This window comes from Ktedonospora formicarum, from assembly GCF_016587355.1.
Lineage (GTDB): Bacteria > Chloroflexota > Ktedonobacteria > Ktedonobacterales > Ktedonobacteraceae > Ktedonobacter > Ktedonobacter formicarum.
On record NZ_BNJF01000011.1, the window covers coordinates 171,739 to 226,243 of the forward strand.

A 54,505-nucleotide genomic window follows, 5' to 3' on the forward strand; every position below is an offset into this window, starting at 1 on the left:
CGATTGGCATACCACCTAGTGATCGCTTCCTCTCGCTCCACGCGGCGGCGATTGTCGTGCATGAGAAGTCGCTACTGGGGTCCTTCATGGGGTCCGCCGTACCGCGCCGCGACATCTCCCGCCTCGCGCACCTGTACCAAGCGGGCAAGCTCCCACTTGACGAGTTACTCAGCCCTTCAATTACCTTGGAAGAGATTAACATCGGCTTTGACCGCCTGGCTCAGGGGGTCGCGATCCGCCAGCTTATTCGCTTCGATTAACCTCACACGCGAAAGGTACATTTACTACGAACGTATCTTTCGCGCTCTCATCAGTCACATATTTGAGGCACCGTCTCCGAAACTTACCCAAACGTGGACAGGCCACATTTGGTTTTCGGTTCCTGCTTCAATGCAGAGAGCAAGCCTTTCGCTCGTCTTCCACCTGCTCCACAGGGGTCACTTCCCGCAGAACTTGCGGTACGCTGTTTTCATCAGGCCAACGCCACCAAATTCCTGGCGGCGTTATGGTCTCGATCTAGGACACTTCCACAATCCAGGCAGGCAAAGATCCGATCAGAATGCCTCAGCGCCTCATTGACCCAGCCACAACACGAACAGTTTTTTGAGGAAGGTTCCCAACGGGAGGCCTGGACCACCTTCACCCCTGCTTGCTCTGTCAAAGCATCTACATGGATTCTCTTTGGTGGCCTGGAAACTCTGTATGTGTTCAGAAATGAACGCAGTCGCTGTACAAGGCTTGTGGCCTGTGACCTCATCCACAACCGAGGTAACAAAATTCCCACCACCTTGACGATAAAACTGTAGTAGCGTAGTAACCGCATGCGCAGCCCATGAGGAGTAAAGCCCCAAGAGCACTTTTTCTGCCTCCTCGTCAGAGATGGGCACGTAGCGAACCGGTGTATGCAACAACGAAGAGAATATCTCCGCCAGTTGGGTGCATGTGATCGCCTCTGGGCCAGTCACATCATATTCTTTGGACTGGTATTTCTTCTCGCCGAGAAGATGTGCCGCGACAGCGCCTATATCACGTGCATCAACATAGCTCATACGCATATCCGCTAGCGGCGCATACATCACTCCTTGAGTGATAATTGGCTGGGCATACATGAGCTCAAAATTTTGCATCAGAAAAAGCGTCCGTAGAATAGTGTATGGTACTCCTGAGGCACGGATTGCGCTCTCGGCTTTCCCATGAATTTGAAGCAATGGACTAAAGGATTGTGGGTCTGCCCCTATTTCAGATTGTTTAACGAGGTGATGTATACTGGCTTTTTTACACTCCTGCGCCCAAAGCATCTCAGTATCTAAGAGATGTTCTGCTACTGGTGTAATGAGATACACACTTTCAATTCCTTGTAGCGCCTGCGCCACGTTTGCTTGCTTTGTCATATCTCCTAAAAAAACTTCCATCCCCTGAGCCTGGAGTTTTACGGCATCAACCGATTTACGCACGAAGGCACGAACTGAAGCCTTCCTTGCCAGAAGCTCTTTGATGGTGGCCTTTCCAACAGCACTTGTCGCACCTGTAACAAGAATCATCGCTCAAATTCCTCCGATCCTGTAATTTGATGTTTGGCATGGTTCCAATCAGGGAGATTACTACGGCTATAGCATCACTGGCCTTTCTTCCTCATGTCTGGCTCTCCATTCACGAGCAACGCAGGCAAAGCCTTCACGCCAGCTTGAATATATCGGTTGCCAGTTGAGGAGGTGACGTGCTCTGCTATTGGTTGCTCCACGTGCCGCGCGTGGGCGTTCCATACTCATCGCTGGAACCGGAGCGCCAAGGGTCGCAGCATACACAGGAAGCCATATGGTTGCCGAGGCTGGCTTATCATCTACTATATTAAAGATACCTTGAGGCCAGTTCAGCGCAAGCAGGGCAGCATGTGTAGCATCATCGACATGGAGAAAGGAGGTCACACCTTGATCCGCGACCCGCTGGCCTTGTCGCACATGTTCGGCAATAGTGCCGTCAGGAGCAAACCATGTCCCCGGTCCATAGAGCAGGCCATAGCGCAACACTACACCCCACTCCATTTCAGCGACCGCTGCCTCAAGAGCCTGGATGCCTTTGATGGTAGTAAGGCGCGGCTCCGGCGCCTCTATGTCCAGGGGGACGCTCTCATCGGCAGGGCCTTCACCAGGAGCATAGGCCCAGGCCATGCTTTGCGCAATGAGGCGGTGCACTCCGGCCTGCTTCGCGGCATCAACGAGATTACGCGTCCCTTCCTGGAGTATGCGTGAGTCCGTTGAGAGATGCATTTCACTCAAATCAGTAAATTGATGTATTATGACATCGGGGTGCGTCTCGCGTACAAGCGTGAAGACTTTTTCACGATCAAATACATCGACGACTACAGAGGATGCGCCTGGGCGCTCAAGCCGCTGACGCTTCTCAGCCGTTCGTGTCGTGCCAATTACTTCGTGACCGGACTTAATCAGCACTGGAATGAGCCGTCTTCCAATAACTCCCGTCGCACCTACAAGCAATATTCTCATTCAACACCTTCTTTCGTCGACTATGAGCCCATTTCTTTATAGCAACACTCTATCATGAGATTGGCATGCTAAAAATAGCCATTATGCCATATAATAGGGTAGCCATTATTTGTGCTGAGACCATAGGAGGCTGCTTATGCCAAAGCCAACACCCCATATTCCGCTACCCAACATTCAACTGAATGCGAACGCCAGTACCCCCTTGCGCCACCAACTCTATGAGCAACTTGCCCGAGCGATTCGCACTGGTCATTTAACACCGGGAACACGGCTACCCTCAACGCGTGCCTTCGCCCGCGAATTGGGCGTCTCTCGTACCACTGTCGAGGAGGCATATCTAGATCTCTATGCTGAAGGGTATATTGAGGGACAGGTGGGAGCTGGAACCTATGTTACACAACATCTTTCTCAGAGCCATCTTCACATGGCAACCACACCCGACGAACTAATGTCGCCGGACCAAGCCTTAAGCGGGCAAGCGAATTTATCTCAGCGTGGGAAACTGCTTGCTGCAACGCCACCGATACCCGGCTTTTGTAGCGGCGAGACAGGTTCTCCCTTCCGCATCGGGCTACCAGCGCTTGATAGCTTTCCGCAGCAGGAGTGGGCGCGGATGGTTGCGCAAGCCATACGCCAATTGCCTCCCTCACACCTATGCTATCCGGATCTGGAGGGATACCGCCCGTTAAGGGAGGAGATTGCCGCCTACATTACGATTTCGCGTGGGGTACGCTGTACAGCGGATCAGGTGATAGTGATCGCGGGCGCTCAGGTAGGGCTGTCACTGGCGGCACGTCTGCTCCTCGATGTAGATGATGCCGCCTGGATAGAAGATCCGGGGTATCCTTGGGTGAGAGTGGCATTTGAGGAAGCGGGAGCCAATCTCGTGCCGGTTCCTATTGATGAAGAGGGGATGGACGTTGCCACTGGTAAGGCCAGGTGTCCCGATGCGCGGATCGCCTATGTGACTCCCTCGCATCAATTTCCACTTGGCGTTACCATGAGCCTTGCCCGGCGCTACGAGCTATTACATTGGGCGCGGCAGGCAGGGGCCTGGATCATTGAAGATGACTATGATAGCGAGTATCGCTACATTGGCCGCCCCATTCCGGCATTGCAAGGGCTTGAAGGAGCTGAACGCGTGCTTTACCTGGGAACTTTTAGCAAGGTTCTTTTCCCTGCATTACGTCTGGGATATATCGTTGTACCACCAACGCTTGTCAATGCCTTTGTCACTGCCCAGCGCACAGTCAATGCCTTGCCTCCGACACTTGAACAGGCAGCACTCGCTATGTATATGAGGGAGGGGCATTTCGCTCGCCATATCCGACGTATGCGTTTACTGTACGCCAGAAGAGGGAATATCCTGAGAGATTGCGCAAGACACTTTCTTGGCGATATGCTCACTATCGAACAACCAGCTGCTGGATTACACCTTGTAGGCTGGTTCCCAGAAGGTATCGATGATCGCGAAATGGCCTGCAACGCCGAGAGGTATGGTATCACCGCTCTCCCGCTCTCGGCATACCGAATAGAGGAAAAGGGACGTAATGGCGTCCTGCTTGGCTATTCCTCGTGGACCGAGCGCGAGATAGAGGAAGGCATGCAAAGCCTCGCGCGAGCATGGAGTTCGCGCTAAGAGGATGCGCTTTCCACTCATCTTTTGGGAAAGGGGCATCATAAGAAACCATAAGATGTATTATAAGAGTTGCACTATGTCGACTGGAAACTGAATCACTAAACCGGCGAAGATAACGAGAATGAGCCAGATGGCTAGCACAATGGCGCGCAACGCCATACATGAGCAAGCCGGCAAATGATACAAGCTCAACAAGATACGGGAAGGTAAGGAGTGTGGGAGCGTATAGTTGCCGCCAGTCCAAGCCAGCACGCCGTTGTATAGATCGATGGCTGGACGGCGAAGATGATGAGCAAACTCAATAAAAACAACCACGCGCGCTTAACGACGGCGGCAGCACGCAAGGTTGGCATGGACTGCGTCGTGATTCTGAGCCGTAATCGGTATCAGAGTTACAAGACAACCTCCTGACAGTCTGCTTGATGGGTGCCCTGGTCTCTCTCGTTGAGACATCCAATCACTGGGATCTAGAGCCGCATGTTCAGAACGTCTGCCAGTCATGATTGCCCAGGGGTGAAAACCCTGTGTCATCCCTGTCAGTGGGACAACGCCACACACCTGATGTGCTCCTGTGCGAGAGTGCATCAGGCTGCTCCCTTCCATCGCTCATTGCTCCCCTTCAAAATAGCGCCGAGGGAGGTGCCGCAACTTTTCGGGATTGACTATGATATCAATTTCCCTAACCTGCTTCTCAGCGAGGGTGAGCACAAGAACAAAAGCCGGCTTCCCCTTCTCGATAAAATGCTGGAAATGCTCCATTTGCATCCTGAACACCTCCTTCTCCTTTTCCTCTTTTGATCTCACACTCCATTTTTCCGCCAGCGTGGAAAGCCAATCCTGCGCATCCACATCCTCAGGGAGGTAGCCAATGAGACCTGGCTGACCATTGATCCACGTGGGTTGGCTCTTCACATCGGTCAGACTCAGGAATTTGCGCTGGATCCCAAGTAGATAGCGGGTCACTCTCTCTGGTCCATAGATAGGATGAAGTGCGGTGCCTACTTTACCTCCACTATCGGTATGGAGCACGACCTCGTCAGAGAGCACACGTAGCAAACCATCCATGTCGCCGTCGCGGCACGCCTGTAAGAATTGCGTGAATATCTGCTGCTGGTAGGTCTGTGATACCTGCGAGAGGGTGCGGTGGAGGGGAAGATGTTGTCGTGCTCGATGCATCACCTGGCGGCAATTCTCCTCGCTTTTTCCCACGAAAGACGCGATCTCTGCATAATCATAGTCAAAAACCTGGCGCAGCAGAAAGACAGCTCGTTCAATGGGAGAAAGCCGTTCCAGTACCAGAAGGAATGCCATGGAGAGCGATTCGGCCAGTTCCGAGAACTCTGAAGGGTCAGTAGCGATCAGCGGCTCAGGAAGCCAGAGTCCAACGTAGGATTCACGCCGCACCTGGGCAGAGCGCAGGTGGTCGATACACCTGCGCGTGACCAGCGTGCAGAGGAAGGCTTTGGGATTCTCAATCGTTTTTCCTGAGCCTGAGGCGAGAGTATCATGCCATTGAAGGAAGACCTCCTGCACGCAATCTTCGGCGTCCATGACGCTGCCAAGCATACGGTAGGCAATTGAGAACAGCAAGGGCCGATAGGATTGGAAGCATTCCTGCTGGCTCATGTGCGTCTCATCTATCGGCATGAATACCTTCTCCTCAGAGGAGAGAGAATGATGCTCATCACCTAATAACCTCCTTTTAAAGGGCTAAATCTGCCCAGCCATTTTACTGTATGTTGCAGGAGGCCTTTGCACACTGGCCGCTACCAATAACAGCACGACGATCCACACCACTATGACTTGAAGCCATTCATTGACTGAGGAAGGAGAGGCAATCGCATCGTAGAGGTGATTAGCAGCATGCAATAAACTCGCCAGAGCAGCTATACGAATGGTCCATATATGCTTCTGCGGCTGAGCCATCGCCAGTAATAAGCCTATGCCTATTGCCAGGATAAATGCTCCCAGGTCGCCCTCGTAATGAGAGTTAAAGGGTGGAAAGTTTCCAATAGTTTGAAAAAACCACAATGGAAAGAATATAAGTGCTATTCCAGCGAAAGTATAGGCAATTCCTATTAGCGCCACGATGACCTGGACAAAACGGGTATACGCAGTCGTCGATCTCACAGATGCTTTATTCATATGAACTCCTTCTATCTATTATTTAGACTTTTCCAGCATAGCTTGCAACATTTCTTCTCCACAACTGTGCTATACACGATTCGCGCGCTTGTCTTTTAACTGCGCAACGCGTGTTTGGGTAGGTGGTGAGCTCTGATAGGATTGCTGGACCCATTGTGCCCAGGTGATCTCGCCATGAGGCAGCTCGCCTCCACAGGTATTGTCTCCCCGGCGATATCCCGCCGCCACCTGTCCAGGTATCCAGAGAGGAAGCAACTTACGGTGCACATGGCGCAGCGTATACCACGTGTAGGCCATCTCGCCTAGGGAAAGCACTTGCGGTCCCCCCATCTCCTCAATCTCTCTCGTAGGAGACGCCAGCGCGAGTTCAGCCATTCGACGACCAACCTCGCACTCGGCGATGGATTGAAAGAGCAGGTCACTGGGCAAGGGCGTGATCCATGGGAGCAGACTACACCTCCGCAAGAACAAATCAATGAGAGCGTGAAATTGGGTTGCGCGCAGAATCGACCAGGCAATACCACTCGCTTTGATAGCTTCTTCTTCAGCCACTTTCTGTTGGTAGTAGGACAAAGGAATACGATCGCACGCCACAATGGAGATATATACGATGTGCGACACTTTCGTTGCCCGTGCCGCTTCAAGTAATCTACGCGGATCACCTGCACAATGGATAATTACATCAATATCATGCACAGCGTCACTGAGACCCGCTCCGCTCTTCAGATCAGCCTGCACCCACGAAACAGCGGGAAAGGGAAGAGCCGCGATCTCCTGGCGCTGATCCGCTGGGACACCATAGCCCGAGAATCTCCTCAGGCTGACTCTCGAATAAGGCCGCGGACCTTCTGAGCCGCCTGGCGCGAAAACACGACGGCTCATGAGACGTGTGGTGATGTTTGGATGGTTTCTCAGAGCATTGGCTACTTGCTGCCCTAATGTTCCCGTTGCTCCAGTAAGAAGAATATATAACATCTACTATCTACCTCCTGAGAAAGGGGAAGTCTCGATCAACTCATGATTTTCTCTTTACCCCTCAAACAGGAGTCGAAACAGACGGTTTGCCTGTGACACCTCACCCCTCCATCTCTCAACTGATCCGGAAAATTATGGCAGATACAGCTGCGTTGCAAAAAGATGAATGAGCGATCCTGTCCGATCAAATTATTGAGGTATTTGCTCTGGCGCAGTTCCACATGAAGCAGGAACTGCGCCAGAGATTTTTATCAGCGCCTGCATGGGCGTAAGGTCCATGAGGTACTGACGCTGGGCAACACCATCATGCTCGAAAAGATTTCCTACAAGGCATGGCAGAAGCAGTTCGGCACGATGCGATCCGTTTCGTCGAAATCGAGAAGATCGAGGGATGACGAGCTCGCGAACACGAGACAACTTGTTGCCTGATGAGAGGTGTAATTCCTCTCTCCTCTGGTGATGAGGAAACAGCATAAACCCTGGAGTAGCGACTGGTCATCAATCTCCAAAGCGGGTTTAAATGAGGATAAGACAGGAGTCTGCCCTGTTGATCTCTTCTAGCAGGCTATTACGGTCAGCAGTTCGTCTCACAAGACGGATGAAACGAATGCATGAAAGAACCATCGTTAACTGTACCAAGCCTACGCAGAATAAGAGGCTTGCCCAAAAAGGGAACATGAACTGGAGAAGGGATTTTTGCCGCTCTTCTCATCACCCAAAGAGTTCATCGGTGGATAGTGCAGACCTACGATAGCGCAAAACAGGTAACAGGAACGGAATAACCAGGTCAAGGCTCTCAAGGGAGGTCGATACCATGAGCAGGTGCCAACCGTATGCCTCTCCTGGCGAGATCGCTTAAAAAGCGAATGCCTGGAGTAACGTCCAGGATATGCTGACGTAAGCGCGGTAGTACAGAAGGAAAAGGCACAAGTACGATGGCAGAGAGGAAAGCATCCAGGATCAAAACCTCAAAGAAGGCCAATGACCCTGAGAGTGAGGCTTGGAGCAGCATTCCCTGGCGCAAGCTAGAGAAACATTGCTTCCGCATCCAAAAGCGCATTTTCCGAGCGAGTCAACAAGGCAACCAAAGAGCAGTACAGAAACTTCAGAAACTGCTGATCAAGTCGGAAGCAGCCCGAACCCTGGCGGTACGAAAGGTGACGCAGGATAATCAGGGAAAAAAGACGGCTGGGATTGACGGAGTAAAATCAGTCAAACCGGCACAAAGACTTGATCTTGTGAAACACATCCATCCTCAACAATGGCCCGAAAAATCGCCCCCCGTCCGAAGAATCCACATTCCGAAACCGGGAAAGCAAGAGAAAAGGCCATTAGGCATTCCCGTTCTCTCGGAGCGAGCGCGACAAATGCTCGTCAAACTTGCCCTTGAACCAGAATGGGAGGCCAAGTTCGAGATCAATAGTTATGGTTTTCGTCCCGGTCGTTCCTGCCATGACGCGATCGATGCAATCTTTATCAGCATCAAACACAAAGGAAAATTTGTGCTAGATGCTGATATTGCAGGTTGTTTTGACAACATCAACCATGAAGAACTGATAAGGAAACTTACGACCTATCCACAACTGACTCAGGCGATCACAACATGGTTAAAAGCGGGTGCGATTGAAAATGAAATGTTTGTGAAAACAGAAGCAGGAACTCCGCAAGGAGGAGTAATTTCTCCATTACTGGCAAATATTGCATTACACGGACTAGAAACGACCATAACAAGCGCATATAAGCCCAAGGAGGGTATTCCTCAAGTCATCCGATATGCTGATGATTTTGTGGTGTTACACCCGACAGAGGAAGGAGTAAAGAAAGCCCAGACACTAGCCATACAGTGGTTACAAACCATAGGGTTAGAGCTAAAACCAAGTAAAACAAAAATCGCCCATACACTCAAAGCACGAGGAGGTCCAGCTGGATTTGACTTTCTGGGCTTCACCATCCGACAATTTCCCGTAGGGAAAACGCACACGGGGAAGAATGGACACGGAAAACCTCTCGGGTTTAAAACCATTATTAAGCCAGAGAAAGAAAAAGTCAAACGACACCTCCGAGACATTCAACAAGTGGTACGATCACTGAAAGGAGCACCACAAGAGAAGCTTATTGCGGAGTTAAATCCTAAAATCGTAGGATGGTCAAGATACTATCAAACGGTGGTCTCGAAAGAGACCTACCAGAAATGCGATCATCTGGTCTACCAAAAACTGCGTTCATGGGCAAAATTCAGGCATCCACACAAGAACACACAATGGAGAACGGAAAAATACTGGAAAACAGTAGGAGAACGCCATTGGGTCTTTGGGAATGGAGAACTCAACCTGAAAAACCACCGCGACACAGTAATCAAAAGGCATGTGAAAGTCAAAGGAGCAGCAAGCCCCTACGATGGAAACTTGGTCTATTGGAGCCAGCGAATAGCAAACCATTCCATGACAAAAGGCAAACTCGCAAAGCTCTTACGAAAACAACAGGGCAAATGTAGGTGGTGTGAACTCATATTTCGAGAGGGTGACCTGATAGAAATTGACCACATCGATTGCAATCACAGCAACGATGTACTGCACAATCTCATGGCAATTCATCGACACTGCCATGACGAAAGACACGCGAGGTTGCAAAAGACGAGCATCAATGACAATGACTGTACAACTGAGGAGCCGTGTGAGGTGAAAATCTCAAGCACGGTTCTGAAGCCGAGCAGAGGAGGTGACTCCTCTGCTTAGGTTAATAGTGTGGGACTATGCGCTAGCAAGAGGTTCCATTGACGAGTTTCCCTTTATGCTGAATAGTTGATATCGCCTTGGTTGACTGACTCATTTCTCTCTTTTCTCAGTCCAACTCACGACTTCTCTGCATCCTCTCACCTCATTTTAGTATTGAGACGAGTTACGATTGATTCTTTTTAGAGTAACATGAGTTTCTTGCTAGAGAGCGAAATAGAGTAAAAAATGCCGATTTGAAGTGGTCCTGCAACAGCGCTTCGACAATCAAAAACATCTGCAGCATCTCCCAATGGCCCTTCGCGCTCTGGCGGCGCCGTCAGCTTCGCGGCAACATACGCGAATGGTTTTGCGAACCCCCATCAGGTCTGCTAGCTTGAGAGAACTGCGTGTTGTATCTTTCTCAGCGCCTATCACAGAAGCATATGCTCACACAAGAGCTCAAGAGCTCATTCCTACATGTTTCTTTTTGGCTTGATTGAGGAGTTGACGAGCCTCATCAAGGATCGTAGGATGGTGAAGAGTCGATCCTTTCGTCTTGGCCAACTGAATCGTAGCTTCAGCACTGCCGCCTACTGGTTGAGCGGTCCCTTCGAGCAATTGTCCAACAAAACGCCTTGCTTTTGAGGTACCAGGACGATTGAGCATTTTGAGCAAAGGAATGGCAGCGATAAAAATCGCCAATGGCGGTTCGATGAGTTCAAAGGCAAGTGCTAAGCTGACGCCTCCATAATACCCGATGGTTCGAGGCCAATCGATCTCAACAGAACCAATGCGACTCGTCATTCCTAATGGTTGTTCATTCACATCTTGTTCTTGAGCCATATCATGTCTTCCTTTTCTTCCCTATTTCTTGCAAGCTTCTTCAGTCTCCCTCTTGACAAGGCATGTCTTCATAAGAGCGAGGAACAACATACATATCTAGAGGCAGGTGAGAGGGCAGAGCGGGTATATGAGGAAACAGCAAGTACAACAAGCCAGAACAGCTCTTCCATGTTATCTTACGATCTCAGTTTCACCTTACAGCATTCCACAACCTCATAATGCCGTTGCAACTTACGGCTGTATTTCTCACTGCCATGCATATAACAATGAACGAGGTCTGGAGCTATGAGGTGATCGCAAGGCTCGCTGTGCCGCCAGATCCAAGAATAGCCCAAACCTTACTTTTGCGGTGTGAGAGGGTAACGCTCTTGCTGGCTTTCAGAGACCACCCAGAGCTCATTGATGTCTTTGTTCTTGCTGTTCACCCTATTAGACTTCGAAACACAGCAGTATCCTGCAATCCTTCAGCGAGAATATTCCAAATCGCTGAAACCAATCCACCTTCAGAAAGCAATGTTCGAGGTCCCCAAGAGAAGTCCCCCAGAGAAAGAGATGCAAAAGTGCAACCAGAGAGCCAAACTGAGCATTTCAGATGGAACGCAAAAGCCTCTATAGCCCGGAGCAACAACCAGCGTTTGCTTAACGACATAACAGCCCTCAGGCTCCCAAAGAGGGCAGCCTGAGGCTTCCTGTTATCAACCCAAAAACAGCGATAGAGAGGGACGCTTCTGGCAGAGTCCAGAAACATCCCTCTCTGCGTAGGGCACCTCGCCACGTGAAGCTTGGCGTATATGGTCAGTGCAAAGTGAGCAAAAAATCGGGAAAAGTACTGGTTCTTTGCAAAAGCGTTCACTTCCTATGAAAATCAGAATCCTCACCCGACTCGCTAAGCAACCTCCTTGGGAACGAGCGTCACCGTGTAGCCGAGAGCCTCAAGTTGCCGGACAGAACGTTGTGTCAGCCGCGTGCTATCTCGTTGCTCGAAATAGTCTGCTCCCAGATCGCTGTAAGGTTGCTTGGTAGAGAGCACGTGATAGATGATCACCAGAAGACTGTGGGAAACCGCCACGACCACCTTCTTCTTCCCCAGACGACGCGCCAAGCGGTGGTACTGGGCGGAAAGATAGTTATCTTTCATGTGTGAGATCACCCAGACCACTTCTGCCAGAATGGCCCGTAACGTGGCATTGCCTTGGGTCGTCTTGCCGCTGAGCCGTTTGCCCCCACTTTGCTTGTTGCCTGGGCACACCCCAGCCCACGACGCGAGATGCTTGGCGGAAGGGAACCGCGTCATATCATCGCCAATTTCTGCCAGAATAGCCGCAGCAGCAAGGGCGGCAATACCGGGAATGCTCATGAGCAAGGACATGGTCTCCTCAAAAGGGCAGAGGTGTTGCTCAATCTCCTGTTGCAGCTGCTCCAAGATCTCTTCCAGAAAGATGATATGAGCCAGAATATGTTTGAGTAAGAGTCGATGATGGGCCTGGACACGACCATCTAAAGCCTGCTGTAATTGAGGAAGCTGCTTTCGCAATTTCCCACGCGCTAGCTCGGCGAGGGTTTCGGCATCAGTGGCCCCTTCAATCAATGCAGAGAGCATATCCCGCCCACTTTTGCCCAACACATCGGTTGCTACCGAGGACAGCTTGATATTGGCGGTTTCCAGCACTTTTTGCACACGATTGACTTCCCGCGCCCGCTCCTGAACCAAATTCTTGCGGTATCTGGTGAGATCGCGCAGTTCACGAATAGGGGCCGGAGGAATGAAACTAGCTTTGAGCAGCCCATGGCGCAACAAATCGGCGAGCCATTCGCTATCTTTAATATCGGTCTTGCGACCTGGAATGGCTTTCATATGCTGAGCATTGACCAGGATGACGCTGCGACCCTCTTCCAACAAGTTAAACACCGGTCTCCAGTAAATTCCGGTCGATTCCATGGCGATCACTGTGACAGCCAGGCTCTCCAACCAATCAGAAAGCGCCAACAAACCAGCCGTCATGGTAGAGAAGGTCCTGATATGACGCTGAACTTCTCCATTGGCCAGGGTGATCAAAATACAGGCCACGACCGTCTTTTTATGCACATCTAAGCCGCAACAGCGCTCATGGACGACTTGCATACCAAACTCCTACCTCTCTCAATAGGCGTTCTTCATCTTCGCTGAGACCAACGAGAGGTGCGAAGTAAGACACAAATTTCCTACGCGTGCTCAGTTCTTTCAATCTGGCGACAATCAGCTCTGCTGGACGCACCCGGATCAGCTTCGTAGACGGGTTGATGCACACCACTGTGAGCCGACCTCTACACGTTGGCCTCCTGGGTATTCTATCCCATTTTCATCATTTTCTCTGACTCAGAGAGTCATCTTGCTTCGTAGCGTATAGTAAGAAAAATCTTAACAGGGTCAGAGGCAACGCAGTCTTTTGGTGAACGAAGAGGAAGTTATACAATCATGTCGTTAGAAACAACTTGGATGTCTCACTATATTATCGATACACTTGATCAGATCATGGCGTGTTTAGAGGGCTTTGACGAACACCAGTTAAACTGGCGTCCTCCTGTGGAAGGAGGAAATAGTTTACATGGCTTAGCTTTGCATGTGCTCGCAAATACGGAAGGGGATATCTTCGGGCATCTTCGTGGACATTCAGTCCAACGTGATCGCAAGCAAGAACTTGCTACTGTTGCCCCTTCAGCAACCTCTCTTCTCCAACGATGGCAAGAGAGCAGAAAGGAGCTAGAGGATGTCGACGCTATCGGGCAGCAGATCTCGGAATAAGCCCCCCCCCGCCTCGTCGATCTGGTCCAGCGTGCGCAGGATCGGTTCCGCGCCTTCCGCCCTCCTCACCAGGACCCACTGCTCCGTTTTGAGCAGGCAGAGACACACGCCTGCGAGGCCCTGGAGCAGCGCTTCGACAATCGAAAACATCTGGAGCATCTCCAATGGATCGTTGCGCTCTGGCAACGCCGTCGACTTCGCGGCAAGATGCGCAAGCTCGAGGCGTCGCTCACGCTCACGATGCACCTCCTCGACGATCTTGAGCACTCCCCTGACGAGTCGTCCTTTCTCGCCGCGCTGACCGAGAAACGCTTCGCCGCAAGACGCCTTCTCCTCCAGAACTTCCAGCATCTTCCTCGTTGCTGGTTCGCATCCCTCCGGCGAGGGGAAAGGAAGGTTCGCTGCGCCGCTAGATCCGCCACTCAAAAGCCCATCTTGCCGAGAAGACAGAGAAAACCTGCTCATAATGAACAGGTTTTCTCTGTCTCCAATGTCTTCCCCAATTAAGACGCCTTGCTCTCTTCCTCAAAACGTGTGTCGATACCCGAGCACAACCACTCCTTCGCTGGGCTGAAAGTCGGTTTCGGGAGTGCGCACAAAGCCTAAACGCTCATACATGCGTATTGCGGTCTGCATGACCTCCGCAGTGTGCAGCCCAATGGCCTGTGCTCCTGTCTCCCGAGCACGTCGTTCGCACTCCTTCATGAGAACGGTTCCAATACCCTGTCCACGCGCCTGTAAAAGCACCGCGAGATGCCTGACCTCTGGATAGGGGATGCTGATGGCAGCCCCCTTATACGAATCAGCTGCCGGAGGGTAGAGCGAAACGCTACCGATAATCGATCCATTCTGCTCAACGACAATCTGGTCAAAGGTTCCTTCCCCATCTAGCGTAACGATGAGATTATGCCGATAGCGTGTCCAGAAATCGAGAGGCATCACAGCTTGATATTCCGCATACGCTTCTATTGTGATATCTCGTATGATCTTCCGCTCATTTTCATGAGCATTCCGAAGAATTAAATGCTTCTCCATCAATCCATATTCCTTTCTCTGATCATTGGGCCATAACTCATTAGGAGTTGAGCAACGCATTTTGCAAATGGATCTTATTTGCAGAGAGATCAACCGAGTTGGAATAGGTTGAGCCCAACGAGTGACCTTACATCTACATACTTCTCGACATTGATCATTGAAATACCTCTTGGTGCTTTTTGATAAATACTTCAAGGCCCATTGGCGGTTGACCTGTGATTTTCCCGATCACGTCATCTGTGCCAGAGAAAATGCCATGCCCGTGATCTTTTGCAACTTCCACGATATGCTGTGCAAAGAAAGGGCTCCTTATCTTGAGCAATTGTTCGCGATACACTTCATAGGATATTTTTTCGTACACAATTTGACGCCCCAAGATCTGCGAAATCTTCTCAAATGCTTCAGCGTAGGTGTATTCTGTGGGGCCAAACAGCCGGTACATTTGTCCTGCATGCTCTGCTGGATGTTCTAAAATGCTTGCAATGAGACGTGCTTGATCCTCCGTCGCAATGGGGGCATGCTTACCCTCAAACGGCCATTGCACCAGACCAACTTGGATCTGTTGCGCAGCAAAAAGAAACCATTCGGCAAAAAATGTCGGGCGCAGATGGGTGACAGCAAGTCCTGACCAATCAAAGACGCGTTCTGCCACCCAGTGATTGAAGGCAGCGTGACTCTTCGCTTCGCGCCTGGCTGAGATTTGCGACATATTCACTATGGCTGATACCCTGGCCTCTTTGGCAGCTTGAGCAAAGTAGGTGGTAGCCTCAATGAGGCCAGGAGCAATGGGATACACAAAGTAGGCACCTGAAACGTCGTCAAGGGCAGGTCGAATCGTGGTGAAATCGAGCAAATCCCCCACAGCGACCTCAACGCCTCGTTTTTCTAATTGGATGCTTTGTTCGTCGCGCTGATGGACGAATGCCCTTACCTGGTAGCCTCGTTCAAGAAGTAATTCGAGGGTTTTCCCACCTGTTGCTCCTGTTGCTCCTGTAATCAAAAATCGTTTTGAACTCATCATATTTCTCCAGACGAATACTCTTTGCATTCCTTCTCGTTCAAATCACAACCAGAGTTGCAAACCAGCACATCATCAATGAGACTGAAATCAAGTTCAAGGATCAGCAATCACTTCTCTTGTCAGCTAAGTTCCTTTTTGTCTAATGCGGGTATGTACCCGCATTAGACAAAAAAATTAGATGCTTATTTCTTCCAATTGAGAAAGAAGTGTCCTCAGCATCTGCAGTTGATCCTCTCCGAGTGTCTCTTCGACGGCTGTCTGGGACTTTTCCCACAAAGGAGTGGCGAGAGAAAAAGTCTCACGCCCCTTCTGAGTAACACAGACAGTATGCTCTCGTCGGTCGCTCCCTCTACTCAGAGAAACCAACCCATCGCGTGCGAGGATACGCACGTTCCTTCCAATAGTCGAACGATCACTTCCCAACTTTTGGGCAAGATCGGTAAGGCTTTGCTCAACATCTTCTTGAAGAATGCTTCTTAGAAGCATGTATTGAGTTACTCTGAGACCACTGGGCGCAAGAACTCGATCATAGACCTCGGTAAGTGTCTGTGCTGCATAACGCAGATGTGTGCAATGACAAGGAAATGTTCTTTCCATAATGCAAGTATATACCCGCATTTGGCGGATGTCAATGCCCTGTCAGAACTGAGAACACAAAGCCACTCTATCCAGATTGGCTGAAAAAACTTAAGATCTTTCCTGAGTACAGCTTATCCACAGATGGGTTTCTATCGGATGTGGCAAGCAATATGCTCCTCCCTCATATCCCCTATCTACTCAAGTGTCGGAGGAAAGATAGTGGCTGCGCGCTGGGCAGTGACAAAGGCATCGGCAAGGGATGGTGATACGATAATATATCCCAGGCATAATGCAGGAAAAAGAGCCTTGTGATATATTCCAGAGAAAGGAAAGCGTCTCTAGCATTTTTGTAAGCAGGGCATGCGCTTCCTGCAAGCAGCAGAGGTTGATGAGAGAGGCGGCCAGCCTCCACACGAGCACGGGATACACGATTATCTCCTGGCAATTCAGCCACGGCTATACGATATTCTTCGCTACAATGTCACAGAAATGGGTAAGAGGCTACAAAATATCACAACCTATAAAATGCGACGTTTGCGATTAGCTGGTATCTTCTCATCCTACACACGCCCTCACTCCCTTACCAAACTAAGGACACACATTTAGAACAGAGCGCGCGCCATGCGCCTTGACAAGCACGACGATGAATGTGTATACTCATCAGACACTCAGTATTTTTGGAGGTTCTTCCATCTATGCCGGATAACCGCTAACTCCATCCTGTTTCACGTTCACGTCTTGAAACAGACACCACTCTTCTTGCTTCTCGTTATCCCATGCATCTTTCCGGGGATGATTGTTTAGTTTTTCGCTCCCTGGTTGGATGGTGATGCGACCATCGCATGGCAATTCTTTCGGCTTTGCTGAAGAGAATCCAGCGACTGGCAAAGTAAGTATTCGATGGTGCTCAGAGGTATGGAGAAGCGCACGGCAACATAGGTGTTCGGTTTGGATCTCCAGCAAGCCCATTGCTGCTTTTTCCCATTTCCCCACCTTCTGCAAGTTCATGCTGCCTTTACTCTATAAAAGAGTGTGTTTGACTCTTTTGCAGACGCGTCCTTGATTCTCCATCATCTCTTTCCGCCCCATCGTTCCCACAACGTATCGCGAAACTCATTCTGTTTTTCTCACGGAAAGAGGTTTCCACATGTCATTTATCGCAAAACACTATGAATTGGTCAGACATCACGAGCTCATAGGTGAATCCTACAACGCAGATCTGCCGGAGGGGGTGCGCAATGGTAGCAACCATGAGATGGAACGGCTGGAGAAATTTGCTCCGGTCGAATATGCCATTACCAAACGCTATCTGTTGCGTTATATCCCGGAGGGCGCGACGGTCGCAGATGTAGGGGTGGGCGGTGGCCATTATAGCCAGCTTCTCGCCAGCCGTGGGAGCAACGTCCACCTGGTGGATGTCGCGTCACGCCTGCTAGAAGCCACGCAGGAGCGACTGACAAAGGCGGGATTGGGGCAAAACATCTTGAGCATCACCAATGCCTCAGCGACGAACCTCTCATTCATCCCAGACGAATCCTGTGATACCGTTTTGATGCTTGGTCCCTTCTATAATCTGAGCCTGCCAGAAGAGCGGCGCGCGGCCGCAAGCGAGGCCCGGCGTATTCTGCGCAAGGGTGGACGGCTCTTCGCAGCAGGGATCAATCGCATGACCATGCTGGACTGGGTGTATTCAGACCGGCCCGAGAACATCCTGAAGGAGCGAGAATGGTTAGAGATGATCACTCGAACGGGGAACCTCGGATCGCCAGAAGTGGGAGTACCATCTATCTGGCACACGACGACCATTGCTGAGTTCCACACGAATTTCACAGATTTTCTAGAAGTGGTGTTCACAGGCATTGAATCGTTCGCACGTGGACATGAAGAGAATTTGCTGAAGCTCACCTCTGAACAGGCAGAGGCCTGGCTCAATCTGATCGAAGAGACCGGCCGTACCCCGAAGGGCTGGGTCTAACAGGGCACTTCCTCTATATCGGGCAAAAGTAGAAGGAGAGCAGAGCCAGGAAGAGAGAACCCGGCGTTGTAGGGCAACCTTTCCCTGGCTCAAAAAGAAACGGAACAGAAAAAGATGTCAAGAAAACGAGAAGTATTTGTGCAGGCGCGTGAACGTCTCTTGGCAGAGATAACGGAGAGTCTGCACAACGATGAGCGCTTTGTGGCTGCGTGGCTAGCTGGTAGTTATGGGCGTGGCGAACAAACCTGGCTCAGCGATCTAGACCTTCACGTCGTCATCGCTGAGGCATATAGTGAAACGCTCTGTGCGACTCCTTGGCCGTATGGTGCGGGAACCACTGAAGAGAGGCTGGCGCTGTTTCAACAATTTGGGACGCCGTCGCTTCTTTTTGAAGCCCACAGTAACAATACCGTTATCCGAAACTGACCCACATATGGACAAGCCATATCTGGTGTTCGGTTCCTGCTTCAACGAACAACCTGCCTGGTTTCCCAGGTCTTACAGGATCTCCACAGGCGTACATTCCGACGTAACTCGCCGTACTAGCAATGAGTAGAGCAGATGAGTCAAGGGCCTTAAATGTCTACAAATGGCAAGAAATGTTCATAGTTCAAGAAGCTATGATCACCCCTTGGCGGGACGTTTACCTATGTTTTATACCAAGAATCAGCCATCAATGTCGATTGGATGCTCATCCCCCAACAGCTCGCACATCAAGAACATCCATCGCTCCCCCTTTTTGATAAAGTTGGGATTCCTGAGAGCCCTCCTCTCGAACCAGTCCTTTCTCAGAAATACATTGAGGATGCGTCTCTTACGATAGGCTTCTTCTGGATGATCGCAGCAAGTATGTTTCCACTTCTGGCAAGGCATGACCTGATTGGCTTCCACAATGGGCTGTTAGGGCTTCAACGGAACGTGCGTGAGGTGCAAGCTGCGCTAATGGGAGAGAGGCTTCCTTTTCAAAAGCTTCCGTCTCGACTGTATGTCACCTTAGAAGAGCAGATATCGGCGCTTCGTGGTGTCTGCAATGAGATGGAAGCATTGATGCCTCAGGTTGTTGCTGCTGGTGGGTATGTTCCGTCCTCGCCTCGTCTGGCTCTTGAAAGGCGTCTTGACATGCTTTCATAGTAGCACATGCTTGACCGCTCCATCAAACGCGCAACAGGGCAACCAGTGTGAGCGAAGTATTGAAGCAGGAGAGACGTTCGATTTTGACAGAAAAAAACATCCATCATCCCGAATTGACAGAAGAAGGAATGGAGGGAAAAAAATCAGCCAGTGGAAGCTGAACTCCTCCCCCAAGCGATGGAGCGGTACCTATGCCAACAGGTGCCGCTCTACCATACCATGGCATCCCTGTCGCAGCAGGTCATGTCGAAACTCCTTGGAGGAAACCTCAAGCAAGGAGAGCAGAAAGGCAAAAGTGAAGCTGGCCATCAACAAGCGCTTTCTGTGTTGCTCCCATGCCCACAGGCTTGATTCTTCCCCACAATATTTTTGAAGAGGTGTAGCAAGCGAATCACTTGGCAATGCCCTCACACATGGGTGCGGCAAGTTTTTTTGCAACGTCTTGACAGGTGTACCCTCTGCAATGCCGATGTGCTCATTGGAAGTAAAAAGCTGCGATGCACTCAAAACTCGTACGATACTGGTTTATTTGGGAGTAGGAGTAGGGAAGGCTGTCTTGAGAATGCTTGATAGACTCCCTCCCATCAACATGATTACCAGGCCTACGATTGCTGCAGTCAAAGCCATGTTTGAGAGCGCGACCCTGCGATCACTCCCAAAGGAGACCATACGCATAATACCAGCCACCGCAATCCCAATGAGGAAAATTGTAATACCAAGAGTTCGGATGAGCAGTTCAATGTTTGAGGCAAAACCGAGAATCTGTTGAAAGGCGTTTTGGTTTGTTCCGTTATAAATGGGGGGGGCTTTATCGAGATGCTGTAGTATCGAAGCAATATCGCTAAATACTGGTGTAACAGCTTGCAGTAGTAAAATCATTACTATTCACCTTTCTGCTAAGAGCGCATAGACAGTGAAAAGGGTGAGTGTATAGGGTCTATAAAAACATTGTTACTATACATTCACCCTTTTTGACTTGCATGGTTACGTGAAACTATAATGCTTCACTAACACTGTTATTATAGTGAAGTGGTGCATAAAATTACTGTGTATTTGTGTGCAAACATCTGTGCGATAATCGCTTTCTCCTAGAGATGCTACCTCGCGCAAAAAACGTGCCGCCCCCCTCACACATAGCAGGTCTGGCCCTCCAATGGAAGCATTTGTCCTCCGATTTGAGCACTGATACACATTGATGTACACAAACCGCTTCACATCTGAGATACCAGCAGAGAGAAGTGTAAAAAACGATGAAATCTACCCTCCTTTGGTGCTTTGTCGATCTCCGCCGGTCTCTCGCCATCCACAAATACATCGTCTACAGTCTCACCGTGAAGCCCGGCATCCACGTATCATACTCGGCATAGATCTCATGGTAATTGTGGGGAGGATGCCTGAAGATAGAACAAGGCTATGCCAGGGGCTCGACTTTTCTGATCAGTGATGCTGGACATGTGCGTTCTTTCGCCCGCATATGCTTGTGCTCAAAGAGGAAAACGGGCATGCTTCTCTTCACAAGGGAGGCGCCGACTCCATCACGCCTCTAGCCTCACGCACGACGGCGGTCTATGCGTGGTTTGCCTGCGCGTTTGGCGCGAGTTGCATGAGTGTGGCTGGTGAGGCTTGCACAAACATGAGGAGCCCGCCAGCCGTGAGCACGATGAGTATGGCGTGACGAAGCACACAAATATGCGTCGCACTCCCTGATGACCGGTCGAGCGTTGCTCTATGTGAAGCATGAAACGACCCAATAGTTCGAGATCAGGGTGTGCATCCTTTCTTGGTCCTACGCAGTATGGGATCGGTTACCTATTCGTGAAAAGGAAGCGTTTTGATGACTCAGATGGTTCTTCCCTCGCATCTTCGGCACCAGGCACACGAGGCTTCAGCGTCCAGCCCCGCAGGTAGGATGCATCACGGGGCTAGTGGAAGAGGCAAATTCCTTCGCGTGACTTGCACGTACCATTCATACTCAGCAGCCCAAATCAGTTTTGTGAGTTGCATCATAGCTTCATTGAAGCGCGTTCATCTACAATCCAATGTAACCTGAGAGTAAAGAAGGGAATCATCATCAATGACTCGTACATCCAAAGCCAGGAACTATCACAATCCTGGCCAGAATAATGAGCAACATGCCACCATTGCCCGCTATAATCAGGCAATTAAACGTAATCCTTCTGATGACAAGGCGTATGCCAGTCGCGGTGTGGCGTATTACAACATACAAAACTATTCTCGCGCTCTGGCTGATTTTGACCAGGCCCTACAACTCAACCCTGATGACGACTATGCTTGGTACAAAAAAGGAGAGACACTGCGACTGCTCAAACGTTATGAGGAAGCCCTGACGGCTTACGAGCAGGCGCTCCACCTTGACCCTTCCGATAGTGCAGTCTGGCATAACAAAGGAGTCACCCTTCAATCGCTCAAACGTTATGAGGAAGCCCTGGTGGCTTATGAGCAGGCGCTTCACCTTGATCCTTCCAATGCTCAGGCTTACAATAATCGTGGTCTTGCTCATGCAGAATTACAAGACTATCCTCATGCTCTCTCCGACTTTGACCATGCTCTTGAACTGAACTCTTCCTATGCTGGAGCTTACAATAATCGCGGTCGCGTTCATGCAATATTAGAGGACTACCCTCATGCTCTCTCCGACTTTGACCACGCTCTTGATCTGGACCCCTCCAATGTTAAGGCTTACTATAATCGAGGTTTCACTCATGCACAATTACAGAACTACTCTCGCGCCATTGCTGATTATACTCAGGCCCTTGAGCTGAACCCTTCCCAGTCCCTGGCTTATTATCGCCGTGGCCTCGCTCATGCAAATTTACGGGACTACTCTCGCGCTATCGCTGACTATACCCAGGCCCTTGAACTCGACCCCTCCAATGCTCAGGTTTACTATAATCGAGGTAATGCTCATGTGATGCAAAAGGACTATCCTCGTGCACTCGCTGACTATACTCAGTCCCTCCAACTCGACCCATCCCAGATCTCAGCTTACATTAACCGAGGAACCACTCATTTGCTATTAGAGGACTACCCTCGTGCTCTTGCCGACTTTGACCACGCTCTTGATCTGGACCCCTCCGATGCTACCGCTTACTACAACCGAGGGGCCATTCATATGGCATTAGAGGATTATTCTCGTGCTCTTGCCGACTACACCCAGACCCTTGAGCTGGACCCTTCTTATGCTGAAGCTTACTACAGCCTAGGTCTCGCTCATTTGAGGCAAAAGGACTCTCCTTCTGCCATCACTAACTTTGATCGCTTTCTCCAACTCGCTCCTTCTTCTGCCAAAGCGTACTTTCAGCGAGGCCAGGCATACGTTGCTTCCGGAGTTTACCAGCAGGCGCGCCTTGACTATGAGAGAGCTTTTGCTCTCGATTCTGCTGAGACCATGTCTCTCTTTCAGGCAACACTTCCTCTTCTTGATCGTGCTCTTGAACGTGACCCCTCTGATGCCAAAGCCTATTTCAATCGAATGTTTGCCTACGCTGCTCTCAAAGATGAAGCATCAATGCTCACCGTAATTGAACGTGCTTCTGCACTTGACCCTTCCATTTCTGCTGCCATGAACAGCTACACCCATATCAAATTCGAGCATGGCGACTTTGATCGCGCCGTGCAACTTTCTCCAACGCATCCCTTTGTTTATCTTTTTCGCGGCTGTGCTTATTGCAAAATAAAGAATTATCCTCGCGCCATTGCTGATTTTGATCGAGCCATTCAACTTGATCCTTCTGATGCGCGGGTCTATATCTTACGAGGCTTTGCTTCCATCCTCTCAAATGATGTTGAGCGTGCGACCGCTGACTTTGATCACGCACTGACGCTCGATCCTTCCATTGTAAACTCCTATGGCCGCTACATCTATCCCAAAGTAGAAGGACAGCCAGACGCCTCTAAGCTTGATCGTGTTTTTGAACAGGATATTTCCGTCCTCACCTGGCAACTCTATTCCCCTCAGTCTGAAGAGTGAGATTGGCATTCTCTTTGAGAAACAGAGGTACTTCTCGTTCACATGGGTAGGGAAAGCTCTCCCGATTTATGCTCGGTCTCCATAGGAGAGCTTGTAGAAAAAGGTTGGAGTCCGTCTATGTATCACGACGTCGATAAATACATCTATAAATTCTGCCCTCAAGATGGCACCCCCATCAAAAAAGAGAGACAGAAATGTCCAGCATGTGGTTCGCCAGTCCCGTCACAGAATGATTCTTCATAGGCCATCTGGATGGCAATTCTCTTGCTCACTATTTTCATAACCAGTACATTGATCATAGTGAATGTAAGTCATACACATGGGAGTTCTCTGACTCTCTCCAACTGGCCCTTCTGGTTGATTGGAACGAGTCTCGTCCTGATTGGAGGCTATCAGTGTGTCCTACGTTGCATTCTTCGTCCCTGGCAACTAGCACAGCGATGTCGTTATACAGTTGGGAAGGTGATCGAAGTTATTAGATTCTCTCCAAAGGCAAGAGGAGGGGGCGGTACTGTTAGCGTCATTGAATTTTAAACACAGAGCATGCCTTCGCTTACCGTTCGTATCACGAAACGAGGAGTATTGCATGGGAAATATAATATTTGCTACGATTTCTGCCATCCTTTCACCAATTATAAGTTGAACACAACCAGCTTTCGAAGAGATGTCGCCTCCAGATATAGAGTTTGTGGAGTTTTTTTCATCCTTCTGTTCCTTGCAATCCAAATGCTGATCATCCTTAATGCTTGCACTTTTTAACGTTCGCGCCCTTGCCCACATCAGCCCTACATTGGTAGGTCGACCCATAAAAGTGCGGGGAGTTTTGACGCGGCTTGTTCCTGTCGACGCCAGAAGATTACAGGGAAGCGTGCACCTCGCGCTAGAACATCCGCCTGCCGAAAGGTCTACTATTTTAACAAAAGCCTAGCTTTGGCTAAAGGATCTACCATGTTCACGAAAGAGTCTACCATCTGCACAACGATTTTCTTTATTGCGACCAACAAATGGGAACGCAAAATGATCTCGTTGATCTGAAGCAATTGCTGGCTACATAGGTTTCTATGATTTAACATTCCTCTTCCCTTTGTTCAACCTTGAGGTCACGCAGCAAACGCTCAAAAGCCTGTTGATAAACCAAAGGATTCATCCAAGAAGTGAAGTCACCGATATGGCGGGTGCGACGGAGTTTGCTCGCTCAGGCTTCCTTCGCCTGCATCACCGTTTCATCGAGCCTCACTGGAAAGAGCATATCATGTTGCTGTCGCCGTTCCTTCTCGAAAGCAATCTCTACCTCATCTTCCACCCAGGTACTTGCCAGGGAGTGCTCTGAGAGCAAGAGGAGCAGCCTCTCCTGCACATGGATGGCTTCATCGATGCGTGCGCGGATCGTATCGCCGATCTTCATATCTTCAGGAGCAAACCAGCAGCGTACTCCCCTATCTTGAAAATCGGCATGCAAGCGCTGAGCCAGCATTTCATCCTGGTGCGCGTAACTAATAAAATATGATCCAGATCTGGTTATCAAATATGCTCTACAAACGCTGGGATGGGGAGAAAAGAAAAGCCAAAGATATCATCCCATCGTTAACAACTGTGAACACTTTACCACAGCTACTATGACTGGCGTTCCTTTTAGTCTCCAAGCGGAAGATAGGTACGACTACGTACCTAATAGACCAACTATTGGTGGTTTGTTATCAACTGTAGGCATAGAACTGTTTCGTTTCCATAATCCTCATCCCACGCCCACAGAGACGATTTATATTTACTGTTATGGAAAGACCTTCTATTGTGAATCTTATTCAGCCCCGGGACATACACCACCAACTTGGTTTGAAGGTCCAACACAAAACGGACCTTGGCAAAAACTTCAGGTTCAATATGCCATCGACATCCAAGAGCAGCGACGATCCCGCCAAGGGTCAATCCAACGGGAACAAACACGAAGTAATAGCGCTTCTCCAACGGATCGGTGAGGCTCCGGCGGATGAGCAGAAAGTGGCATCCATCATCTTCCCAGCGATACAGCATGGGCCCCAACGCCCAATCAAAGAGCCGTGGGCCTTGGGGGCCCTCGCTCATCGAAAACTGGTACCACTCTATCTGATTAGGCAGGAACATCTCGACGAGAGCGGCTTCTTCTCGTCTGCGTCCCTGCAGTGTGTGGAAGGCAACCGGTTCATGACAAGGGACAGCCAGCACGTAGTGGAACTCTTGCGCTTCCAGCCAGTTCCGCAGGTCAAAGTTGCCTCCATACACAGTATCTGCGACCACCCACTCAAAGGGGACAGACGCCCGGCGACTCCGTTCGATCATCTGCCGGGCCAGTTCTGGTTTGGTCTGGAAGCGCACAGCTTCGGGAATATGGGCAACTCGTCTCCGCTCAGCATCCTCACACCAATCCAGAGGCAGATACAATTCTCGGTCTATCAAGGCATGTCCCCGGCTCGTGACATAGCTGAGAAACACGCCAACCTGACAGTTCTCAACCTGGCCGGTTGTCCCGCAATACAGCAAACCGACAACTGCCGAATGCGTCCCCTGTTTGGGGAAGGACGTTTCATCAATGACCAATACCGCTCCCTCAGTACCCAGGTGCAAAAGCACATAGGCGCGAAGGTCATCTCGTCCCCCGTCGGTATCCCAGACTGCCTGCGCTAGCAAGCGTTGCATCCCGGTTGGATGGGCTTCTCCGGCATGTTCCGCCAATTGCCAGCCGTTTTTCCCGTGCAGTATCGCTCAAGATTCCTTGCAGATACTTCAAAGCTCGCCGATGGGGCTCTGGGCGAGCAAAGCGAGGAGCCAGGCTGGTATGCAATTGGAACAGCGCTTCCACCCAACGACGGAGATCGGTGGAGGTGGTCTTGGTTCCAGCAAGCGTGATCTGCTGAGAGTGCTTCACGATCTTCTCCTTTCCTGTGGAGTTCCACTGATCAAGTATTCGCATGTACAGCGTGTCACATGGATCAGAGAAGTTCATGAAGCTTTTTTCATGGAAGTTGGCCTCTCAGTGCAAAACTGACGAAAAGATATGACATACCATGAGAGGGAAAACGGAAGTTAGGGGCCTAGGCTCCCAGCAAACTTTCAACCCTGTAGGACGGCACGAAGCGGTTCTAACCATCTGGCAAATGCCTGCATGTAGAACGCCGTCCAGTGATCGTACTCGGAGGGATCGCAGTCGAAGGTGGCCCACCATTCGACGAACGCTCTGCTTCCATCGATGATCGGCGTCACACGCAGGGTCATCTCCATGTTGTGGACAGGTCTGGCGTTGGGATTACAGAACTCGTAGGTAAAAAAGCGCTCCCGGTCTGAGAGGGCAAGCAGTCGCTGCCGGAAATCCAGGCCAGCGCCACGTACATGGCGGATAGCCCCAACCGTATCGCCCGATTTTCCCTCTTCAACAATGGTTTCAACAGGTTCACTGGTCCACCAGAAGTCGTCGCCAAACTCGCGAATGACTCCCCAGACTTGGTCAGCCGTCTGCTCAAAGACTGTGCTAAAGTACGATTTTGCCATCCTTTTCTCCTTATCTTCGCTTTAGAGAGGGATCTCCTTCTTTTAAGTAAGCAAAATGAGTCATTTGCGTTCAATGTAAAAATGACCTTCATCTCTCGAGGAGTATACCCTGCCATGTGATGTGATTACTGGCGGATTTCGGCCATGAGCTTACCATCAAGCCGCATGGCAAGATCCTCTCCCCTAGAAATAGAAGGGGGGGCAGAAGAAGGAAATCGCTCTGTTTCTTGCGCTCAAATGTTGTGGGGGGACATCACGAGAAATGTTCACTGCGAGGCGCTAAAACCTCTTCTTCAAGAAGCCAGCCTGTTAATACAATTTCAGTAAAGAATCTCTAATTATATGGGTATGTGAGGGTGGACTAAAATCCTAGCGAAAATGGTAACTGTTCAGGACCTCTGGCTATTCGCCTCTCAAGCGGGGCAAGATTGATTTTTGTTGGAAGTGTTTGCTACCTCAAACGCTCCACCTGCGCCAGGGCTGCCCTTGCCTGCTGGGCTACGTCGGCATCCGGATCGGACAAGAGGGCACGTAAGAGCTCAACGGCGCGGACATCGCCAAGCGGGCCCAGGGCACCAGCGGCGCTCGCACGAACCTGCCAATGTGCATCGCCCAACAGAGCAAGCAAGGGTTCGACGGCGCGGGCATCGCCAAGCAGGCCCAGGGCAGTGGCGGCGCTCGCACGAACTCCCCCATCTGTATCTCCCAACAGGGCGATCAGGGGATCAACGGCATGAGCATCCTTCAAGCTACCCAAGGCTCTGGCTGCGTTTGCACGAACTTGCCAATGTGCATCGTCCAACAGGGCGAGCAAGGGTTCAACGGCGCGGGCATCGCCAAGCGGGCCCAGGGCACCAGCCGCACGCGTACGAACGAACATCTCTGCATCGCCCAGCACAGCGATCAGGGCAGAGACCGCGCGGGTATCCCCCAGCTGCCCCAGCACGGAGGCGGCGTTCGCACGGACATCCCCGTCCGCATCCCCCAATGCGGCGATCAGAGCAGGGATCGCGCGGCGATCGCCCTGATTGCTCAGCACATTGATGGCCTCCCGGCGGACAAGGACACCTGGGTCAGACAGGGCAGTGAGCAGATGAAGCAGAGATTGACGGTGATCCACGTGCAGCAGAGCGCGGAGCGCGAACAGGCGCACCTGCGCTCTCTGGTGCGGGTCAGTGAGGAGCGCTTGCAAGCCGGGAAGCGCGCGGGCATCGTTCAGGGTTTCCAGCGCTTTGATGGCGGCTTTGCACACCTGGTAATCTGGATCGTTGAGCAAGGTCAGCAACGAATCAAACGCCAGCCCTCGCTCCTTGCGCCGACGCATGATGTTCGTGATCGCTTGCCGGCGCACCTGGCTGCTCGGATCGGATAGGTCGGCCAGCAGGGTCGCCAACGGGACGGGAGAGGTCTTCATGACAGGCTTGATACTCCTTCTCTCTTCAAGCTGTGGCCCTGAGGGCCTGGCTGCCCTCCTTATTTTTTGCCACTCGGTTGGCGCAAACGTTTCGTCCGCTGACCGAAACGGTCGAAAGAGGGAGGCAGATGATTGTTGTGGCTGTCTTTGGCCTGCTGTTCCTTCAGGGTTTTAACCTGTTCACGCAACTGGGCAACGGCCTGGAGCGTTTCCTGAAGGGCTTCGCTCAACGGGCGTTTCTCCTGGTCGAGCCACTTGAGTGGCTCGTCTTTGCCAGCCAACGCTTGGCGCAGGCTCGATTTTCCTGGCGCAGACGTGCGAGTTCTTCATTCCGGTTCATACACTTACTCTAGCAGATCGCCTGCGTTTCAGGCAATCGTCTAGCCATTCTGAATAATTACCAAAATCGCTAGGATCTTAGTCTACCCTCTAAAAGGACTATATATACGCCATCTCATAGGGAATGTAGTCCGTTTCAGCATCATGCTTCTTTGGATAGCAGCTCCTCTGATTATCTTGGAGTCCTTCATGGGGGCAAACGTCAGTAAGTCAATACCAGTAGGTATGGCAATTGCCAATGGCGTCATCCCATACTCCATCAGTTCCAAATGATTAGGAGGCATATCCATAACACGAACTCGAGCCATTTTATACGAAATGACGGCAACAAAGATACCGCCGGAGCCGTCGAGATACCAATGCCAAAGTCCCCTGTCACCGTTGTCCTTGATATTAGGAAATCTATAAATGCAGTCAGTTATCACTCCTCGTTCACAAAGTAAGGGATTTGTGAACGAAGCGATACTATCAAAGACAGTGCATTTCTCATCTGATCGCAGACCTTTCAGAGACAGCACAATTACAATGCGTCACTGAAAGGAGTTACACTGTTGACTACAGGACTGGGGTATGCTTCTGGCATCCTAGCTCCCCTGTAGTCAATGAGTTCACAGGAATAAACAAAAAATGGCGATCGTCTCATCACGACAATTTAAACCTAAAAATTGTTATCAGCGAAGCAAACGCTCGCTTCTATGACAACTGCAAGGCCAAGAAGCCGTGGAAGAAAGGCTATTCTCGCTTTCAGCATGACAATCGCTCGGTCGAGTACAAAACATCAGGGTGGAAGCTTGACTCAGATGGCAAGCACATCACCTTCACCGATGGCTGTGGCATCGGTCGCCTGCGCCTGGTTGGCACCCGTGCGATCGAAATCTTTCCTCTTAAATGGTGCTCGACAGAGATCATAATGCTGCCATCAACATTTTGCAAAAAGCGCTCAGTACCGTCGGGCAGGCGGGAACTGATGCACCGTTGTGTGCATGAAACGCTTCTGGACAGGAGGGCCATTACAGTGTCTCAGCCATGCGACCCTGCAAGCCACCTGGATGAAGGAAGAATCCCGCGTGCTTGAGCAGGGGAAGTGTCAATGCGCAAATTTGCCAGGATCTTACCCATCCCCCACTTGGGCTTCAATCAATGCTCTCGCGGCTTGCACAACAGCCTGAGCCGAAAAGGAAGCGACCCGCATCCGGCCTTGCATCAATGCGCCATTCATCAGCAAAAGAAGCTGATCAGCGAGCAGGTCAGGCTGTTGTGCCCCTGCTTGTGTACCGATCTCACGGAAACGAGTATGCACTCTCTGCTTGAACTGGAGGGCGAGTTGGTGAGAGGGATGTTCGAGTTCAGGGAATTCAACGGCGGCCTGAAGACAGGAACACCCATGAAAATCGGGATCGGCCACGATAGAGGCGAGTGTCTCAAAAATCGCCACCAATTGCGCTCGTGGCGAATCAGGATGCTCACTGATGGCCCGCTCGAACCAGACCCAGAATTGCTGGATTGTCTCCTCGATAAATGCATTGATCAACTCATTTTTTGAGGAGAAATGGCGATACAGCGTCATTTTGGCAATGCCAGCGCGCTCAATAATCGTATCAGTGCCAACCGCACGATACCCTTCACGAGAAAATAGATCGGTAGCGGTCGCAAGGATACGTTGCCGCGCGGAATGGGATACATCCGCCATAACTTTTTCCTCCTTCACTCTCTTGACATGATAGAGACAGGTCTGTATACTTTCCTGTAATGATACAGACCTGTCTCTATCATACTCCCATTGGTACATCTTGGCAAGGGCCTGGCTTCTCAATCTTGGAGATACAAAATTGACGGAATGGTTGTCTGCGCCATTGTGACTTTGATGCTCACGATCAGCTTGTCGACCAGGGAGGAATAAAGGAATTTCTATGGTCAATATGTCCTCACCGAAGCCACCTGCTGTTCAGGTTTGGATGAGTTGACCACACGGAACAAGGAGAAACAGACAATGAAATTTGGACTTCACGGCATCAACTTTGGGCCGTATAGTTCGCCGCAGATCATCAGAGACGTTGCCCAGGCTGCGGAAACGGCTGGCTTTGATTCTCTCTGGACTGGGGAACATATTGTTCTCCCGGAGAAAGGAGGTTTTCTGCCAGCCAGAACCCCACACCTTGATTCAATTGTTGCCCTTACCTACGTGGCAGCAGCCACCAAAACACTCAAGCTCGCCACGGGTGTGATTATCCTGCCACAACATAATCCACTTCTTCTCGCAAAACAGATTGCGAGTCTGGATGTGCTTTCTGGAGGGCGAGTGTTAGCTGGCTTCGGTGTTGGTTGGCTCCGACCAGAATTCCAGGCACTGGGAGTCTCCTTTGAAGACCGTGGTGCCCGCGCTGATGCGTATCTGCAAGCCATGCAGGCCATCTGGAGTCAGGAACGACCAACGTACCATAGTCGATTCTCCTCTTTTGAGGATGTCCAGGCCTATCCTCGTCCACTTCAGCAGCCGTCTCCACCCATTCTCATTGGGGGTTCTTCCCTCCCTGCCCTTTATCGGACGGTGAAGTATGCACACGGGTGGTTTGCATCGGAGACGACACCTGAGAACCTCTCGCACTCTCTCTCCACAATCCGTCAGCTTGAGCAAGAAGGGGTTCGCCCTGAAGCGTTGGGAGCATTAGAGATCAGCATGTATGTCGGTGGCTCAATAACACCTGAGGCCATCGAGCGCTTGGCAGAGAGAGGAGTCCATCGTCTTGTTCTGGCCCTGCCTCTGAAGGCATCGAGAGAGACGTCTCTGCGTTTCATCGAACACGTGAGCAAGACGTTGCTTCCATAAGAGAAGCGCATAGATCTCAGCATGAAAATGTACATCATTTAGCCAGAGTTCCCTAGCTGTCTGGTAGCGCCTTTTTTTGTCGGATAAGGAAGAGATGTATTAAAGAGAAAGGATCGCGCATACGATGGATCTTGGATTGAAGGAGAAAGTCATTCTTGTCACGGGAGCAAGCCGTGGCATCGGCAAAGCAATTGCAGCTGCTTTTGCGGCTGAGGGAAGTTCCGTCATCCTCACTGCTCGAAATCAACAGGATCTGGAGCAAACAGCTCAGGAGATACAAATGCAAGGCGGTCACGCGTTGGCGATTGCAGCGGATGTGACGAATGCGGGCGAGGTGCAACACCTAGTCCAGCAGACGATTGCATACAGAGGGACCATTCATGTGCTGGTCAATAACGTCGGTGGAGCTGATGGCTTTGCCCCCTTCGAGGAATTACCAGATGAAGCATGGATGAATGCCTTTCAACGCAATGTCCTTTCGACGGTGCGCCTGATTCGGGCGGTGTTGCCAGCGATGAAACAGCAGCATTGGGGACGTGTCATCAACATTTCTTCGGAAGCCGGTACGCAGCCCGATCCATTTCTGCCACATTACGGTGCAGCGAAGGCCGCTGTGACCAATGTAACAAAAAGTGTATCGAGAACATATGCCGGGGACGGCATTTTGGCGAATACCGTCTCGCCAGGCTGGACCTGGACGCCACTGGTGGAGCAGCTATTTCTTGCTCAAGCAAGGGAGCGAGGGATCACCCTTGAGGAATTTCAACAGGTATTCTTGCAAGAGAGTCGGCCTCATCTCGCTTTGAGAAGAGCCTGTACACCTGAAGAGGTTGCGTCCGCTGTGGTGTTTCTCGCTTCAGAGGCAGCGTCCTTTATCACCGGGACGAATCTACGTGTCGATGGAGGTTCGATTACCAGCATCTAATCCTTTTTCTCTGCGAAAGGAGATGTGCCAGCAGCAGGTGCTGAAACGCCTTTGCAAGAGAAAGAGCGCATCTTCTGCAGAGAACGCTTCTCTTCATTGCCGCTGGCACATTGCTGGAAAAGAGACCCGCGCATTTGCCTCTACTGTCTTTCTCACGTCTTAGGAGTAGCATCTCATGTCATCCACAGAGTCTTTCTCCCTTTCAACCAAGGAAGCCCAGCAGGGGGCGAGGGATTCCCGCCGACGTTGGGCGAGTCTCATTGTTCTGTGCGCAGCACTCTTTCTGGAGGCCATGAACCTTTCCGGCATCAACGTTCAGCTTCCCGTTATGAGTCAGAGCCTTCACCTCTCGACAGCGACAGCACAGTTCGTGGTGAGCGCCTACCTCGTGACCTATGCAGGGTTCTTATTACTTGGGGGTCGGATAGCTGATCGGTTCGATCGTCGCCTCGTCTTCATTGGTGGTGTCGCTCTGTTTGGATTTGCTTCGCTTGCAGGGGGCCTGGCTCTCGAGCCAACACTCCTCATCGTCGCTCGTGCCCTCCAGGGGATAGGAGCAGCCTTTACAGCTCCTGCTGCACTCTCGATCATCACGACGACCTTCGATCAAGGCCCTGAACGGAACAAAGCCCTGGGAATCTATAGTGGGATGGGCGCGAGTGGATTTGCTCTCGGCGCGGTAGCATCTGGCGTGCTGACGAGTGTCTTGGGCTGGCGATGGGGCTTTTTTGAGTATGTGATCATTGCAGCCCTGGTCATTCTGTTGGCTCCTATTCTGGTGGCAAAAAGCCCCAATTCCGGTGTGACGACCAGGAAACTTGACTTTCCTGGGACGATCGCTATCACCGCTGGTCTGCTGCTTCTGGTCTACACGGTAGGAGAGGCAAATGAAGTAGCGGTGAGCCAAACGCTTGGTGATATGGCTCTAGCGCTCATTTTGCTGGTGATCTTTCTCGTGATTGAAGCATACGTGCGCATGCCCATCCTGCCTTTAGGCATTTTCCGTTCACGGGCCCTCGCTTTCGCCAATCTGGTAGCACTCACCTTTCTGGCAGCGTTCACAAGTCTGCTGTTCATTGCAACACTATATCTTCAGAATATCCTTGGCTATTCTCCCTTCCAGACGGGATTGGTTTTTGTTCCTATGGGCATTGTGGCAATCATTGGCTCCAATCTAGCTCCCCAGCTGATGAATCGTCTGGGAGCCAAATTGACACTCGTTCTCGGTATGCTCTTGCTCGCTGCTGGAATCGCCTTGACTGCGTTGACCTTGACTGAAGGTACCTTTTGGAATATTCTTTTCCCCTCCCTGCTTATCGGGATCGGTTTGAGCCTGGCCTTCCCACCCATGACAAGTGCTGCCGTCGTAGACATTCAAGCCGCTGATCAAGGGCTGGCTTCTGGTCTGATTACCACCAGCCAACAACTCGGAGGAGCTCTTGGACTGGCCCTGGTCACCGCTGTTGATGCCGCCTGTACTCCAAAGATAGCAGCGACACATTCGACGGCAGCGGTCATCAATCAGGCGTTGATCAGTGGCTTCCAACCTGCATTATTGCTTGCCGCTATCATGGCCTTTTTGGGAATGCTTCTTGCCCTCGTTGGTATCAAGGGGCACTTCTCCAGAAAACAACGGCAACGTATCTGAGCGGAGAGGCTTGTCAAGAATAAACGCGCCCTCTCATGACACACTCTCCCCAAGGCACCATAACGAGGAGGAAAAACAAGGAAATACATCACTTGCTTGCTCAATCTTGATGAATAAGGCTGTGCCGAAAAACGGGATTATCGGCACAGTTTTCCTTGCTCTATGCTCTATTTTCGGCGCAGTTTTGGCCTATGAGGCCCGATGTGGACGAGCAAGCTTTTCCTTGCTTCACCAGCACGCGCTCCATGCCTTGTAGAAAGCTGGAAAGGATCTTACCGAACCTCGTCATCGCGCGTCTGACAGAGGTAATTGCTCCCCTTTGGACGCGAACCTCTTTGCCTGGTCCCATGTCTGTAGAAGGTCAAGTATCATGGCTGTGACTGCACCAGTTGAAGCAGAGTCACCAGAACCTCCTCAAGAGGGGCACTGGTATCGATTTCGTATCCGGCGGCGCGGCGCAACAGCGGCTCGACGCTTTCCACCAAACTCAGCACGCGAGCAACCTCTTGGGGCCGCTTGCCGTACTGATTGGTGGTCCTGGTGTGCAATCGTTGCATGATGACCGAAGCCGGAGCGCTCAACAGAATGATGAGGTCGAACTGAGGAAAGAACACAGCCTTTGATGCTGCGGCCCCCACAGGCTTTCTATACTACCCGAACAGGCTTGACAGTTGAGGAACAAATGGCTGTGCCAGCGGATGATGACCCTGCTACTTGGCCTATCGATGGTCAATGGCCAGGAATATGGTATAGACACATCTGTTCTGAGAAAGGGACACTTTCAAGCCTTATATAATTTGAAACAGGAAGATGCTGCTATATTATCAGCACGACGTAATTTCGACTATATATAGTCAAGAAGAAAAAAGTAAACGCTCTTCTGGATCGCGTATATATTTTCAGACACCTCTTTCTGACCGAGTCCTGATGGGTATGTGCTCATCAGGCGCATGACTCAGAATTTTAAGGAAGCGTTAGGCAAAAAGGAACCTCCTAAAGTAGATTGTGTTTAACCACAAACCCAAGTTGAGGTATCCTGGGGATACCAGCGAAACCATACAGGAAGGATCTTCTGAGCTTTAGGCATATTCGACCGCATCTATGGATTCATCTCATAGAAATCTCTGGTGAGCAGGAGATACGCCTATGCCAACGATTAAATGAACAACCTATCCGGATAGTGAATATCAAGAGTACTTCGATTGGTTGAAAAGACGAACTCAGCCGAGTTTCAGATTGATGAAGAACATGGTAATATACTCTCTAGAGAACGTTATCTCTCGCGATGTCAGACTTTAGTATTATGAGGCTGGAATTACTAGATAAGTACTATGAAAACAACCACACCATTATTAGTCATTGTGAGCGGGCCTGCCGCTACCGGCAAAACTTCTTTGGCAAAACATCTCGCAGAAAAGAAATCCATACCAGCTATATGTAAGGATGATATTAAAGAGTCTTTATTTGATAGCCTGGGATATGAAACGCCAGATTGGGTAGAGCAACTTGAGATAGCAACATATGATTTATTGTTTTATATAACTCTTACCATGCTTAAGGCGTCAACATCACTCATCATTGAGAGCGATGTAACGCCGTATTTTAACGAGGAAAGAATACATAAAATTAGAGAACAATGTGATTTCCGAATTGTACAAATTGCTTGCAGAACTGAGGGTGAAACGCTGGTGAAACGATTTCATGAGCGTATGAATAGTGGAACTCAGCATCCTGGCCATTTTGAGACGTACTATCTGGAAAAGTTTGAGGAGTTTAGAGAGTCACTCCAGAAAGGATATTCCAATACTCTAGATGTCGATAGTGATGTCATCGTTGTCGATACTACGGATTTTGCAAAAATTGATTACGACCAACTGTTAGGCAAAATAATCATATAATAATTGTGCTTATGCCAGGCTCCCTGTTCCGTCGATAATCACGCGTCGAGGAGCCATGTTGCAGGAAAGGCAGAAGGTCCAGCCCTATCAAGAACAACTGTTGAAAGCCCACTATTCACTCCTGATCGCTAAGGCACTTGCACAATGTCGCTCGCAACACATGCAGCGTCTCATAGGTTGCCTATATGGAATGCTGGCAACTGCCATAGAGGATTGTGCCAATGCTACTTGTTTGGGTGTAAAGCTGTATGGATTATCGCCGAGTCAATCTCTCGCTCTTGCGCTCTTCAGTCTGGAATTGGAACGTTGTCAGTAACTGGTGACTTTTGGCTCTCCAGCAAAGTTAGTGTGACCGGTTGCTTGAACCCGGAGGGCCAATTGTAATCCATTATTAACAACGTTCCCTGATAGCTTAGGTGCTCAAACTCGGTTAGAGCACCTAAGGCATGAAACACCAGCTTGCTAGCGGATGTCGTCGTATCAATATTCTCCTGTAAACTTTCATTGCCGACATTGCGGGCATTGAGCTCGTTAATAAGCTGCTTGAGAATAGGGCCAAGCTGATTAAGCCGCCATCGCAGGAGAGCTTGCTCTAATTCTTAATTGCCCGCATTATGTACAATCCCACCGTTTCTGTCGTGTATCGTAAGATTTCCCTCAATCCCATAGCCTTCAGCGCTCGAAAAGCCATTAATGCTGCTTTAATTATTTTTCTTCTTTTCAGTAGTACGTAGGCATATACACCTAGAGACCTTCCTGTATCAAGAGGCGCTTGTCCAGATACTTGTTTCTTGAGCATGAGGTAGTAAAGGTTCACAGCGAAACCAAGTAGTGGTCTCTACCTCAGGAAAACTATTATTGACGGCCTGTACAGCTCGTTTTGCCCAGCGTCGTTGCTGGCTCTCATTCATACCTTCCTTAAGCACAGCTTGAACTAGCCGATGGATAGTCAGCATGTCATTTCGCCGATGTATCAAAGAATAGGCATCCAGTATCGCGATTGCGTCATTTAGAAGCAAAAGGTCTTTTGCAACTGGTGCAAGGTTTGAACCTAGATAAATTGCTCCCTGAGTGATGATCTCTTCGGGAATCGCATCGGGAGAAAGATATGCACATAACCGTAACAGATCCGCCGCTCCAGAACTTCTCTGTTCAACAACCTCAAAAGAAAGGGACCAAGTCTTCGCAACCGATTCTGGATGGTCACTACCAAGACTACCAGGTGACTCTAAGAGGGCAAATCGATGTGTTGAATAGATATGGAGATATTGTGAAAGGCTGCACTGTGTTCGCTCAATGTATGCTCCAGCTTGGTCGAGTGCTAATGGCAACCCTCCCAATTCCTTCGTAATCTCACGACATATCTTTATATCTGATGGTAAGGCTGTTTCTAATAAAGCATCTATGGGTATTAAACCAACTCGGTGCAGCAAGAAGAGCGTCCCGATATCAATGTCCATTGTATCTACTTGGATACGCCGGGCTATCGGGCCTACTTCCCGAGTACGTGTAGTTATGAGGATATGGCCGCCAGGTGTAGGAGGAAGGAACTTGCTTATAATGGTTAAGTTATTGGCGTTGTCAAGAATCAATAACCACTGTGTCTGAGTTCTGAACCATTCGAGTACAGCTTAGACAATAATCTCTTGGTCTTGCTCGTCTTTCTGTGGAAGCTTTAACGGTTTGGCAATATGGATGTAGCTTGAGACAAGCAACTCAAGTGAGTCGGCCGGAACCCAAAGAATAACGTGGTAGTCCTGACGATGTAAATATGCATATGCAATTGCAATTTGAGTCTTGCCGATGCCACCCAAACCACTCATTACTAGCCTTTGGGAGAGTGCTGCATCAAGTGCAACGATGGCAGAGGGAACGTTTTCAAACGGGAATGAGGGGCAGGGCCATCCAGGTAATAGAGGTCATCAATATACAAGTTAAGCGGGGGAGATGGAATGTGGCTCATGTAAATCATGCAAAAAACCCTCCTCTGGTTTTCTGGAAAAAACCGCGCGCTCCCCTTGTGGGGGAACCAGATTCTGGGGCGAGTTTTCCCATTCGTCAAATGGGCGTCCCTAGGCTCGGCTCTGAGAGATACGGCATTGCCAGGAAAAGCGGAGGAAATTGTGCCAGAAATCAACCGTTTTCTGCGACTTGCTGCTCTGTTTTTCCGGCGCGAGGGCGCTCCTTTCTTCGTGTGATGCAACAACAACACCTAGAGAACCAGTCGAGAAATAGAGCTGACCATTTCCAGACAGAAGCGTATCTTCAGATCTGGTTGGGAGAGGAGAGATAGCGCGCGCCGTGGTCATCTCCCCTCCCTTTAGCCCCTCAGAAAAAGGAAAAGACAGGCATTTAGACAACTGTTGCAAAGACCTTGTGATACAGGTATGTCCGACACAGCAATTGAAAGCCGACGGCTTCATACACAAAACGCGAGGAAGTAAACTCTGTACTCTTCTCCTCCTTCCCGGGATGTTCGCCTGTCACCAATGCCGCCTGCATCCCCCGTTCGCGTAAGCGCTGTAACCCGCCAAGCATGAGCGCCGTGGCCAATCCTTGACGACGAAATTGCGGGCGCGTTCCTACCGGTTCAAACAGGCCCACGCGGTTCACCGGGTCCACCCAGCAGATGCAACCAGCTGCTGGCGTGCCATCAGGGGCCAGAACCATCAGATCGAGTTGAGGATCGTATTGGGGCGTCTTCATCACTGCCAATTGTCGCAAGGTTGCTTCCTCGTAGGTCGAGCTCCCACGTGGAAAAAAAGCATCACGGTGAAGCACACCTCGCATCTCTGCCTCAGACTCTCCAGCAACCGGGCGAATTGTGAATCCTGTTGGCAAAATGGGTGCTGGCACCGGCTCGATCAGCGGTCGGCGGTAGCAATGATAGTACATTTCTTGGCGCTCATATCCTTCACGTTCAAGAAAACTTCCCACCTCCAGATCGTCGCCGGAGGCTAAACTCCAGGCCTGTTCCCATATCTCATATTGATTCTCGCCCTGCTGAAGAGCGCGCTCTTTTACGCGTTGCACTGCCCACTGGTGTACCATACGAAAGCGTTCGTGCGTACGGAAGTCGGGATGAAGCAAGCAGATGATCTCATTCCCGGCAATGATCCCTAAAGCAAGCGCCTCACCATTTTCTTGATACCAGAAATGCCAGTTCTGCTGATCATCAAGCGAACCATCTCGGCACCACCATTGGAGGTCGCCAATGTGCGGATAATCGTTCTGTGGGTCCAGTGCTCGACAGATGGTGACAAATTTCATGGCCTCTACGAGAGCTGGTCCGCCAGAACGCACAAGCGTCACGGCTGTGTTCATGTGTCTGTCTCCTTGTTTTTTCTCATCGTTGCGTTATCGCGTGTTTCCCTTCGTCTGATCAGTGAAATTTTCATCGATCAGGAGCTTCTGTTCCGCTATTGCTGTCAATACATCATTTCACCTGCTTTCATGTGGCTAACAAGTGCACGAGTAGAAACCATCTCATTGTGGCAACACTGACAAAAGCAGGGAACAAACGCGCGAAGCAAACTGTGTCAAGCCGAGTGAGCGAGCCCGTGAGATGGTACGCTACCCGGCGACAAGGAGAGAAACGAGAGGGAGAAAAAAGCACCCAATAAACCACCCCTCAGTTGAGAGACAAACTGAGGTGAGGAGGAAACATGGCACCCTTTTTCTACCGCTTAAGCCATGGTGTGCCGGGCTTAAGCGGCGAAGGTGCTTGTGTTGCGGTTATGGTTGCGATGGATCATCCATCCAGGGGTTTTCATTTCCCCTCTCAAGTAGACAGGATTCATGGAGATACCGTAGCATACGGTTGGGATAAATGTCAACCTGAACCGGATCAACACGGGTCTCTCATCGCATCAGAATGAACATGAGATGGAAGGTTTCTCTCGCCTCTCCTTGCTCAGCTCTGCACTCCAGATGCAAGACCCCTCACGGGCCTCGGGTGCGAGCCCTTTATGAGGCTCGTGCGGTACTCCCCTGGTGTTTGACCAGTCCAGCCACGAAATGCCCGGAGAAACGAGTTGCCATCCTGGAAGCCGAGCAAATAGGCAATTTCTCCGAGCGAGGCAGAAGATCGTGAAAGATAGTAGTGGGCCAACTCTCGCCGGGTGATGTTCAAGACTTCCTGGTAACTGGACGACTCCTCCGAGAGCCTGCGTTGTAGGGACCGCTTGCTCATCGCCAGGCGGTCGGCTGCCTCCTCGATCGAGCTCTGACCACCAGGCAGCATCTCCCGCAATGCACTTCTGACCCGCTCTTTCATGCTAGCCTGAGTATCGAGATCGGACAGTTTCTCCTTGAGTCCCGCCTCGAAGAAGTCCCACATAGCTGTATTCTCGGTCAGAAAGGGCTGTCGTGCATCATTGGCGGAAAAGGCTATGCGGTTGGCCGAGCCTTTTGCAAGCGGCACCCCGAAGTACTCCTGATACGGTCCCTTCTGGTCAGGAAGCTGCACCAACTCCACCCATAGCGGCACCATGTGCTTACGTGTGCCCACCCGTGCTAGCTGCGTCAAGAACACCAGTTCCGCTGCCCCCAGGCTGCGCGGGATCGGTTCGGAGTTACCGTAACAATCGAGCATGGCACAGGTCTGGTGAGGAGTGATCTCGACCGCAAGGGTCAGGGGACCAATCAGCTGTTTGAACTGCGAGAGCCGCTGGAACGCGGTGTTGAGATTCGCGCTACAAAGGCTGGCAAAGATCGGCGGATCAAACGCTTCCACCGAAAGGACCTGGCCCATTTTCAGCGGCCACACGTCTGTTCCCGCCGCCTGCTCCAAACCCTGCCACAGGCGAAAGTAGTCAGCCGGACTCAGGCTCGCATCCTTGCGGGCAAACAGGTCGGCGGGTAGCCCCGCCAGTCGCAGGACAAGAGCAGGGTTCACCCCCATATCGCGGATCAGCAATTTCCAGCCAGGCTGCACACTGAAACGGGTGGCCTGCTTCATAGTTTCCTCTTTTCTTGCCCATGCCCGATGAGGCTCCAGTGACCAGGGCGATGGCTGTCTTCGATGCCAAATGCCCTCCTCATTAGTGTAACACAGATCCTCTGGAGACATCAGAGCACACGACAACCCCCAGATCACTAGCAGGTGATCGCCCCATTGGGGGCCGTTGTGCCCGATGATCATGACGGCATGCCAGTGGCTCGGAGGATGAAGGTATCGAACCAGTGGTCGGGCAGAATGTCGTGCAGGGCGATCATGGGTTTGGCGCCGTACCCGACGGCGTAGCGGGTCCTGGGGTGTCGTGCGGTGACAGCCCTGGCAATGGTCTTGGCGATCAGTTCGGGTGGCGATGAGCGTCGCTGGGTGGATTCGGAGCTGAGGGCTTCGGCCATGGCGTTGCCTTGCGAGGCGTAGGGCCGGTGCCGGAGACGGCACGAACCTTCTCTGCGGCGATGCCACCCCACTCGGTCTGGATGCTGCCAGGTTCGATCACCACGACATTGATCCCGAAAGGCGCAAGCTCTATGCGCAAACAGTCACTGATCGCTTCGAGAGCAAACTTGGTGGCGTGGTACCAGGAGCCGAATGGGGTGTAAATCTTGCCGCCCATTGAGGTGATATTGACGATGGTGCCCGAACGCTGCTTACGCATCTGGGGCAGGACGAGCTGAGTAAGCCTGGCTGCGCCGAAGACATTGACCTCAAATTGGGAGCGAGCTTCGGACAGAGGCACGTCTTCCAGCGCGCCGTAGGAGCCGTAGCCAGCATTGTTGACCAGGACGTTGATATGGCCTTCCGAGGCGAGGATCTGCGAGACGGCGGACTGCATGGATTCATCATCGGTGACATCCAACGCCAGCGGGCGAATCCCGCATTCTTTGAGGCGTTGCATCCTCTCAACTCTTCGTGCGCCAGCATACACCGTATACCCTGTTTGGGCGAGGGCCAGTGCAGTCGCTTCGCCGATACCGGACGAGCCCCCTGTGACGAGGGCGATTTTTGTCGTCATTGTCGTGATCTCCTTTTTCTTGGTTCATCCAGAAAGAACTTCTGAAGACATCATAGAACACGACATCTCCTTGCGTCACTAGCCATCGGTGCCAATTCCCCTGCAAATGATGCCATGTTGAGAGCGGAGGATGACAGAACCACTTGCATGTGACAGGGGAACACGGTGTGATACGGACAGATCTGTTTTCTCTTCACCCTCCCGGGAAGGTGCCATTTGCCAACCCTCCACAATTTGCTGATCTATTAGATCACCGAATTGCCCTAGATCTGGCTATGGATCTGGCTCTGGCTCTCTCTCCATCCACTGCTCAAACCACTCTTGAAGGGATAGAGCTTGGAATTCCAAGCGATAGGTATGTCGTTTTTTTCCCATAGAGACGAGAAATATCCGTTCAGTTATGCAATCAATGCACGATACTTTGGCTCCATACCAGTCACAGAGATAGAGCATAGAGCGTGGCCACGTTTTTTGGGGGAGCTCTAGAGGTTCTTCGGCTTCCCAAGTATGGGGGTATGTCTCAAGATCAATAAGTCGATCATGCTGTACATGATACTGGTACATATCGACGAGATTCCCTGCCTCATCGAAGCCCTCCAGCGCACCTAGCAAACCATATCCAGGGCCAAAACCTCCATTAGCAACGTGCAAATAGAGTGCTCGTAACAGAGGTGGCAAAGGAAAGCCAAGCTCCTGTTCTGTCTTCAGTAATTGTTCGTTCGTAGCAGGTGGATAGGCAAAACTGGTCTTACGTGGGTGATCATCAGGGTCGTTGTCAATGGTTATCTTCTTCCCAGAACTGTCGTAGAAGACCTCATATCGACTCGCTGGGCTCATGCGAGAGGTATTATACTCTTCACCTCCGTACCAGCGCAGCTGCTGGCATTTCCCAAGAATACGCTTGCAGAGAATGATGGCTGGTTCATGCATGTTCTTGTCCTTTTGTCTTCATTCGGCCCACACATCAACCCCGTTCAACCAAAGGTCGAACCATTCATAGAGCGAGTCTGCCTCGTGGCGAAAAATATATCCATTGCGCTCTAGTCCACCCCTAAAAATGTGACCAGAGACACAATCGACATAAGACACGATCCCACAGCCCCAATGGCAAAGCCAAAAAAGATTGTCAGGCCAGGCGTAGTCTGGAACCGCAAAAGTAGCAGATGCACTCGTTTTCCGCAAGTAAATGGCAAGATTCACTGGTCTGCTGGATCTCTCCCAGGCTGAGTCATCCGACTTCCTAAGCACATGATCTTGTATTTGCGGAAGGCCATACCCAGGTCCAAATCCGCCATTGGCTACCTGTGTATAGAGTGTACGCAATAACGGTGGGAGTGGATAACCGAGCGCCTCTTCTTCTGCAACCACATCCTTTTCAGAGGCAGGTGGATATTCAAATTCAGTCTGGAGGGGAAATCGAGGTCTGCCTCTAGATTGATGGCATATTGTTTCCGGTTGCGATCATACCAGTATCTCGTGCTGTGGAAAGAAATAACGTAAGATCCAGAGCGTTTAGGAACGTCTCTTTCACGCATTTGTCGCACAATTTCAAATGGATTATATGCGTCTGGGCCATGCCAGCGTTGTTGAAGACACCTTGCTCTAATACGCTGACATACTTCTTCATAGCTCTCATCCATAAGCTCTCTTCCCTTTCCTTGGTGGCAAATACATTGCACAATACAGATGGCCTCATCAATGGTGGCATACGGCGTTTGGTTACCATCGTGCAGGTCTGCTTTGTCCGCACGCATGGGAACCTACGATCTCATCGATTTCATTGTGGTCCTCATGGGCTATGGCTCTCTCTGGTGAACCAACCCTGCAAGTCTTCTACGAGCACCTGAATCGCAATGCCCGTCCCGCCGATGCTCCTCGACTCTCGGTCCTCTTACATGGCCTGCCAGTGCGCTTCTTTGAGACTTTTGGCTCTCCTGTTCAGGCCGTCGCGTAATCCTCATACGCGCTCACGGCTTCGCCCATGGGTATAGCCTCCGCGAGCAGCAGGCCGTCCATGGTGTCAGCGTGGATGATCTACTCAGCCTCCGCCTGGGCAGAAGGTCGAGCCCGAACTGTCCGTAGAGCATGTCCAGCTCCTCCTTCTCCAAGTAGCTAGCTTGAAGCATCTCCTTCAAAAGCCACTATATGGTTCACAATGCCACTATATGGGTTAAAAAAGCACAAATTGGAGATCGGGAAAGCGTGACTCGTTGAGAAACCTACCTCTTTATGAGCGCAATTACCACATAAGCAATTGCTAAAATAGCTATGGTTATAACTACCACTTTCTCTTGATAGGGAAAGTATTCAAACGATCGCTTGGTCTTCCTGTTATACATGTCATAATGAGCAGCTAGAGCAAATGGATAACCAATAAATAAAAGCACAGCAAGACCAAATGCATATGTTATGAATTTCTGGTTGGCGAAGCCAAGCACAGGAAGGATGTATATGCCGATTACTAACACGAACATTGAGAAAAGATTCACTATATCCGCTGGGGGAAGCCACGTAATTCTTTCTTTTTCTCCTATAGAAATCTCACGGTTGACGCGTGCAGCAAATGAGGTGACTTGGAACCCCAGGAGAATGCCCGCTGCTGTCCATAAATCTGAGAGTTGTATGTTCATATCCTAATGGCGCTCCTTGCAAAGAAATACATATATGCTTATTTAAACGTTTGAAGAAGCCCAACTCAACAATCACGTCTCAATCGCGTCTCAGGTACTGTTCGAGGAACTGCATGAGGAGAAGGCCAATACTCTGGCAATAGCGCTGCGAAGGGGGCATCACAATCTAGAATTGACCTCCTGAAACAGTGGAGGGCGCTCGGCATCGCGCCGAGCCTCTCCGTTTCTCGCTGGCAAGACACTGTGCAATAGGAATGTGGGTGGGCCTCTCGGCATGTATACGCCAGTCAGGCCACATGCACGTTGAGAAGACGCTCGCGTTTTGTTGCGCTGTTGCCCTTCTGTTTGCCCCTTCTCATTCTTGGAACCTCATCGTTGTTATGGCTAGCTGAGCGCTTACCCTTTGCGTTTTTGAGGCCATTACGCAACAGCCTGTGCGCCGTGTTGCGCCTGGCAGCGAAAAAAGGGGACACATTTATGGGCCGTTTCGATATGGGTCAATTGACCCATGCACAAGAGGGCAAACAGAGAGTATCTTTGATATTTAAAATATCTAAGATAAATGAGGATCACAATGAAAATCATTCCCTCAATCAATCTCATCTTTTATCTCTTTATTTTTCTGGCACTTCTTTTGCTTATAGTGACACTCGTTGTCTTGCTGCGAAGTAAACACGCTCGCAAGGTCAAAGCGCTCTTCTTCGGCGGCGCTTGCTGTCTGCAACTGGTGACGATTGCCTCTCCAATCTATTTGTATAGCAACAAGCCTGCTCCGCTTGCTTCTCCTTGCCTGCTTATTGGCGTTGATCAGCATTACCAAATTGTGGCACTCAATGCGCGGGATGGTTCGGTGCGTTGGACACACCAGGCTCAGACGCTCTCCACGAATGGTTCAGGTAATGTGTTCTATACCAGTGACATCAACAATAGAGGGAGCATTATCACAGCGTGGACAGCCAGCAGTGGCACGCAAATTTGGCAAACCTCTCTCCAGGCCAATGGGATGCTTGAGTACCTGATGGGTGCCAACGGATTCGTGTATGTTGATGTGGCTATGGGATGGTCTGATGAGGTCGTTTACGCGCTACGAGCTACCGATGGAAAACTTACCTGGAAACATACTATACATCTTCGCAGTGGCCTAGGAGACGCCCGAAACCCTCTCCTTATTACTGCTGGAAATGGTCTGGTTTTTGTGCGGGCGCAGGAGAGTAGCTTCTCCGTGTTACATGCAAACGATGGCTCGCTGGCCTGGCATTTTTCGCCAAACATCCCGCAAGGACGTTTTGTCTACAATTCTCAGCTTGTGTTGGTTGGACAGAACGTTTACTATCTCCAGGACCTTGCAGGCGACCAGGGTGTCTCGCTTTTCGCTTTCTCGCAAGGGAACGGAAAACCCTTATGGCAAAGGCCCCTCCAGGGGTCAAGTAACTATGCCAGCGGGCTTGCAGGTGCAGGGACACATCTCTATCTGAGTATCAATGGGCAGATAATCGTCTTGAATGCGCTCAACGGCACGCAGCTTTGGCACAGTCCACTTTACATGGGCAGAACTTTTATGGTAATTGAAGCCAGGGGCATTGCCTATATCCCTGGCAACGGTGCTCTCAATGCGCTGGATGAGCGCAATGGGAAGATTCTCTGGAGCCTGGATGCTGACCCCGACGGCAATTTTACGGAGCTAGTGCTCTCTCAGAATGTCCTTTTTGCTTCAGCACGAGCCATTGCGCCGCATATCTTCAATCCTGGTTCAGGCCAGGACGCTGTTGTTGCAATCGATCCTGCTCATGGCTCAGTCTATTGGAGTACAACCAACGCTGCCAGATTTATTGGCATTTTTAATCTCTTCTGAGCAAGGCATCGATCTGTGAACAGGGCAAAGTCATCTGATCCCACGACAAAGCCCATCTGTGGGCTCTCTTGCGTGATTGAGGTTGCAGACAGTTCCACGGCGAGATGAGTCTTCAAGAGCGTATAGCACATGGACAAACGCATGGGACGGGTTCCTTTTCTGCTGGTAGAAAAAAAGCCAGCCTCATGAGGGGTGAGTCTTGAGGCTGGCTGGTTGTGGGAGGGAGATGAGAAATCATTGAGGGTGTGGTGCGGACACCTGAAGTTGCTCCAACACGTGCATCAGGGCCTCTACACACTGCTCGTCCTGTGAATCGTAGCACGGTGCCCGCCACAGGTCATGGTAGGCCGCATCCCAAGAGGACAATTCCATATACAGGAGTCCGCGAACCTTATAGAGCCGATGGTATGCTGGATCTGCACCGGGCCATCGCTCCTGATCCAGCATACATCTGTGCTGGCATCCCAGCATCGAGAGCACAACTCCTCTCTGAGCAGAGAGTTCCGCATGCACAGGTTGATAGCTTGAGACGCTTCCCTTTGAAAGGGAGAGCGTCTCAAACGTTTTTGTGAGCAGGACATATGCTTCCTGCAAGCGGCGGAGGTTGGTGAGAGAGTCAGCCAGCCTCCATACAAGCATGGGATACACGATATATGAGCTCGGGGCATGGAGTCGCGTTTGTAGGCTATATGAAAATGCTTGCGATACATGATACAAACGGAGAGACGTGTGCCGAATGAAAATCTCACAGGTCATGAATAAGGATGGTTCACAATGCTTGCAAAACCTGAACCGGTGCGCCATGTATTATGCACCGCTAGCTCATTGATCCGCCATCCAGATACAGTCTTTTCGGCTTTGGCCTGCACAACGCTGCCAGCTAAGAAGTAGCTTTCAAGCCCATTTGGGTCGCCATGACCATCTGCCCAAAGATGCATCGCAACAAGATTGGCTCGTACCTCGGCATCGTCGCCGTTGATCGTGGTCACTTGATTACTGACGAGGTGCTGCGTAGCTCGAAATCGAACAAAACTTTGATGTTGGCTTTCTCCGATCCTACGTGGACCAACCACGGAAACTCCGTTTGGTCGCTCAACTTTTGCATCAGCGGTAAAAATACTGCTTAGTGTTGTCTCGTCGAAGTTTTTTTCGTCAAGTGCTCGAAAGAACTGATGGAGCAACTCTGTGATCTCAAGTCGATCAAACCATAGGTGTTCCTTGCTGTTCATATCGTGATTCTCTCCTTTTTAGGCTAGCACGAATCATGGCGATTCGTGGAGCGGTTTTGTGAGACACGCTGAGAGCTCCCCGTGCTCAAGCAGCGGGGGTTCCAGAGGTTCGGCCCACGCTTCCAGTTCTTCTCGCCAAAGGAGATGAGCAGGCTCTAGTGGGAGTTCCCCTGGACTTTCGGGCAGACGCACTCTGGCTCGGGTCAGACCCAAGCTTCGGGGCAGGACCTGCCCCTCTTTCGCACGTTGGATGAGGCACTCGTGTGCTGCCCGCAGGCGCGCCTCCGCACCTTCCCAATACGCCTGGTATCGGGCACACGAAGGGATGGGATCTGCAGGATCAAGGTAGGCGGCAAGAAATGCTGAGTAGAGATCGCGCTGGATGGGACCCACGCCGCATGCGCACTGATGCCAGCGCTGAGAGAGCGGTTTCTTGACCTTCTTGCCACAGCCATGACACCACTGACTCAGCGCCGTGGTGCGTGTGGGAACTTCGACCAGGGTGCCGCCCGTGCTTGCAACCCCCAAAGGGGGCACGGCGGTGCGTGTCAACAGTGCTACAAACATCCCTGGGGCTCGCAGTCCCACGCTCTTGCCATAGGTTTTTTGCCATGCCTTGTAGGAAATCTTTTCGAGGATGATGGTCTTGCCCAGCGCCATCACCTCATGGACTTTACGGCCATGGAGGCTCTTGCGGTGTGCTGCCAGCTTCCTCTCTTTGGTCGCCTTGCGCCGCCTGGTCGCCTGAGAGTGCTTGCTCTGCTTCCATTGTCGCTTCTGTTTGCTCTGCTTCCTGATGCGTCCCTTCTCGTCATAGTGCTCTGGGTTGCCTGCTCGCCTTTGCCGATCCATCTGCCGCTGCAGACGACGAATGGCCTTGGCGTCAGGAGCCAGTTCGGCGCACAACACCTCCAGACTGGCCTGCCCCTCTTGGGGAACGAGCGCCAGGGTCGAGGGACCCAGGTCAGCGCCAACGATCCCTTGTCCAACCGTGTGCTTCGCTTTGCGGTGAGGCGTGCCCTCTAAGGCGAGCTGCACACAGTAGCGGTTGCCTTCTGCATCGGCTCCAGCCGCTCTCTTGCTGCTGGCGGGACGCTGGAGGAGGCGGGCGTACTTGATGCGATGTCTCAGGCCATGACACACCACCTCGTCCTGCCAATCGATGAGGGCTGGGAGACGGTCCCCATTCCAGAGCAGGAATCCTGCGTTCCCCTTCTCGGGTGGCTGCAGGACAAAGCGCAGACCGGTGTCATTGCGCTTGTTCTCGATGCTGCAGAAGCCTCGCCCTCGGCTCTTGAACCGCACCCGTCTGGCCTTGCCGAGGCAGACACGATTGAGGGCACGGTAGGCGCGGCTCGCCAGCGTTTGAGCCAGCACGGCATCGATGTGCTCGGCAATCCAGCCCACACGCAAGCCCTTGACCGCTTGATGCAGGGCGGCTTCGGTGAAGCCATGAGCTGTGCGCAAGGTGGAGAAGGCCGCCGCTCGCTGAGCCTTGTGGGCGCGAGAAATGGAGCGAGCCTCCTGCCAGGCGGGATCAGCGCGCATGCGGCGCAGGCGTCTTTGCCCGAGGGAAAGGATGGCATTGGAGAGCTGACGGGCCGCTTCCAGATGGGCACGCACGCGCTTGGCCTGCCCGGCGTTCACCACGAGAGGCAGTTCCAGCAGGAAGGTGGGGGTACGGATCTTGGGTGCTTGTGTGTGGTTACTTGCAGCCTGAGGCTTCATCATCCCATCTCTCCTGTGCATGACACTTTGTGGCTAGACCATATGTTCCATAGAATAGCAGCATGGTGACCCCTCGTCAAGTACCCCACCATCCGCTGTTGTGAGGATCCACCCCTCCCCTGCGCCATTCAAGGAACGGCGATGCATCCCTGCCATCAATGAGCAGGGCTTTCTCGCTCGGCTTCTTGTAAGAATATTCCCCCTTTCATTACACTGTATATTGCCTATACAGTGTATAGTTGCTATACTAGCAGCTATGAGAAAAAAAGTCAACCGTGATTCAGCAGAACCATCGGTTCCCGAACAGACGACAAATCTGATCTGGGAGAGACCGGAACGCCCTCGTCCCGTTCGGCCAGCGCTCTCGCGAGAGCGAATTGTCCAGATTGCTCTGGATCTCGCGGATACTGAAGGTATTGACGCCATTTCCACTCGGCGAATTGCAGCCGCTCTTTCGGTCAGCGCGATGGCGCTGTACGGGTACATTGAACGCAAAGAGGACGTGCTTGATCTGATGATCGATGCCGTTTACGGCGAAGTGACGATCCAGTTACAGCAGGATCCGCGAGGTTGGCGTTCCAATCTCCAGGAGATCGCTGTGCAAACACGGGCAGTCATGCACCGCCATCCCTGGTTTGCCTCTCTGATTGGTCATCGGGCCGTTCTGGGACCCAACGCACTCAAGCAGACTGATTATCGCCTGGGGATCGTGAGCCAACTTGGCTTCGATATGACGACCAGCCGGAGCATCCTAGCTATGTTCAATGCGTATGTTGTGGGGTTTGTCCTCTTCGAAATGGGGGAAGCCGAAGCGCAACGCCGCACAGGACTCAGTGAGCAGGAATGGCAACAACAAGTAGGCCCCTACGTGCAAGAGCATATCATCGACAGTGGACGTTACCCGCACCTGACCCAGGCCCTGGTTGAAGGCGAAGAAGCTTCTGCGAATGAAATGTTTCTCTTTGGGCTAACGCGACTGCTGGAAGGAATTGCCGCTTACGCTGCTTCTTCCAATTCCAACCACGAGAAATAATGGCTGACTATTCCCGCCCGCACACCGCAACAGTTAAGAGATTTAGGCAGCAAGGGGGCGAACACATCGGACCTCTTCCCTTTGTGCTCACGGACTACGCAACAACTTTTTTCTCAGCAGTGATTTGAGCTTGAGATTTTTTTATCTGCGACACGTCTCCGAAGCAGGAGAAGCGTGTTGTGAGACCTCTAGCGAATATGGTATGATGGGGATGGAAGCAAAACAAAAAAACTCTCCTGGAACATGCACATGGGCTCCTCCTCGCTATGTCACTTGTGAGAAATTGCTCATGAGAGGAGACCATTTCGGGATTAAGAGAGATACTTCTCCTCGTGGAAAACCACCAGAACAAAACTACGGAACAGCTCTTTCCCCTGCCTGCTCCCTCTGGGAAGCTGGATGGAGCTTCACTACCCGGCTTACCGCTTCCCTTGACCCGCCTTCTTGGCAGGGCACAGGAGGTAGAGGAGGGTGAGCGCCTGCTGCATGACACGCAGGTTCGTCTGCTCACAGTCACAGGGACCGGCGGCGTCGGAAAATCCCGTGTGGCGCTCGCCATCGCGGCTCAGGTACAGCACGACTTTCCTGATGGCGTTTACCTGTTCAACCTGGCACCTGTTCAAGACGCTTCCTTTGTCCTCCCTACTTTGTTTGAGGCTTTTTCCTTCCAGCAAAAGAGTGCCCATCCTCCTTTGGAGGAGTTGATCCTCTCTCTGCGCACGAGGCACCTGTTGCTGGTACTGGATAACTTCGAGCAGGTTATCGACGCCTCCCCACTCCTGGTCGAATTGCTGACCTCATGCCCCGCGCTCAAGGTCGTTGTAACAAGCCGTGAGCGGCTACATGTGCGGGGAGAACACGAGCTGGAACTTCAGCCGCTTGCGCTCCCTGGTCCACAGATGCCCGTTGGCCCCGAAGCTCTGGCGCAGTATGGGGCCATTGCACTGTTCGTCGAGCGTGCACAGGCTACGCTCCCTTCCTTTCGAATGACTGCCGAGAATGCGCCGCTTGTGGTTGCCATCTGTCAGCGCCTGGACGGGTTGCCTCTGGCTCTTGAATTGGCCGCTGCGCGCCTGGGCGTTCTCTCGCTTCATGCACTGCACCAGCGCCTTACCCGTCGCCTAGCCCTTTTGACAAATGGCCCACGCGATCTTCCCGCACGACAGCAGACCCTTCGTGCGACGCTCCAATGGAGCTATGACTTGCTCACGCCTCTTGAACAGCGCACCTATCGACGGCTCTCGGCCTTCGTCGGCGGATGTACCCTGCCGATACTCGCAGCGATCTCCGCCTGGCCTGAGAGCGAAATGGCTACGCTTGAGGACACCACTACTTCCTTACTAGGCAAGCATCTGCTGGTGAGACAAGAGCAAGAGCACGATGAGCCGCGCTTTGTCATGTTGGAGACGGTGCGTGAATTTGGTTGGGAACAACTGGTTGTTTGTCAGGAAGCAGAGATGGTCAGAGCCGCTCAAGCCCGCTATTTTGTCCAGCTTGCCGAGGCAGCGGCCTCCTCGTCTGGGAATGAACAGGAGAACTGGTTTGAGCGCCTGGAATGGGAGCGCGAGAATCTGCGCATGACGCTGCAATGGCTGGTAGAGCATGCAGAGCAAGAACACAACGCGGAAATGGCGCTGCGCCTGGCTGGCGCTATCGCCCGGTTCTGGACGGTACGCTGGTATCGCTGGTCTAGCAGTCAGGAACGTGACTGGGTTGAACGCACACTTGGCCTCTCGGTCGAGGTTTCCCCGGAGATAAAAGCCAGGGCGCTGCAGGCAGCCGCATGGCTTGCCCTTGTCCAGGATGACGGTGAGCAAGCAGAACGCTTCTATCAGGAAAGCTTGCGTTGTTTTGGTGAGGCCGAGGATGCTCGGGGAAGCGCGGTAGCCTCCTATTGGCTCGGCTATCTAGCCTGGGTCGTCCACCAGGACGAGAAGCACGCCCAATTCTTGTTGGCACAATGCTCTCGGCTCTCCAAAGATGATCCCATGGTGCTGGCCCTTGCCCGGATAACCGCCGGGAATATGGCTCTTGATCAGGGGAAGCTCACGGAGGCACAGACGTGCCTGGAACAGAGCGTCTCCCTCTGTCGCACGACGAAGCAAAAAAAGGATCTGGCGCGTGCGCTCCGGAGCATGGGGCGGCTCCGTTTTGCGCAGGGCGAGACGACGGATGCTCGCGCGCTTTTTGAAGAAAGCCTGGCACTGTGTAGGGAGACAAAGGACGCCTTCCATCTGGCGCGTGCCCTTGATTTGCTCGGCCAGCTTGAGCTAGAGCAGGGAAACACAGAACTGGCACAGCCCTGGCTTGAGGAAGCACGTCGCTCCTATCACGCTCTGGGCACACAACGTCATCTCGCCTGGGTCTCTCTGCGTCTGGCAGAGGCGGGGAGGCAGCAGGAGAAGTACGAAGTGGCGCACGCTTGCTATCTTCAGAGCCTGGAACTATTCGAGCGCCTGAATGAGACCGAAGGCATTGCCTCCGTTCTGCGTTCATGGGGCCAGCTCGCGGCACAGCAGCACAAGCTCCAATGGGCCGCGCGCCTGTGGGGAGCGAGCCAGGTATGGAGCCAGAGGAAAACTTCACAGCATTTCTCACTTCCCGTTGATCACCTGCAACTGACTGGCGCGAACAATGAACCTGTTGTGGCAGCCGTACGCCAGCAGCTCGGCCCGCAGGCCTTCACTACTGCCTGGGAAGAGGGACAGGGGATGTCTCCCACATGCTTTCTCGCTTCGCAGGCCTTGCACGAACCTGTTGCTTCTCAATTACCAACAAGAGAAGTTGGGCCATCTCACCTGACAGAGCGCGAGATTGAAGTCCTGCGTCTGGCCGCGCGGGGACACACAGATGTGCAGATCGCAGAGGCGCTGGTCATCAGCCCCCGCACGGTTCACGCCCATCTGCGCTCCATCTACAGCAAGCTGGGTCTCTCTTCACGTTTCGCCGCTATACGCTACGCACTTGATGCCCAACTGCTCTAATTTCCTCCATCGATTTCCAGTTTCAGCACGCTTCCCGCCAGCAATTCCCCCCATTACCTAGGCAATGCTCTTTCGGCATAGCGGGTGAAAGATAGACACGATTGCCGATGCTTCAAACGACCCTTTCCACATATACTCCAATCAACAGAGTTGGAAAGTGATCCAGGTAGGACCTGGCAAGAGGATGGGCATCCTCCTGACGGATCCCCGCTTGCGCATCAGCGCATTGAAAAACGGATATGGATTCTGAACAAATGGTATTGGACAAAACGGGTCCCAACAGAAAAACCCGCCTAAAATCCTGCTGAGATGGAATAGAATGTATTCCCCTTGTTTCAGTACGTACCCTAAGGACGTCGCTTCTGGTCAATTCAGAGCGGCGTCTTGAGAAAAAACCGATTCTGTCGTGGGGAGTGGATCTGGGAATAGAGAAGCTTGGGAGAAGCAGTTGAAGTATTTTGCCTCACCCACATTACAAGTATCCCTCCGAGGTCCTGCGTCAGCACCAGTGGGCGATGTCCCTGGAAAAACAGAAGAAAAGAGAGTGAAAAGATGAGCCTTTCAATAACCAAACAACCCATTCTGATCCGGGCAGGTCATAGTGACCTCTCGGGAGTCTATGCGAACCCTTCGAGCGCTCCTCGCGCTCTGATTGTGGCCTTGCATGGGGGCAGCAACTCAGCCGCTATCTTTGATAACACCATCCCTGGCGAAGCAGGATTCCTCGATACAGCGGCTTCTCTTGGGTACGCGGTGCTGGCGCTGGATCGACCGGGCTATAAGGCCAGCCAACAGATCGCCGAAGATCTGAGCACCTTTGACGGTCAGATCGCCCTTCTGCGGCTCGCGCTAACCGCAGCCTGGGAGCAGTATGGAGCCGACTCGGCGGGAATCGTTCTGCTTGGCCAATCCTTCGGGGGCCTCATTGCCCTTGGGCTGGCTGGCAGCCAGCCTGATGTCCCTTTACTTGGTGTAAGCTCTCATGGGACAGCATTACGCTGGTTGCCAGGTGCCCTCCAACGCTTTCAAAGCTTGCTGACCGATGCCCCATTCGCCCAGCTTCCTTTCGACGAGAACTCCAGGTCCCTTGGGCCTGCCAACAGTTGGGTTCATGAGGCCCGAGAACGCTTGAAGCAGAGTCGAACTCCTATGCCGATGGCGGAGTTGCGTGAG

At 51.6% G+C, this 54,505-nt stretch carries 52 protein-coding genes and 2 pseudogenes (1 of these 54 cut by a window edge); 19 read left to right on the forward strand and 35 right to left on the reverse strand.

Annotated elements, in window-relative coordinates; all coding sequences use genetic code 11:
• A protein-coding gene (locus K3T82_RS46415; protein WP_220200240.1) for a zinc-binding dehydrogenase crosses the window boundary here: on the forward strand, nt 1-260 show its 3' portion. It extends 877 nt beyond the left edge of the window; the window shows 260 of its 1,137 coding nt (coding positions 878-1,137); its start codon lies beyond the left edge, outside the window; it ends in the stop codon at nt 258-260.
• 212 nt (nt 261-472) lie between these two features.
• Here the strand turns inward: K3T82_RS46415 and K3T82_RS50815 are convergent, their stop codons facing one another.
• The 3 genes from K3T82_RS50815 to K3T82_RS46430 form a co-directional block, all read right to left on the reverse strand.
• A complete protein-coding gene (locus tag K3T82_RS50815) occupies nt 473-643 on the reverse strand; it encodes a zinc ribbon domain-containing protein (RefSeq protein WP_420799429.1) in 171 nt (56 codons plus the stop codon).
• Nucleotides 573-1,541 carry an NmrA family NAD(P)-binding protein gene (locus K3T82_RS46425; RefSeq protein WP_220200242.1) on the reverse strand — a complete coding sequence of 323 codons (969 nt, stop codon included), beginning with the start codon at nt 1,539-1,541 and terminating at the stop codon, nt 573-575. The genes K3T82_RS50815 and K3T82_RS46425 overlap by 71 nt, the downstream gene beginning before the upstream one ends.
• A 66-nt stretch (nt 1,542-1,607) precedes the next feature.
• On the reverse strand, nt 1,608-2,504 hold the full coding sequence (locus K3T82_RS46430; protein ID WP_220200243.1) for an NAD-dependent epimerase/dehydratase family protein: 897 nt from the start codon (nt 2,502-2,504) through the stop codon (nt 1,608-1,610).
• A 136-nt stretch (nt 2,505-2,640) separates the two neighbouring features.
• Between K3T82_RS46430 and pdxR the strand changes: the two genes are divergently transcribed.
• Nucleotides 2,641-4,143: a MocR-like pyridoxine biosynthesis transcription factor PdxR gene (pdxR, locus tag K3T82_RS46435; protein WP_220200244.1), complete on the forward strand. Its 1,503-nt coding sequence runs from the start codon at nt 2,641-2,643 to the stop codon at nt 4,141-4,143.
• Nucleotides 4,144-4,203: 60 nt separating this feature from the next.
• On the opposite strand, the gene K3T82_RS46440 is transcribed toward pdxR, so the two are convergent.
• The 6 genes from K3T82_RS46440 to K3T82_RS46465 form a co-directional block, all read right to left on the reverse strand.
• A complete protein-coding gene (locus tag K3T82_RS46440; protein ID WP_220200245.1) occupies nt 4,204-4,458 on the reverse strand; it encodes a hypothetical protein in 255 nt (84 codons plus the stop codon).
• A gap of 6 nt (nt 4,459-4,464) precedes the next feature.
• Nucleotides 4,465-4,728, reverse strand: coding sequence for a hypothetical protein (locus K3T82_RS46445; protein ID WP_220200246.1), 264 nt, complete (start codon nt 4,726-4,728; stop codon nt 4,465-4,467).
• Between the two features lie 21 nt (nt 4,729-4,749).
• Nucleotides 4,750-5,790 (reverse strand): RNA polymerase sigma-70 factor, encoded by a 1,041-nt coding sequence (locus K3T82_RS46450; protein ID WP_220200247.1) that lies wholly within the window; start codon nt 5,788-5,790, stop codon nt 4,750-4,752.
• Nucleotides 5,791-5,853: 63 nt separating this feature from the next.
• On the reverse strand, nt 5,854-6,288 hold the full coding sequence (locus tag K3T82_RS46455) for a hypothetical protein (protein WP_220200248.1): 435 nt from the start codon (nt 6,286-6,288) through the stop codon (nt 5,854-5,856).
• Nucleotides 6,289-6,357: 69 nt separating this feature from the next.
• Nucleotides 6,358-7,263 (reverse strand): SDR family oxidoreductase, encoded by a 906-nt coding sequence (locus K3T82_RS46460; protein ID WP_220200249.1) that lies wholly within the window; start codon nt 7,261-7,263, stop codon nt 6,358-6,360.
• 796 nt (nt 7,264-8,059) lie between these two features.
• Nucleotides 8,060-8,311: a hypothetical protein gene (locus K3T82_RS46465; RefSeq protein WP_220197514.1), complete on the reverse strand. Its 252-nt coding sequence runs from the start codon at nt 8,309-8,311 to the stop codon at nt 8,060-8,062.
• On the opposite strand from K3T82_RS46465, the gene ltrA reads away from it, so the two are divergent.
• Entirely contained in the window at nt 8,199-9,998 is a 1,800-nt protein-coding gene (ltrA, locus tag K3T82_RS46470) for a group II intron reverse transcriptase/maturase (RefSeq protein WP_220196912.1), read from the forward strand. The two genes, K3T82_RS46465 and ltrA, sit on opposite strands and share 113 nt — an antisense overlap.
• Nucleotides 9,999-10,436: 438 nt before the next feature.
• Here the strand turns inward: ltrA and K3T82_RS46475 are convergent, their stop codons facing one another.
• Both K3T82_RS46475 and K3T82_RS46480 read right to left on the reverse strand, forming a co-directional pair.
• The gene (locus tag K3T82_RS46475) at nt 10,437-10,820 is read right to left on the reverse strand and encodes a hypothetical protein (protein WP_220200250.1); all 384 of its coding nucleotides are present in this window, start codon (nt 10,818-10,820) and stop codon (nt 10,437-10,439) included.
• Between the two features lie 886 nt (nt 10,821-11,706).
• Nucleotides 11,707-12,942 carry an IS110 family RNA-guided transposase gene (locus K3T82_RS46480; protein ID WP_220200251.1) on the reverse strand — a complete coding sequence of 412 codons (1,236 nt, stop codon included), beginning with the start codon at nt 12,940-12,942 and terminating at the stop codon, nt 11,707-11,709.
• Nucleotides 12,943-13,275: 333 nt separating this feature from the next.
• Between K3T82_RS46480 and K3T82_RS46485 the strand changes: the two genes are divergently transcribed.
• Nucleotides 13,276-13,602, forward strand: a complete 327-nt coding sequence (locus K3T82_RS46485) for a DinB family protein (protein ID WP_220200252.1) — start codon at nt 13,276-13,278, stop codon at nt 13,600-13,602.
• On the opposite strand, the gene K3T82_RS46490 is transcribed toward K3T82_RS46485, so the two are convergent.
• The 5 genes from K3T82_RS46490 to K3T82_RS46510 form a co-directional block, all read right to left on the reverse strand.
• Nucleotides 13,561-14,067, reverse strand: coding sequence for a hypothetical protein (locus tag K3T82_RS46490; RefSeq protein ID WP_220200253.1), 507 nt, complete (start codon nt 14,065-14,067; stop codon nt 13,561-13,563). The genes K3T82_RS46485 and K3T82_RS46490 overlap by 42 nt on opposite strands.
• 60 nt (nt 14,068-14,127) lie before the next feature.
• A complete protein-coding gene (locus tag K3T82_RS46495; RefSeq protein ID WP_220200254.1) occupies nt 14,128-14,637 on the reverse strand; it encodes a GNAT family N-acetyltransferase in 510 nt (169 codons plus the stop codon).
• Nucleotides 14,638-14,791: 154 nt separating this feature from the next.
• Nucleotides 14,792-15,658, reverse strand: a complete 867-nt coding sequence (locus tag K3T82_RS46500; protein ID WP_236031954.1) for an NmrA family NAD(P)-binding protein — start codon at nt 15,656-15,658, stop codon at nt 14,792-14,794.
• Nucleotides 15,659-15,832: 174 nt separating this feature from the next.
• The gene (locus tag K3T82_RS46505; RefSeq protein ID WP_220200255.1) at nt 15,833-16,255 is read right to left on the reverse strand and encodes a MarR family winged helix-turn-helix transcriptional regulator; all 423 of its coding nucleotides are present in this window, start codon (nt 16,253-16,255) and stop codon (nt 15,833-15,835) included.
• Nucleotides 16,256-16,930: 675 nt separating this feature from the next.
• Complete coding sequence (locus tag K3T82_RS46510) at nt 16,931-17,245, reverse strand: hypothetical protein (RefSeq protein ID WP_220200256.1); 315 nt, start codon at nt 17,243-17,245, stop codon at nt 16,931-16,933.
• Nucleotides 17,246-17,384: 139 nt separating this feature from the next.
• Here K3T82_RS46510 and K3T82_RS46515 point away from each other — a divergent pair, with 139 nt between their 5' ends.
• The 3 genes from K3T82_RS46515 (at nt 17,385) to K3T82_RS46525 (ending at nt 19,343) form a co-directional block, all read left to right on the forward strand.
• Complete coding sequence (locus K3T82_RS46515; RefSeq protein WP_220200257.1) at nt 17,385-18,212, forward strand: class I SAM-dependent methyltransferase; 828 nt, start codon at nt 17,385-17,387, stop codon at nt 18,210-18,212.
• Between the two features lie 114 nt (nt 18,213-18,326).
• Complete coding sequence (locus K3T82_RS46520) at nt 18,327-18,638, forward strand: DUF294 nucleotidyltransferase-like domain-containing protein (RefSeq protein ID WP_220200258.1); 312 nt, start codon at nt 18,327-18,329, stop codon at nt 18,636-18,638.
• A 261-nt stretch (nt 18,639-18,899) separates the two neighbouring features.
• A complete protein-coding gene (locus tag K3T82_RS46525) occupies nt 18,900-19,343 on the forward strand; it encodes a hypothetical protein (RefSeq protein ID WP_220200259.1) in 444 nt (147 codons plus the stop codon).
• Nucleotides 19,344-19,868: 525 nt separating this feature from the next.
• On the opposite strand, the gene K3T82_RS46530 is transcribed toward K3T82_RS46525, so the two are convergent.
• On the reverse strand, nt 19,869-20,222 hold the full coding sequence (locus K3T82_RS46530; protein WP_220200260.1) for a hypothetical protein: 354 nt from the start codon (nt 20,220-20,222) through the stop codon (nt 19,869-19,871).
• Nucleotides 20,223-21,417: 1,195 nt separating this feature from the next.
• Here K3T82_RS46530 and K3T82_RS46535 point away from each other — a divergent pair.
• On the forward strand, nt 21,418-23,334 hold the full coding sequence (locus tag K3T82_RS46535; RefSeq protein ID WP_220200261.1) for a tetratricopeptide repeat protein: 1,917 nt from the start codon (nt 21,418-21,420) through the stop codon (nt 23,332-23,334).
• Nucleotides 23,335-24,529: 1,195 nt separating this feature from the next.
• Here K3T82_RS46535 and K3T82_RS46540 read toward each other — a convergent pair.
• The 5 genes from K3T82_RS46540 to K3T82_RS46565 all read right to left on the reverse strand — a co-directional run bounded on the left by K3T82_RS46540 (nt 24,530) and on the right by K3T82_RS46565 (nt 28,270).
• Nucleotides 24,530-24,859 carry a toll/interleukin-1 receptor domain-containing protein gene (locus K3T82_RS46540; protein ID WP_220200262.1) on the reverse strand — a complete coding sequence of 110 codons (330 nt, stop codon included), beginning with the start codon at nt 24,857-24,859 and terminating at the stop codon, nt 24,530-24,532.
• 155 nt (nt 24,860-25,014) lie between these two features.
• Nucleotides 25,015-26,007, reverse strand: coding sequence for an IS701 family transposase (locus K3T82_RS46545; protein ID WP_236031955.1), 993 nt, complete (start codon nt 26,005-26,007; stop codon nt 25,015-25,017).
• On the reverse strand, nt 25,955-26,236 hold the full coding sequence (locus K3T82_RS46550) for a hypothetical protein (RefSeq protein WP_220200296.1): 282 nt from the start codon (nt 26,234-26,236) through the stop codon (nt 25,955-25,957). Before K3T82_RS46550 ends, K3T82_RS46545 begins: the two co-directional genes overlap by 53 nt.
• Nucleotides 26,237-26,421: 185 nt before the next feature.
• The gene (locus tag K3T82_RS46560) at nt 26,422-26,856 is read right to left on the reverse strand and encodes an SRPBCC family protein (protein WP_220200265.1); all 435 of its coding nucleotides are present in this window, start codon (nt 26,854-26,856) and stop codon (nt 26,422-26,424) included.
• Between the two features lie 451 nt (nt 26,857-27,307).
• On the reverse strand, nt 27,308-28,270 hold the full coding sequence (locus K3T82_RS46565; protein ID WP_220200266.1) for a HEAT repeat domain-containing protein: 963 nt from the start codon (nt 28,268-28,270) through the stop codon (nt 27,308-27,310).
• Between the two features lie 128 nt (nt 28,271-28,398).
• On the opposite strand from K3T82_RS46565, the gene K3T82_RS48835 reads away from it, so the two are divergent.
• Together K3T82_RS48835 and K3T82_RS49675 are read left to right on the forward strand one after the other, a co-directional pair.
• Nucleotides 28,399-28,623 carry a hypothetical protein gene (locus K3T82_RS48835; RefSeq protein WP_236031956.1) on the forward strand — a complete coding sequence of 75 codons (225 nt, stop codon included), beginning with the start codon at nt 28,399-28,401 and terminating at the stop codon, nt 28,621-28,623.
• A 665-nt stretch (nt 28,624-29,288) separates the two neighbouring features.
• Nucleotides 29,289-29,495 (forward strand): annotated as a pseudogene (locus tag K3T82_RS49675) (RNA-guided endonuclease InsQ/TnpB family protein); the annotation flags it as partial.
• Nucleotides 29,496-29,720: 225 nt separating this feature from the next.
• On the opposite strand, the gene K3T82_RS46575 reads toward K3T82_RS49675, so the two are convergent.
• Nucleotides 29,721-30,299, reverse strand: a complete 579-nt coding sequence (locus K3T82_RS46575; protein WP_220200268.1) for a TetR/AcrR family transcriptional regulator — start codon at nt 30,297-30,299, stop codon at nt 29,721-29,723.
• A 300-nt stretch (nt 30,300-30,599) separates the two neighbouring features.
• On the opposite strand from K3T82_RS46575, the gene K3T82_RS46580 reads away from it, so the two are divergent.
• The 3 genes from K3T82_RS46580 (at nt 30,600) to K3T82_RS46590 (ending at nt 34,009) form a co-directional block, all read left to right on the forward strand.
• Nucleotides 30,600-31,436: an LLM class F420-dependent oxidoreductase gene (locus K3T82_RS46580; protein WP_220200269.1), complete on the forward strand. Its 837-nt coding sequence runs from the start codon at nt 30,600-30,602 to the stop codon at nt 31,434-31,436.
• Between the two features lie 124 nt (nt 31,437-31,560).
• Entirely contained in the window at nt 31,561-32,361 is an 801-nt protein-coding gene (locus K3T82_RS46585) for an SDR family NAD(P)-dependent oxidoreductase (RefSeq protein ID WP_220200270.1), read from the forward strand.
• Nucleotides 32,362-32,536: 175 nt separating this feature from the next.
• On the forward strand, nt 32,537-34,009 hold the full coding sequence (locus K3T82_RS46590; RefSeq protein ID WP_220200271.1) for an MFS transporter: 1,473 nt from the start codon (nt 32,537-32,539) through the stop codon (nt 34,007-34,009).
• A 368-nt stretch (nt 34,010-34,377) separates the two neighbouring features.
• On the opposite strand, the gene K3T82_RS46595 is transcribed toward K3T82_RS46590, so the two are convergent.
• Nucleotides 34,378-34,647 (reverse strand): nucleoside/nucleotide kinase family protein, encoded by a 270-nt coding sequence (locus K3T82_RS46595; protein ID WP_220200272.1) that lies wholly within the window; start codon nt 34,645-34,647, stop codon nt 34,378-34,380.
• A gap of 693 nt (nt 34,648-35,340) precedes the next feature.
• Here K3T82_RS46595 and K3T82_RS46600 point away from each other — a divergent pair.
• Nucleotides 35,341-35,907, forward strand: a complete 567-nt coding sequence (locus K3T82_RS46600; protein WP_220200273.1) for a P-loop nucleotide/nucleoside kinase family protein — start codon at nt 35,341-35,343, stop codon at nt 35,905-35,907.
• Nucleotides 35,908-36,668: 761 nt separating this feature from the next.
• Here K3T82_RS46600 and K3T82_RS46605 read toward each other — a convergent pair.
• The 7 genes and pseudogenes from K3T82_RS46605 to K3T82_RS50820 all read right to left on the reverse strand — a co-directional run bounded on the left by K3T82_RS46605 (nt 36,669) and on the right by K3T82_RS50820 (nt 43,322).
• Nucleotides 36,669-37,367 (reverse strand): DUF7779 domain-containing protein, encoded by a 699-nt coding sequence (locus K3T82_RS46605; protein WP_220200274.1) that lies wholly within the window; start codon nt 37,365-37,367, stop codon nt 36,669-36,671.
• Between the two features lie 612 nt (nt 37,368-37,979).
• Nucleotides 37,980-38,216, reverse strand: coding sequence for a hypothetical protein (locus K3T82_RS46610; protein WP_220200275.1), 237 nt, complete (start codon nt 38,214-38,216; stop codon nt 37,980-37,982).
• A gap of 43 nt (nt 38,217-38,259) precedes the next feature.
• Complete coding sequence (locus K3T82_RS46615; protein ID WP_220200276.1) at nt 38,260-39,231, reverse strand: GNAT family N-acetyltransferase; 972 nt, start codon at nt 39,229-39,231, stop codon at nt 38,260-38,262.
• A gap of 589 nt (nt 39,232-39,820) precedes the next feature.
• Nucleotides 39,821-41,050 carry an AraC family transcriptional regulator gene (locus K3T82_RS46620; protein ID WP_420799430.1) on the reverse strand — a complete coding sequence of 410 codons (1,230 nt, stop codon included), beginning with the start codon at nt 41,048-41,050 and terminating at the stop codon, nt 39,821-39,823.
• Nucleotides 41,047-41,876 (reverse strand): annotated as a pseudogene (locus K3T82_RS46625) (oxidoreductase). The gene K3T82_RS46620 and the pseudogene K3T82_RS46625 overlap by 4 nt, the downstream one beginning before the upstream one ends.
• A gap of 273 nt (nt 41,877-42,149) precedes the next feature.
• Nucleotides 42,150-42,806, reverse strand: coding sequence for an SMI1/KNR4 family protein (locus tag K3T82_RS46630; RefSeq protein WP_220200279.1), 657 nt, complete (start codon nt 42,804-42,806; stop codon nt 42,150-42,152).
• Between the two features lie 18 nt (nt 42,807-42,824).
• Entirely contained in the window at nt 42,825-43,322 is a 498-nt protein-coding gene (locus K3T82_RS50820; RefSeq protein WP_420799432.1) for an SMI1/KNR4 family protein, read from the reverse strand.
• A 352-nt stretch (nt 43,323-43,674) separates the two neighbouring features.
• Here K3T82_RS50820 and K3T82_RS46640 point away from each other — a divergent pair, with 352 nt between their 5' ends.
• Nucleotides 43,675-43,830, forward strand: a complete 156-nt coding sequence (locus K3T82_RS46640) for a hypothetical protein (RefSeq protein WP_220200281.1) — start codon at nt 43,675-43,677, stop codon at nt 43,828-43,830.
• 265 nt (nt 43,831-44,095) lie between these two features.
• On the opposite strand, the gene K3T82_RS46645 is transcribed toward K3T82_RS46640, so the two are convergent.
• Nucleotides 44,096-44,506, reverse strand: a complete 411-nt coding sequence (locus K3T82_RS46645; RefSeq protein WP_220200282.1) for a hypothetical protein — start codon at nt 44,504-44,506, stop codon at nt 44,096-44,098.
• Between the two features lie 574 nt (nt 44,507-45,080).
• On the opposite strand from K3T82_RS46645, the gene K3T82_RS46650 reads away from it, so the two are divergent.
• On the forward strand, nt 45,081-46,358 hold the full coding sequence (locus tag K3T82_RS46650) for a PQQ-like beta-propeller repeat protein (protein ID WP_220200283.1): 1,278 nt from the start codon (nt 45,081-45,083) through the stop codon (nt 46,356-46,358).
• A gap of 234 nt (nt 46,359-46,592) precedes the next feature.
• Here the strand turns inward: K3T82_RS46650 and K3T82_RS46655 are convergent, their stop codons facing one another.
• From K3T82_RS46655 to K3T82_RS46665, 3 genes are all read right to left on the reverse strand, one after another.
• On the reverse strand, nt 46,593-46,997 hold the full coding sequence (locus K3T82_RS46655) for a hypothetical protein (protein WP_220200284.1): 405 nt from the start codon (nt 46,995-46,997) through the stop codon (nt 46,593-46,595).
• 113 nt (nt 46,998-47,110) lie between these two features.
• Nucleotides 47,111-47,587 (reverse strand): nuclear transport factor 2 family protein, encoded by a 477-nt coding sequence (locus K3T82_RS46660; protein WP_220200285.1) that lies wholly within the window; start codon nt 47,585-47,587, stop codon nt 47,111-47,113.
• Nucleotides 47,588-47,620: 33 nt separating this feature from the next.
• Nucleotides 47,621-49,318, reverse strand: a complete 1,698-nt coding sequence (locus K3T82_RS46665) for an AAA family ATPase (RefSeq protein ID WP_220200286.1) — start codon at nt 49,316-49,318, stop codon at nt 47,621-47,623.
• A 253-nt stretch (nt 49,319-49,571) separates the two neighbouring features.
• Between K3T82_RS46665 and K3T82_RS46670 the strand changes: the two genes are divergently transcribed.
• From K3T82_RS46670 to K3T82_RS46680, 3 genes are all read left to right on the forward strand, one after another.
• Nucleotides 49,572-50,348, forward strand: coding sequence for a TetR/AcrR family transcriptional regulator C-terminal domain-containing protein (locus K3T82_RS46670; RefSeq protein ID WP_220200287.1), 777 nt, complete (start codon nt 49,572-49,574; stop codon nt 50,346-50,348).
• A 332-nt stretch (nt 50,349-50,680) separates the two neighbouring features.
• Nucleotides 50,681-53,332, forward strand: coding sequence for a tetratricopeptide repeat protein (locus K3T82_RS46675; RefSeq protein WP_220200288.1), 2,652 nt, complete (start codon nt 50,681-50,683; stop codon nt 53,330-53,332).
• 552 nt (nt 53,333-53,884) lie between these two features.
• Nucleotides 53,885-54,505 (forward strand): alpha/beta hydrolase (locus K3T82_RS46680; protein WP_220200289.1); only part of this gene is annotated, 621 nt, incomplete at its 3' end.

Coding starts and splice junctions, on each gene's coding strand:
- K3T82_RS46425 (WP_220200242.1), bottom strand. CDS start 1,541: ATGATTCTTGTTACAGGTGCGACAAGTGCTGTTGGAAAGGCCACCATC.
- K3T82_RS46430 (WP_220200243.1), bottom strand. CDS start 2,504: ATGAGAATATTGCTTGTAGGTGCGACGGGAGTTATTGGAAGACGGCTC.
- pdxR (WP_220200244.1), top strand. CDS start 2,641: ATGCCAAAGCCAACACCCCATATTCCGCTACCCAACATTCAACTGAAT.
- K3T82_RS46445 (WP_220200246.1), bottom strand. CDS start 4,728: ATGCACTCTCGCACAGGAGCACATCAGGTGTGTGGCGTTGTCCCACTG.
- K3T82_RS46450 (WP_220200247.1), bottom strand. CDS start 5,790: ATGCCGATAGATGAGACGCACATGAGCCAGCAGGAATGCTTCCAATCC.
- K3T82_RS46455 (WP_220200248.1), bottom strand. CDS start 6,288: ATGAATAAAGCATCTGTGAGATCGACGACTGCGTATACCCGTTTTGTC.
- K3T82_RS46460 (WP_220200249.1), bottom strand. CDS start 7,263: ATGTTATATATTCTTCTTACTGGAGCAACGGGAACATTAGGGCAGCAA.
- ltrA (WP_220196912.1), top strand. CDS start 8,199: ATGGCAGAGAGGAAAGCATCCAGGATCAAAACCTCAAAGAAGGCCAAT.
- K3T82_RS46465 (WP_220197514.1), bottom strand. CDS start 8,311: ATGCGGAAGCAATGTTTCTCTAGCTTGCGCCAGGGAATGCTGCTCCAA.
- K3T82_RS46475 (WP_220200250.1), bottom strand. CDS start 10,820: ATGGCTCAAGAACAAGATGTGAATGAACAACCATTAGGAATGACGAGT.
- K3T82_RS46480 (WP_220200251.1), bottom strand. CDS start 12,942: ATGCAAGTCGTCCATGAGCGCTGTTGCGGCTTAGATGTGCATAAAAAG.
- K3T82_RS46485 (WP_220200252.1), top strand. CDS start 13,276: ATGTCGTTAGAAACAACTTGGATGTCTCACTATATTATCGATACACTT.
- K3T82_RS46490 (WP_220200253.1), bottom strand. CDS start 14,067: ATGAGCAGGTTTTCTCTGTCTTCTCGGCAAGATGGGCTTTTGAGTGGC.
- K3T82_RS46495 (WP_220200254.1), bottom strand. CDS start 14,637: ATGGAGAAGCATTTAATTCTTCGGAATGCTCATGAAAATGAGCGGAAG.
- K3T82_RS46500 (WP_236031954.1), bottom strand. CDS start 15,658: ATGATGAGTTCAAAACGATTTTTGATTACAGGAGCAACAGGAGCAACA.
- K3T82_RS46505 (WP_220200255.1), bottom strand. CDS start 16,255: ATGGAAAGAACATTTCCTTGTCATTGCACACATCTGCGTTATGCAGCA.
- K3T82_RS46510 (WP_220200256.1), bottom strand. CDS start 17,245: ATGAACTTGCAGAAGGTGGGGAAATGGGAAAAAGCAGCAATGGGCTTG.
- K3T82_RS46515 (WP_220200257.1), top strand. CDS start 17,385: ATGTCATTTATCGCAAAACACTATGAATTGGTCAGACATCACGAGCTC.
- K3T82_RS46520 (WP_220200258.1), top strand. CDS start 18,327: ATGTCAAGAAAACGAGAAGTATTTGTGCAGGCGCGTGAACGTCTCTTG.
- K3T82_RS46525 (WP_220200259.1), top strand. CDS start 18,900: ATGCTCATCCCCCAACAGCTCGCACATCAAGAACATCCATCGCTCCCC.
- K3T82_RS46530 (WP_220200260.1), bottom strand. CDS start 20,222: ATGATTTTACTACTGCAAGCTGTTACACCAGTATTTAGCGATATTGCT.
- K3T82_RS46535 (WP_220200261.1), top strand. CDS start 21,418: ATGACTCGTACATCCAAAGCCAGGAACTATCACAATCCTGGCCAGAAT.
- K3T82_RS46545 (WP_236031955.1), bottom strand. CDS start 26,007: ATGCAACGCTTGCTAGCGCAGGCAGTCTGGGATACCGACGGGGGACGA.
- K3T82_RS46560 (WP_220200265.1), bottom strand. CDS start 26,856: ATGGCAAAATCGTACTTTAGCACAGTCTTTGAGCAGACGGCTGACCAA.
- K3T82_RS46565 (WP_220200266.1), bottom strand. CDS start 28,270: ATGAAGACCTCTCCCGTCCCGTTGGCGACCCTGCTGGCCGACCTATCC.
- K3T82_RS48835 (WP_236031956.1), top strand. CDS start 28,399: ATGATTGTTGTGGCTGTCTTTGGCCTGCTGTTCCTTCAGGGTTTTAAC.
- K3T82_RS46575 (WP_220200268.1), bottom strand. CDS start 30,299: ATGGCGGATGTATCCCATTCCGCGCGGCAACGTATCCTTGCGACCGCT.
- K3T82_RS46580 (WP_220200269.1), top strand. CDS start 30,600: ATGAAATTTGGACTTCACGGCATCAACTTTGGGCCGTATAGTTCGCCG.
- K3T82_RS46585 (WP_220200270.1), top strand. CDS start 31,561: ATGGATCTTGGATTGAAGGAGAAAGTCATTCTTGTCACGGGAGCAAGC.
- K3T82_RS46590 (WP_220200271.1), top strand. CDS start 32,537: ATGTCATCCACAGAGTCTTTCTCCCTTTCAACCAAGGAAGCCCAGCAG.
- K3T82_RS46600 (WP_220200273.1), top strand. CDS start 35,341: ATGAAAACAACCACACCATTATTAGTCATTGTGAGCGGGCCTGCCGCT.
- K3T82_RS46605 (WP_220200274.1), bottom strand. CDS start 37,367: ATGGACATTGATATCGGGACGCTCTTCTTGCTGCACCGAGTTGGTTTA.
- K3T82_RS46610 (WP_220200275.1), bottom strand. CDS start 38,216: ATGACCACGGCGCGCGCTATCTCTCCTCTCCCAACCAGATCTGAAGAT.
- K3T82_RS46615 (WP_220200276.1), bottom strand. CDS start 39,231: ATGAACACAGCCGTGACGCTTGTGCGTTCTGGCGGACCAGCTCTCGTA.
- K3T82_RS46620 (WP_420799430.1), bottom strand. CDS start 41,050: ATGATCATCGGGCACAACGGCCCCCAATGGGGCGATCACCTGCTAGTG.
- K3T82_RS46630 (WP_220200279.1), bottom strand. CDS start 42,806: ATGCATGAACCAGCCATCATTCTCTGCAAGCGTATTCTTGGGAAATGC.
- K3T82_RS46640 (WP_220200281.1), top strand. CDS start 43,675: ATGGCTCTCTCTGGTGAACCAACCCTGCAAGTCTTCTACGAGCACCTG.
- K3T82_RS46645 (WP_220200282.1), bottom strand. CDS start 44,506: ATGAACATACAACTCTCAGATTTATGGACAGCAGCGGGCATTCTCCTG.
- K3T82_RS46650 (WP_220200283.1), top strand. CDS start 45,081: ATGAAAATCATTCCCTCAATCAATCTCATCTTTTATCTCTTTATTTTT.
- K3T82_RS46655 (WP_220200284.1), bottom strand. CDS start 46,997: ATGCTTGTATGGAGGCTGGCTGACTCTCTCACCAACCTCCGCCGCTTG.
- K3T82_RS46660 (WP_220200285.1), bottom strand. CDS start 47,587: ATGAACAGCAAGGAACACCTATGGTTTGATCGACTTGAGATCACAGAG.
- K3T82_RS46665 (WP_220200286.1), bottom strand. CDS start 49,318: ATGATGAAGCCTCAGGCTGCAAGTAACCACACACAAGCACCCAAGATC.
- K3T82_RS46670 (WP_220200287.1), top strand. CDS start 49,572: ATGAGAAAAAAAGTCAACCGTGATTCAGCAGAACCATCGGTTCCCGAA.